We start from the raw sequence: 57,671 nt of genomic DNA, 5'->3' as shown, positions 1-57,671 counted from the left end.
TTTTTCGACAACATGCCGTTGTTGTCCGAATCCAGACGCTTGAAGGAAGCATCCTGGGCGGCCATGGCTTCCTGGCGGCTGATCTGGCCATCGCCGTTGGTATCGGCGCTGGTCAACGGTGCGGCCTGGGCCAGTGCCGGCAATACGGCAAGACAGCCGGCCCCGATCAAGACGCGAAATGTACTGTGTTTCATGAAAGCTCCTCTACAGGTCAGGTTTCGATGTCTTCGGACGGTCGGAAACGCGTGTCTTGCCCATCGGCGCCGAGCTGGACGATCTCGCGCGGACAGCCGGCCTCATCGAAACCGACGTATCCCATGCCCGCCCGATTGACCAGCCGTCGATGGCTGCTCGGCCCCGCCGGGCGTTGCGGCGAGACACGAAGCCGTCGACGCTTGGTGAACATGTTGAGCGGCGACCACGGCGAATAGAGCCAGCGATTGAGCCGGTCGAACCAGGACAACAGCCGCTGCGGAAACTCGTTTTTCACGCCCGACGAGACGATTTGCCAGATACGTTGCCGCGTGGCCACCTTGCGCAGCGTGACGTCGTAAACGAAGGAATAATGCACATCACCGGACAGAATGGTGAAGTTCTCCGGCGTGTGGCGATGGCTCAGGATCTGCAGCATGGCCACCGCCGCGCCGCGATGCGCCATCCAGTTCTCGGCATCGACCATCAACGGTTTACCGAAGAACGTGAAGATCCGCTGTACGTTCTCGATCAGCTTGACGCCGAAGACCGGAGCGGCCGAGACGATGATCGCGCTCTGCCGGCCGCTGAGCGTGTTCTGCATGTCGATCAGGCTTTCCCAGTCCATCAGGCCCGACGGATTGGATGTCTTGATGCGACGACGCCAGCGATGCATGCGCGTATCGAGCACGACGATCGCCGGGCTGGTTTCGATGGTGTAATGCCATTGATCGAAGGCAAGCGTGGCATCGATCAGCGCATCCTGTCGTGTTGTGTCCGGGACCGCACAGAAATCGGCCAGCGGTGCCGCCAGCCGCTCGTCGAAGACGCCGGGCCGGTTCATCCAGCCCTGACACAGCACATAAGCCACCAGCGCGTTGCCGATGATGCGCCGCGAAAACGGGTGTCCGTAGGCCGAGCTCTCCCAGTCGGCGGTAAGATTCCAGTCGTCGGTGACGTCGTGATCATCGAAGATCATCGCGGTCGGCACGTTGGCCATCAGGCGGCGCGCCGGCCCCAGAGCGGCGACGAAACGATCGATGACCGCGGCCTCCTGGCGATATCGCTCGGCATCTTCTTCATCGAGCGCGGGCGTGTCGTAGGCCAGCCCGCGCCACGGCGCATCCGACCAGGTCAGCAGATACATGGCCACCATCTCGGCCAGCGTGACGAGATGATTGCTGGAGCAGGCCGAGGTGAAGACCGGTTTGCGCGTGCCGCCGAAAAAACGCTCGCGCAGTAGCGCGTTGCTTTTTTCCTTCGGCAACAGATCGTTGCGTCCGTAATAGGTTCGCGGGCTGGCATACAACGCCTGGCTGTCGGCCACCGTCGCACCGTGCAGCGTCTCGTCGAGCAGGCCCAGCCGCGAGATCGCGGCATGAATCGCGCGCAGCAACGGGCCCGCAACATCGTCGGCGTAGATCTGATCGCCGGTCAACAGGAGCAGATCCGGCCAGTCCGCGACGTCCGCACGACGCGCGCCGACCCAGGCATCGGCCCGGGCCATGCCGTCCGGGCCGTCGTGATGCGGCCGCCGACAGGACCCGTGCAGGACATGCCGCAACCGATCGCGCAGCACGAAGCGCGGCCGGCGCTCGCCGGCATGACACAGGCCCGGCTCGGCTGCCGCCAGTGACGACACATCGTCGCCAATAGCCAGGTCATAACCGATCGGCGTGTCCGTGGGCAGGGCCGACACATCGGTCGCGGCCAGATCCACGTCGATGCACTGGATATGCACGGCTTCACCGAGCCGCCAGGTGCGACGCCACGGCGCGGTATCGAGCTTCGCCGTAGGGGCCTCGGCATCGCCTGCGTCGTCGACGAACAGCGCCAGCTCGACCGGCACATCCTCGCGTGTGACCAGCCAGAGACCCAGCCGGGTCGCACTGACACGCCGCAGAATCGGACCGGCGATCACCGCCGACAGGTCGCTTTTATCACACGGTTCAGGCATGCGGGCCAGTATAGCGGGCCGCCCGCCCCGTTCGTGAATACGTGTCTTGTCTTCGATCGGGAACGGGCGTAATGTTAGCCGATGCTAAATTTCTAAGGCTTGCGTTGATTCTCGGTTGAATCGCCGCGGCTCCGTTCCCGAGTCGTTTTCATGACCTCCACTACCAGCCGATCGAACAAGGATTTCCTTCCCGGTGAAAGCGCGACCGAGCGGGCTGCCCAGGCGGCACTGTCCGGCGAACAACGGGGCCTGAAGCGGTTTCTTCCCTTCATCGGCCCGGCCTTCATCGCTGCCGTGGCCTATATCGATCCGGGCAACTTCGCGACCAATATCCAGGCCGGCTCGACGTTTGGCTACACACTGCTCTGGGTGGTCCTGGTCTCGAACCTGATGGCCGTGCTGATCCAGTCGATGTCGGCAAAACTGGGCATCGCCACGGGCAAGAATCTGCCGGAGATCTCGCGGGAGCGTTTCGCCCGCCCGGTCACGATCGGGCTCTGGCTCCAGGCCGAATTCATCGCGATCGCGACCGATCTCGCCGAGTTCATCGGCGGTGCGCTCGGGCTGCATCTGTTGTTCGGCATTCCGCTGTTCCCGGCCGCCGTCATCACCGGTGTGGCATCGTTTGCCCTGCTCGAGCTGCAGCGACGCGGCTTTCGCGCACTGGAAGCGGGTATCGGCACCCTGGTCGGTGTGGTGGTCGTCTCGTTCGCCTACGAAGTCTATATCGCGAAACCTGATGGCAGCGCACTGCTCCATGGCCTGTTTGTGCCCACGCTCGAGGGCAGCAATGCCCTGCTGCTCGCGGCGGGCATTCTCGGGGCGACCGTCATGCCGCACGTGATCTACCTGCACTCGGCGCTGACACAGCGGCGCGTGGTCGGACGCACCCCCGAACAGCGCCGACGCATCTATCGCTTCGAGTTGGCCGATATCCTGATTGCGATGGGCGTGGCCGGGCTGATCAACGGCGCGATGCTCGTCATGGCCGCCGGCCTGTTCCACGGGGCCATCGAACCGGTCTCCACGATCGAAGGCGCCTTCGCCCACCTTCAGGACCAAGCCGGTACGATCGCTGCGGTACTGTTCGGCGTCGGGCTGCTGGCCAGCGGTTTCTCGAGTTCGTCGGTCGGGACCATGAGCGGCCAGATCATCATGACCGGCTATATCAATCGCCGGATTCCGCTGACGCTGCGCCGGCTGATCACGATGCTGCCGGCCCTGGCGATTCTGGCCCTCGGCGTGGACCCGACCACCGCACTCGTGATGTCGCAGGTGGTGCTCTCGTTCGGGATCCCGTTTGCGCTGATTCCGCTACTGATGTTCTGTTCCAACGCGACGTTGATGGGCAATCTGGTCAATCACCGGATCACGACCGTCGTGGCCTGGACCGTGGCTGTGCTCATCATCGCACTCAACGTGTTTCTGCTGGCACAGACACTGGTGTCGGGCATCGGCGGCCACTGATCGCCGGCCCGGCGTGGCTGCTCAGGCGCTATCGGCCTGCCGGTGCCAGCGATACAGGCCGAGGATCGCAGCGAGCGCCCCCAGCAGGATGATAGCCACCATGGCCGCGACGCCGGGCCAGGCATAGTCGGCCCAGAACAGGCCGCCGAGCGAGCCGAGAATGCTCGAGCCGAGATAATAGCCGAGTAGATAGAGCCCGGCGGCGTGACCCTTGCCGTGGCTGGCGAGCAGACCGACCCAGCCGCTGGCCGTCGAATGACCGGCGAAGAAACCGATCGTCACGAGACCGATGCCCAGCACGATCGCCGGCAATGAATCGATCCAGGTGATCGCCAGACCGGCGGCCATCAGCACGACCGACAACACCAGCACCGGCGGCCGGCCGTGGCGATCGGCGACACGCCCGGCAATTGCCGAGGTGAATATGCCCAGGATATAGATCGTGAACACAGCGCCGATCGCGCCCTGGCCCAACGAAAACGGCGGCGCCGCGAGCCGATAGGCCGAATAGTTGTAGACCGAAACGAAGGCGCCCATGAACGCGAAGCCACAGAAGAAGACCCACGGCAACGCCGGGTGGCGGAGATGCGACCTCACGGGCTCGGCGTGCTCGCGCAGCGACAGCCCCTTGCGTGCGACGAAGTTCTTCGAGCGCGGCAAGAGACAGACGAACACGACCCCGGCGATGAGGCCGATCGCGCCGACGGCCGCGATCGCCGCGCGCCAGCCGTAGGCTTCGGCCACCCAGCCGGCAATCACGCGGCCGCCCATGCCGCCCGTTGCACTGCCGGCAATATACAACCCGACCGCCGAACCCAGCCCGGCGGGCTCGATTTCCTCGGATAGATAGGCCATCGCGAGCGCCGGTACACCGCCCAGCGTGAACCCTTCCAGGCCCCGAGCCATCAATAGCATCGACCAGCTCGGCGCAGCGGCGGCCAGCAGCGACAACAGGGCCGAGGCGAACAACGACACCGCCATGACCCGCTTGCGATCGATCGCCCCCGACATGAGTCCGGCCAGAAACAGCGTGAAGGCCAGTACGCCGGTCGTCACCGACAGGGACAGACTCGACACGGCCGCCGACACATCGAACCGGCGCGAGAACAGCGGCATGAGCGGCTGCACCGAGTACATGGATGAAAATGTCGCGAAGGACGCCGCGAACAGCGCGAAATTCGCTTTCAGATAGTCGCGCGAGCCGCGCGCGAGATAGATGTTGGGCGTTGCAGAAGCATCAGACATCGGTGTCGCCGAACGGCCAGAGACGTGCGAATCGCGCGCAATATTAAATCGTTATCCGTCGATTTACGACTTTCGGCTAGCCGGGAAGGCTTCAATGACTGATAATGCCGCGTTTTCGCCTCACGTCCCAGCTCCGCCCATGATCGAAAATCTTCGCAATATTGCGATCATCGCCCACGTCGACCACGGCAAGACGACGCTCGTCGACTGTCTGCTCCGACAATCGGGGACCTTCGACGCACGCGAGGAAGTCGCCGACCGGATCATGGATTCCAACGATCTGGAAAAAGAGCGCGGCATCACGATCACGTCCAAGAACACCGCCATCGAATGGCGTGATCCGGACGAGGACAAGGTCTATCACATCAACATCGTCGACACGCCCGGCCACGCAGACTTTGGCGGTGAGGTCGAGCGCGTGTTGTCGATGGTCGACTCGGTGCTCCTGCTGGTCGATGCCGTGGACGGGCCCATGCCGCAGACGCGCTTCGTCACGGAAAAAGCCTTCGAGCTCGGCCTGAAGCCCATCGTGGTGATCAACAAGATCGACCGGGAAGGCGCGCGCCCCGACTGGGTGCTCAACGAAACCTTCGATCTGTTCGACAGCCTGGGCGCGAGCGAAGATCAACTCGACTTCCCGACCGTCTATACCTCGGCCATCGGCGGCTATGCCGGCATGGACGAAGACGTGCGCGACGGCGACATGCTGGCGCTGTTTCGCACGATCACCGAGCGTGTGGCCCCGCCGCCGGTCAACCTGGAAGGTACCTTCCAGATGCAGATCACCACACTGGACTACAACAGTTTCGTGGGCCAGATCGGCATCGGGCGCATCGCGCGCGGCACCGTCAAGCCGGGCATGCAGATCACGATCGTCGACCGTGAAGGCGACAAGCGCAGCGCCAAGATCGCCGGCGTATTCGGTTTTCTGGGACTCAATCGTGTCGAGGTCGACTCGGCCCAGGCCGGCGATATCGTCGCTCTGACCGGCATGAACGATCTGGACATCTCCGACACCCTGTGCGACCCGGCCCAGCCCGAGGGGCTGCCCCGCCTGACGGTCGACGAGCCGACGATGAGCATGACCTTCGAGGTCAACAAGTCGCCCATGGCCGGCAAGGAAGGCGATTACCTGACCTCCCGCCAGATTCGCGAACGCCTGGAGCGCGAGCTGAAATCCAACGTTGCCCTGCGCGTCGAACAGGGCGGCGATGCCGACAAGTTCAAGGTCTCCGGTCGCGGTCTGCTGCATCTGTCGGTGCTGCTCGAGACCATGCGCCGTGAAGGCTACGAGCTGTCGGTTTCGCGCCCCGAGGTGGTCACTCGCGAGGTCGACGGCGAGATCCAGGAGCCCTACGAACTCCTGATGTGCGACATCGAGGAGGACAATCAGGGCTCGGTCATCGAGAACCTGCAGCACCGCCGCGGTCAGCTGCAGAACATGGTGCCGGACGGCAAGGGCCGCGTGCGGCTGGAATTCATCATCCCCTCGCGCGGGCTGATCGGGTTCCAGACCGAGTTCATGAGCCTGACCTCCGGCACCGGCATCGTCACGCACGTGTTCGATCATTACGGGCCGATCGGCGGCACCGAGATCGGCCAGCGCCAGAAGGGCGTGCTCATCGCCAATGCCGGCGGCAAGGCCGTGGCCTTCGCGATCTTCAACCTGCAGGATCGCGGCAAGATGATGATCGCGCCGAATGACGAAATCTACGAAGGCATGGTCGTCGGCATCCACTCGCGCGACAACGATCTGACGGTCAACGTCCAGAAGGCCAAGCAGTTGACCAACGTGCGTGCGGCCGGCTCCGACGAGAACATCCAGCTCGTGCCGCCGGTCCGCATGACGCTCGAGCAGGCCCTGGAATTCATCAACGACGACGAGCTGGTCGAGGTGACGCCGGGTTCGGTCCGTGTCCGCAAGCGGCATCTGACCGAAAACGATCGCAAGAAGGCCGCCAAGGGCGGCTGATCGCCAGTTCGCCCGGCGTCTCGTCGCCGGTCGTCAGCTCGTGTATCGCCGCGCCGGCCGCGATACAACACGACCAGGCACGACGGGCCGCTACCGCGGGGCCCGTCGTGCCATCCATCTTTAATCGAGGTGTGCCATGCCCCCGCAGAACAGTCGTTCACGCCTGATCGTTCGCACCGCCCGGTTATCCGATATTCCGGCCATCAACCGCATCGTGCAGCGGACCTATCCGCGCATGGACGATTACTCCTTCGACGAGCTGCGCGGGCAGATCAACAACTTTCCGGACGGTCAGCTGGTCGCGGTCTACGAAGACGAAGTCGTGGGCTACTGTGCGACCATCTGTCTGCCGGAGAATCAAGTCATGCGCCGTCACAGCTGGGCGCAGATCTCGGGCAACGGCTACGGCTCCACGCACGATATCGACGGCGATTATCTATACGGCTACGAGATCTGCGTGGACCCGGACGCCCGCGGTCTGCGCATCGGACGCCGGCTGTACCGGGAGCGCGAGGCGCTGGCAGTCAAGCTCGGCCTCAAGGGTATCGTGTTCGTCGGACGCATCCCCGGCCTGCGTCGACGCTACAAGCAGTACGGCAGTGCCGAGGCCTATGTCCAGGCCGTTGCCGACAAGACCATTCGGGATCGTGTCCTGTCGTTCCAGCTCTCGCAGGGTTATGAGCTGATCGGGGTGATGCCGGGTTATCTGCCCGACGATCGCGATTCCATGGGCTACGGCGCCCACCTGATCTGGCGCAATCCCGAATACAAGTATCGCGAAGACGTCGCCGGCGATTCCCACGTGCATCTGCAGCGCCGCAACACGGTGCGGATCGCGACCGTGCAATACATGCAGCGGGCCGTGGACTCGTTCGACGAATTCGCCCAGATCGTGACGTATTTCGTGCGTGAAACGGCCGATGCGAAATCCGATTTCGTGGTCTTTCCCGAACTGTTCACGGTCCAGCTGCTCTCGATCAAGAACGAGGATCTGCGTCATCGGGCCGCCATCCAGCGGCTGGCCGACTTCACCGACGATTTCCGCGAGCTGATGGCCGATCTGGCGGTGCGCTACAACATCAACATCATCGCCGGTTCACATGTGACTTGGGTCGGCGACGAGCTACAGAACATCGCCTATATCTACCTGCGCGACGGCTCCGAGCACCAGCAGCCCAAGATTCATCCCACGCCCGGCGAGCGCCACTACTGGAACATCGTCGGCGGTTCGTCGCTCAATGCGATCGAGACCGACTGCGGACCGGTCGGGGTTCTGGTCTGTTACGACAGCGAATTTCCGGAGCTGTCGCGGCATCTGGCCGATCAGGGCATCAATATCCTGTTCGTGCCGTTTTCCACCGAGGACCGGGCCGGTTATCTGCGGGTGCGCTACTCGGCCCATGCACGCGCGGTCGAAAACCAGATCTATGTGGCGACTTCGGGCAACACCGGCAACCTGCCGCGCATTCATGCCATGGACATGCACTACGCCCAGTCCGGCATCTTCACGCCCTGCGATTTCGCCTTCGCGCGCGACGGCATCGCCGCCGACACCACGCCCAACGCAGAGCAGGTCGCAATCGCCGATGTACGGCTGGACACGCTGCACGAGGCCCGGACGTCGGGTAGCGTGCAGAACATGCTGGATCGGCGTCACGATCTGTATCGCGTGCAGTGGAAGCCGCGTCGTCGCGCGCAGGACAACACGAACCGCCCGGTCAACGCGGCCAAACCCGGTTCCGCCCGCTCGACGGTCAAGTCCTAGGACGTGGCAAGACAGGATATGAGCCCATGACCGACGCGACAGACGCCGTACTCGACAGCGTGGCCGTCGACCGGGCCGCTGAGCTGATCGCGCAGGCCACGAACATCGTCGTGCTGAGCGGCGCGGGCATCTCGGCGGAGTCCGGCATTCCCACGTTCCGCGAGGCCCAGACAGGCCTCTGGGCACGCTTTTCGCCGGCCGATCTGGCCTCTCCGGAGGCGTTTGCGCGGGATCCCGCGCGCGTCTGGGCGTGGTACCACTGGCGACGGACCCTGATCGCCCGGGGCGGGCCCAACGCCGGGCATCACGCACTGGTTTCGCTCGCCGCGACCCAGCATCTGCATATCATCACCCAGAATGTCGACGGCCTGCATCAGGCAGCCGGTTCCGCATCGGTCACCGAGCTACACGGCAACATCTGGCGCGAGCGTTGCAGCAACTGCGCGCATCGACGTACGGCCCGTATCGCCGAAGCCCAGGGGGATGCGCCGGTGCGCTGCGCCGACTGTGGCGATCTGATGCGCCCCGACATCGTCTGGTTCGGCGAACACTTGCCGACACGCGCGCTGGCCACGGCCGAACAGGCCGTCGCGGATGCGGACTGCGTGCTGGTCATCGGCACGTCGAATCAGGTCTACCCGGCGGCCGCGTTCGTCGACACAGTCGTGGCGGGCAAAGCCACCGTCATTGAAATCAATCCGGCACGCACACCGGTCTCCGGCGATGTCGATTGCTGCCTGCGCGTTTCGGCAAGCCTCGCGCTGCCGGCCATCGTCGCGGCACTCGACGCTGGACAGCCGAGTCGCTAAGCTCGATGCAGGGCCGGCGCGCCGCGCCGGTCTTGATCACAAGCTGTCGGGGGTCGGATGACGACACGGGTGGTTTTCAACCAGAAAGGCGGCGTCGGCAAGACCACGCTGCTGGCCAATCTCGCCGCGATCGCGGCCGCACGCGGTCGCCGAACACTGGTCATCGATCTGGATGCCCAGTGCAATGCCAGCCAGTATCTGCTGTCTTCCGACGAGCGTCAGGCCGAATCCGGAACCGCGGATTTCTTTGACGCCACTCTTGGGCGGCGACGCGAAGGCACGACTCTGGCCGAACACATCACCGAAACGCCGTTCGAAAACCTGTATATCGCTGCCGCCCATCCGGATCTGGAGACGCTTCGGGTCAAGCTGGAAGCCAAGCACAAGATTTACAAGCTACGACAGGCGATCGAGGCGCTCTCGGACTTCGATGAAATCTTCATCGATACTCCACCCGCGCTCAATTTTTATTCGCAGTCGGCTCTGATCGCCGCCGATAGCGTGCTGATCCCCTTCGATTGCGACGACTTCGCCCGCCAGGCGCTCTATTCGCTGTTCGACAACATCCACGAGATACAGGAAGACCATAATCCCGGTCTGAAGATCGACGGGATCGTGGTCAACCAGTTCCAGCCACGCGCGAAACTGCCGCAGCGTCTGCTGGCCGAACTGACAGCCGAAGGCCATCCGATCATCGATGCGCACATCAGCGCCTCGGTCAAGGTGCGCGAATCGCACGATGCCTCGATACCGCTCGTGCATTACGCACCGTCCCACAAGATTACCGGCCAGCTGGGCGCGCTGTACGACAGGCTGTCATGACAAGGCAAGCCGAGGTGCGCAACAAACGGCCTGCGACACCGCCTCGTCCGGTAATGCAGTGTCGGGCGTTGTCGACGTGACACCGAGGCCGACCGGCGCGAGTCTGCCCGAGCGATACCTATCGCCCGAAAGACGTGCGCCGCTTGATCTTGATCGAGGCGGACCCGCGTCGTTTGCCCAGCTGCGCGGCGCGACATGACCGCATGGCCACACCCTGTTCGCGCCCTGTTCTGGCTGTGTTGCCTGAGCGGTCTGGTACTGGCGCTGATCGGGGCGCAGGCAGCCCCCGACAAGCAGACAGGCATCGTTCCCGAGATACCGCTCGACGGCCCCGTCGGCCCGGCCAACGCCGCGTTCGTGACCGATGCAATCTCACAGGCGGCAACCGACGGCGCGCCGTTGGTCATCCTGCGGATAGACACGCCCGGCGGCCTCATGTCGTCGATGCGCGATATCGTTCAGGCCATTCTTGCCTCACCGGTGCCGATCGTCGGCTATGTGGCGCCGGCGGGGGCGCGGGCTGCCAGTGCCGGCACCTACATCCTCTATGCCAGCCATGTCGCGGCTGCCGCGCCGGCCACGCATCTCGGCGCGGCCACGCCGGTCGAGATCGGCGGCGGTGCATCGGGCGAGACGCCGTCCGACGCCGGACAGAACGCGCCCGATGACGCCGACACATCGTCCTCGCCGAACGGGAACAACCAGCCGGACATCTCGAGCGATGCCAGCGCGCGACGCAAGCAGATCAACGACGCCGTGGCCTATATCCGGAGCCTTGCCGAGCAGCGTGGCCGCAATGCCGACTGGGCAGAACGGGCCGTTCGCGAGGCTGCGACACTATCGGCGGCCGAGGCACGCGACCAGCAAGTCATCGATCGAGTCGCCGATAACGAAACGGCGTTGCTCACCGCGCTCAACGGCCGAACGGTAAAGACTGCAACCGGCCAACAGACGTTGCACACCGAGGACTTGCGGATCCACCGGATCGAGCCCGGCTGGCGCACCGAACTGCTGGCGACCGTGACCAATCCGACGATCGCGTATCTGTTGTTCATGATCGGCATCGTCGGTCTGGCCGCCGAGGCACTCAACCCCGGCGCCACGCTGCCCGGAATCGTCGGCGGGATCAGTCTGCTGACAGCGCTCTATGCCTTTCACATGCTGCCAGTCGACTACACCGGTGCCGCCCTCATCCTGCTCGGCGCCGCGCTGATCACCGCTGAAGCCTTCGTACCCAGCTTCGGTGCGCTGGGGCTGGGCGGCCTCGCGGCGCTGCTCTTCGGTTCCATCATGCTGGGCGACACCCCGGGTTACGAGGTCTCGATGTCCGCGATCGTGGTGATCGCGCTCACCACGGCCGCCCTGCTCGGCCTGGTCGTCGCCCTATTCGCACGGGCGCGACGCACCCCGACCGAGACCGGTCACGAAGGTCTGATCGGGCGCGAATGTACGGCACGTCGCGATTTCTCGGCCACCGGCCGGGTCTGGCTCCACGGTGAGTCCTGGCAGGCCGAAACCGACACGCCGGTCACCGAAGGCCAGAACCTGATCGTGACGGCCGTCGACGGGCTCACGGTGCATGTCCGGCCGAAGACCGAAGGCTCACCCGAGCCCTGATTCGTCAAGGGAGAAGAAGACGATGCTCATCAACATCATCATTGCCGTGGTTGTCCTGATCGCGCTGTTCATCTTCGCCTCGCTCAAGATCCTGCCGGAATACGAACGCGGCGTGATGTTCACACTCGGCCGCAATACCGGCGTCAAGGGTCCCGGGCTGTTTTTCGTTGTGCCTGTCATCCAGAAGATGATCAAGGTCGATATGCGCGTCACGGTCATGGACGTGCCGACCCAGGACGTGATCTCGCGGGATAACGTCTCCGTGCAAGTCAACGCTGTCGTGTATTTCCGCGTGATCGCGGCCCAGAAAGCCATCGTCGAGGTCGAGAACTTCTATTCCGCGATCAGCCAGCTCTCGCAGACCACATTGCGCAGCGTTTTGGGCCAGCACGAGCTCGACGACATGCTGGCCGCGCGAGACAAGCTCAACGCCGATATCGAGGTCATTCTCGATCGCCAGACCGATGCCTGGGGCATCAAGGTCGCCAACGTCGAGATCAAGCAGGTCGAGCTCGACGAGAGCATGACACGGGCCATTGCCCGCCAGGCCGAGGCCGAACGCGCGCGACGTGCCAAGATCATCAATGCCGAAGGCGAACTGCAGGCTGCCGAAAACCTGCGCAAGGCCGCTCACCAGCTCGCAACCGAACCACAGGCCATGCAGCTGCGCTATCTCCAGACGCTGCTCGACATGGGCAACAACGAGAACGCCACCATCGTCTTCCCGCTGCCGATGGATCTGATCGAGCCCTTGATGAAGATGGGCAAGCAGACCACGGCCACATCCGATGATGCTAGGGCCGATTGATGTTTCGCGCGAGTCCGCGCCAAGCGCGCCCTGAAATTGACGATGGGCGGCAAGACGAGACATAGCCCGGCGCCGTGCAGCCATTCTGCGCCGGCGTGCTAGAACGCTGGATTGCCGTCGTGTTTTTGATTTCGGGGCACTTGTCCCTTCGGGTTGGGCCACCCATGAAAAATCGACGATGGGCGCCCTGCGGCGTTACGAGTCTGGATCGTGGCACGCCACGATCGGCGACTCGCGCCTTGCAGGACACACGGCGGTCTCTCGACGAAAAGGCGCTCGAACGACACATCAACAGGCCCTGGCGAGAATCGGGAGAGCCCCCGGAAACTGACGCCCCCTGATAACAGGCCGCGTCCGAGCCGCTACGGCAAAACCGGCCGATGCCGCGAATTGCCGCGACGGATCGTTCAGTCGACATCGACCGGAACGAAGGGCGCGTCATGGACACAGGCGACGCGCCTGGCCAGTTCGCAGAGCATCGCCGCGGTCGCCCCCCAGATATGGTTGGCGTCGTGATCCAGACTATAGATGCGATGGCGGCGCCCGCCGTGTTCGTGACGGTGCCGACGATAGTTCGCGCCTTCCATCGCATGGGCCAGCGGCACGCCGAATACGCGGGCAACCTCCCGGTCATCGGGCCGGCACGGTCTGCCCGGCGCAATCCATCCGACGCAGGGCGTGATCGCAAAACCGGTCACGGTCCGGTACGTCGGCAGTTGGCCGAGCATGCGAACGCGCTCCGGGACGAGGCCAATCTCTTCCCAGGCTTCACGCAGGGCCGCAGCAGCCGGTGAGGCATCGGTCGCCTCGATGCGGCCGCCCGGGAAACTGATCTGCCCCGGGTGATGCGTCAGTGTCGCACTGCGCTCGGTGAAATAGATGTAGGGCATCGGCGCATCGACAATGCCGATCAGAACCGCCGCTGCCCGGCCGCCGGGAGACGGATCCCGACGGGCATCGTCTTCCGGCGACGCCAGCGTGGCCGGCAACGCGCAGGCGCGAGCAAGACATGTCGGCCAGTCGTCACGGGCCTGTGCCGCCCTTGTCTCAGTCGCTCTCGTCATCGGCCAGCGCGGCCTTGAGCTTTTCGGCCTGGGCCTTGGTCAGCTTCTGGAAACGCGGCGTGAAGCCTGTATCCGCGTACATGGGGTCGCCCAGTTCGTCGTAACCGGTGACCTCCTCGCCCGGCTCATAGGAGAACGAACTGGTCAGTTCGTCGAGTGCCGTGGCCAGAAGGTCGGTGATTACCCGTTCGCTCGTCAGCCCGGGGAACAATTCGGTCAGTGCTTCGATCTTGGCCGCATCGTAGAGCGGCAACCGCACGCGATACGCATCGGCCGTACGCGGCTCGCCGGCACTCGTCTGCCACTGGGACACCAACTCACTGATCTTCATATACGTCGGACTCCTGTTCGTCTGCCCGGTGCGGGTCTGGTCGGGGCCAGAATAAAACAAAGCCGCCGATACGGCACACACGAAGACGCCTTCCCGCACTCGCGAATCACCGGACAGCGATTGTGCATGTTGTGCCCGCATCGCCTCGGCGCACGCGCGATCGTCATCCGACGCCCATAGCGGCTGTCGGGTCTCTGGCAATGGCGGCGAAAAGAACGGCACGGATCGCCGTTGAAGCGCGAGCGCGGCGCTGTATCCTGCCGGCTTGCGAGCGCTTCGACACCCGGCGCGGCAAGCAGTGCTTGCGCTTTCCGGATACCGCCACGACAACGATTGACCCGCACACAAGCCACTGCTAGCTTTGCGGCCTTCGCATGGTGACGACATCGCACCCATGGCTAAAACGCAGAAAACCTGGAGTCTCAAGGAAATCGACGAAGCGCGCGGTGCCAGCAAGGGCACGGCGTTTCTTGCCTTCAAACAACTCAAGGAGAGCTTCGATGAAGGCCGAGACTACTATTCCCTCAACGCCAGTGAGGATGCCTCGGAAATCGAGAAGCTGAGGTCCGACGGGCGGATCTATGCCACGACGGTCAACGCGATCCTGCTCACCGAGGGGGGCCACAGCGCGATTGTCGATTACCTCGACGGCTGATCGCCGTTCGGGCGACTGTCCTCGCTCGAGAACAGCCCGCGCCGGTTGGCAACCGGCCGTCACGTTATCGTCAGATGTAATTGCGGCTTGACTCGGCTCGTTGACGATCGTCGAGTGCCGGTCGCGTGCCCTGGGCGCGTCGGGCAGCCGCCATCAAGAAGCCTTCCGCCACGTCTTGGCTGGAAAATACGGCGCGTTTACGCCACCATGGCGCGCTTGTCGCTGCCTGCCCCTATCGATCGCGATGAATGACGCGCGCGAATTCCTGACTCGTCTGCCTCTCTGTTTCAAGCCGGAGGTGGCCGGCGATCTGTCGATGACCGCACAGTACATGACACGGCATCCGGTCTATATCGTCATCGACGCTGGCCACTGCCAGGCGCATGAAGGGTTGGCGGAGGCTCCGGATGTGACCCTGCACATCCGCGACGATCATCTGATCAAGCTCATGACCGGTCGCATGCATGGTCTGACCGCGTTTCTCACCGGCAAGATCAAGGTCGAGGGCAACTATATCCTCGCGCAGAAGCTCCAGCAGGTCTTCGACCCGAAACGCATTCTTTGAGCGACGTGTCCCGGGCCATATCGGATCCTTTCGAAACTCGTGATATCGGCGGCGGGCACTACATGAGCTCGTCGGCGCCGGGCGGGATTTGTGGTCCAACCCGAAGGGACAAGTGCCCCAAAATCGAAAACACGACGGCAATCCAGCGTTCCAGCACGCTGGCGCAGCATGACACGCTATGCGTGCTACGGCTCGTCTTGCCGCCCATCGTCAATTTCAAGGCGCACTTGGCGCGGACTCGCACGAAACATCAACAGGCCCTAGTCCCCCGGACTGGCGCCACCGACAATCGATCCAGGCGGCGCTGTGTCGCGTATCGGCCCGTCGAGCCCGTGATCGTCCGTACCCCGGCCCGCCGAGTCATCATCTCGTGAAGACGACGAGCGACGCTCACGCACGACAGACGGCAGTCTGGCTCATGAACGAGGCCGCCACGGCAGCCGACCATGCAACGGCGAGATGGCTGGCGTTGCCGGTCGTCGCCGAACCGCCTGCCCGGGGCTTCTACTTGGCGCGTGACGTCGACGGGCTGGCCCTGCACCGGGCTGACGACGCACGTGCACACCCCGTACGCTGCGATCTCGCCGAGGCCGTGGCGCAACGTGCCCGTGGCGTTCGGCAATCGCCACTGGCACGTGCCTGCGGTCTGAGGCGCGCCGCCGGCTTGCATGTGCTCGACAGTACGGCCGGGCTGGCACGGGATTCGGCGGCTCTCGCGGCAGCGGGCTGTACCGTCCAGATGATCGAGCGACACCCGGTGCTTCATGCCCTGCTTGCCGATGCGCACGCGCGTCTCGACGGCCTCGAGCATGCGACAAGCGCCACGGCATGGGCCATGCGCCTGGCCCCGCCGGTCCATGCCGATGCCGCGGCCTGGCTGGCAGACCAGCCTGCCGGCGATTTCGACGTGATCTATATGGATCCGATGTTCGAAAGCCCGCGACGCAAGGCCAAACCACAGAAGGCACTGGCCTGGTTGGCCGATCTCGCCGGACACGACGGCGACGCGGACACGCTCCTGGCGGCGGCCCGGGCGGCGGGCGCAGGCCGTGTCGTTGTCAAGCAGCATGCACGGGCGAAGCCGCTGGCGCCGCCGAGTCATCAGGTCGAGGCACGCGCGGTGCGCTTCGATGTCTATCTGGGCGCCCCGGCAACGCGCACCTGATGCCAACCCCGGCCTGACGACCGGCTCGCGATACGCCGCCGGCGCGGCGCTGCCCCCTCAGTCGATGGCCTGCAATTCCGCGGCAAAACGTCGCCCGTTGTCGACATAATGGGCCGCGGAGCGCGCCAGCCCGGCGATTTCCTCACGGGTGAGTTCTCGTTTGACGCGTCCCGGCGCACCGATCACCAGCGCGTTGTCGGGGATATGCTTTCCCTCGGGAATCAACGCACCGGCACCGATCAGGCAATTGCGTCCGATCACGGCCCCGTTGAGTACGACGGCCTGAATACCGATGAGGCTGTTGTCTCCAACGGTGCAGCCGTGAAGCATGGCCTGATGGCCGACTGTCACGCCCTCGCCAACGCTCAACGGATAACCGGGATCGGTGTGCAGCACCACACTTTCCTGGATGTTGCTGGCCGCCCCGATATCGATACGCTCCTGGTCGCCTCGTGCCACGGCATTGAACCAGACGCTGGCCCCCGCACCGAGCCTGACATCACCAATCACCCGCGCATTGTCGGCAATGAAGTAGTCGCCGTCTTCCGGTACACACGGTACGCGATCTGCCAGACGATAACGCATATCCTGCTCCTTGGCTGGGTCGATGAAGCCTGTCTGTGCCCTACCATGCCTGCCGATACGGCGAGCCGCGAGCAGTGCCCCGGCAGCCGAGCCGAGATCAGGCGCTATCGCTGACCGGGTTTACGGGCGACATCGTCGCGCACGTACACCGGTACCGCGCTGCTGGGCGCGATCCGGTCCGCCGTCGCGAAACGCGGTACGGCGCAGCGCGCCACATCCAGTGCATGCGGATACAACAGCGCCTGTGGGACCTCCGACGCCCCCACTTTCGGCACCAGCGCCCAGCCGTTGCCCGCCCGAACGACGTCCGGCATCGTCGAGAGCGTCAGATCCGCGGGCGCGAGTACCCGTTCTTCGGTCGCCGCATTCGGCCAGTCGGTGCGATGGAACGTCGCCGTGTAGATCTCGCCCATGCGCGCATCCTGAACGATCTGGGCGGTGCCAGCCTGCGGTGCGTGATCGAATGCCCGACGCGCCAGCACGGCGAGCGTGGAGATACCGACCACCGGCAACCCGGTCGCCAGCGACAGTCCTTGCACCAGGCCGGCCGCGATGCGCAGGCCCGTGAAAGCACCGGGCCCACGCGCAAAGGCGAACCCGTCGAGCGCCGCAAGGCTCAGTCCGGCCTCGTCGAGCAACGTGTGGGCGGCGGGCAACAGGCGATGCGCATGTTCTCGCGGGGCGATATCGAAGATTTCACGATCCAGCCCGGCCGCCGCACTATCGTGCAACGCGACCGACAGCGCCTCCGTCGAGGCATCGAAGGCCAGCAGTCTCACGAGGCACCGGCCGTGGCATCGGGCGTCAGGGCACCGACGAAATCGCAGGCCGAGGCGCGCTGGCGCGTCACGCCCATGGGCGGCAGACTGGCCCGCACGATCGGCCCGTAGCGCGCGGTGTACAGGCGTGGATCGCAGATCGCGAGCACACCCCGATCATCGGCATCGCGAATCAGTCGGCCGACGCCCTGTTTGAGCGTGATCACGGCCTGCGGGAGCTGATAATCCATGAACGGGTTCTCGCCAGCCGCCTTCATCGCATCGAAACGTGCCGCCAGTACCGGGTCGGCGGGCGAGGCGAAAGGCAGCCGATCGATGATCACCAGACGCAGGCCGCGACCGCGCACGTCCACGCCCTCCCAGAAGCTGCTGGTCGCCACCAGAACCGCATTCTCATCGGCTCGAAAATCCGCCAGCAGCGCGGCCCGAGAGGCCTGACCCTGGACGAGGGGCTCGAAGCCCGCCTCAGCGAGGGCCGCGCCATAACGGGATACGGCGCGATAACTGGTGCAAAGAACGAAAGCCCCGCCCTGCGCAGCACTGACCAGTGCGACGATCTCGGCGATCACGGCGGCGTCGAAATCCGGCGACGAGGGTGAAGGCATGCGCTGCGGGCCGTACAGCAACGCATTCTCGCGATAATCGAACGGACTCGGCAGAATCTTCTCGGCCGCCTCGAATACGCCAAGCCGCTGGCAGAAATAACCGAGCGATTCCTTGACTGACAGGGTGGCCGACGTGAAGATCCACGCCCCGGGCATGGTGTTCATCGCCCGGGCAAAGGGCGTGGCCACGTCAAGCGGCGTGCTGTGCCAGATCCAGCTGCTGCCCCGGATCTCGAGCCAGCTGACACGATCGCCGTCATTATCGGCGGTTACCGTGGCCAGACGCTCTCGCATTTCGGCGGCCCGCTTGGCCAGATTGCTCATGCCCTCACTGCGGCTGGCCACGGCCTCGAAACCACGCTCCACGTCGCCCAGGGCAGCAATCAGGGCATCCCGTGCGCCGATACGTACGTCGCTTGCCAATTCCTGCCAACCCTGTGTCGGACCGGCATCGGCCAGCGTATCGACGAATGCCCGTTCCCGCTCGGCCAGCGTATCGATCTGGGCACGACGATCGGGCATGTCGCCGCCGAGCGAGTCCAGCTCGGCGCGGCCGTCACGCGCGAAATCACGCAACTGGCGCGAGGACAGCGCCTGGCCGAAGAAACGACCGGCGATATCGGGGAGCTTGTGGGCCTCGTCCAGAATGATGGCGTCGGCGCCGGGTAATACTTCGCCAAAGCCGGATTCGCGCAGCGTGAGATCGGCGAACAGAAGATAATGATTGGCGATCACAAGATCGGCCGCCTGCGCTTCCCGCCGGGCGTGCAGTACCCAGCACTGTTCGTACAGCGAGCACTCGGTACCTAGACAATTGTCCGTGGTGGATGTGATACGCGGCCAGAGCGGGTCCCCGTCGCTGGGATCGCCGAACTCCCCGATATCGCCCGTCTGCGTGCGCTTGGCCCATTCACGTACGGCGCGGATCTTCGGCGCCGTATACATGTCCGTGGCCCCTTCGGCAACTTCGAGCCGATGCAGACAGAGATAGTTCGCGCGTCCCTTGAGAACGGTGACGTGAAAGGACCGGCCGAGAATCGTCTGGGCCAGCGGCACATCCTTGTCCGCGAGCTGGGACTGCAGATAGCGCGTGGCCGTCGACACAATGGCCTTGCGGCCCGAGGCCATGGCGGGCAACAGATAGGCGAGCGTCTTGCCGGTACCGGTGCCGGCCTCGACCACCAGGCGCGTCCCGTTATCGATGGCCTCGGCCACGGCCTCCGCCATTTCGGCCTGGCCGGCGCGGGCCCGATAGCCCGGCAGATTTTTCGCCAGCTGCGCGTCGTCGGCGAACAGTGCGGCGCCTGCCGCCGCCGTCATTGGCCGTATTGCGAAGCCGACTGACGGTAACCGACCGCCCGGGAGCGCGCCTCACTCGCGCCCTTGGAATCGCCGGTGGACTTGCGTGCCTCGGCGATCAGTTGCCAGTTGCCGGCCGCCACGAAGGGATTGCTGCCAGCAACACTGTTGGATTTCATCGCCAGCTGCTCGGCCTGTCCGGCCTGGCCTTCCGATAGCCGTACAGCGGCCAGGCGCTGGTAGATGAACGGGTTGCGCGGGTCCAGATCCAGCGCGCGTTCCAGCGTCGCGGCCGCATCCTCCATGTGGCCGCCGTTGGCCAGTGTATCGGCCCGCTTGATCAGCGACATCACGGCCGGGCTGCTGACCTGAGCGGCGCTCTTGGGGGGCGTCGGCTCGGGCTGGGTCTGGGGCTGTTGACCGGTATTCCCGGTACTGCCCGGCCCCGCGGTCTGGCTGTCGGTCGCGGCATTGTCCTGGTCGTAATTCGGCTGTTGCTGCGACGGCAGGCGCTGTGTCTGCCCTGGCGGCCCCTGATCCGGCATGGGGCGTTGGCTACCGCGCTGCTCCGGCGGCGCGCTCGCGCATCCGGCCAGAACCAGACCGCTGGCGATGAGCAATGACAGACGTTTCATATCGGACTGCCCGAACGATGAAGGATGGTCGAAAAGACGCGCATGCTTGTCGGCCGTTCAGCCAGCGGCCGACGCGTCTGGCGGCCAGTCTACACCAGCCACGGGCTCCCGGCACGGCCGGTGCCACCGCGCCGCGCGCCTGGCCAACACGACTGGCCCGGGGTTCGTCCGCCGATGCGCCGCACCCGCGTTGCCGAGCTGAGCTGCCGATTATTCACGCCTCGGGAACGCCCTGCGGCCGAGACGGCGCTCGGATGCCTGGGGCCTGTTGACATGTCCCAAGTGCGCCGTGCCGGCGCTCATTTTCTTGCAAGACAAGGCATCGGGCGCGTACGGCCATCATTCTGCCGTAGCGCACGACAACGCCAACGAATGTTAACAGGCCCTAAAAAATCCGCTGGAACCAGTTGCCGCGATCCTCGTCCCCGTTCTCCCGGTTACGCGGGTTCGACTGCTGGCCCTGCTGAGCGTTGAGCCGCATCAGGTCGGTATCGCAGGACAGAAGCCCCTGGGGAACGAAGCCCTTGATGAACGGCACGGGCGTGGCATCCGGACAGTTCTGGCCGTGATTGAACAGCGCCTGCGGATTGGGGCCGGCGCCGTCGTTCGGCTCGCTCGGATTGAACACGAGCTGGAGCGGCACTTCGGCAACACTATCCGGTGGCGTGTTCATGATTCCGCGCGCATCGATATCGGCCATGATGCGCGACCAGATCGGTAGTGCCCCCGTCGCCCCGGTGAGCTTGGCGGACTGGTTGTCGTCACGACCCACCCAGACCACACCGACCCGGTTGCCGCCAAAGCCGGCGAACCAGGCATCGCGAAGATCGTTGGTCGTGCCGGTCTTGCCGGCCATCTGCTTGTCCCGATCGATCACGCGGTACATGCCGGCACCGGTGCCGTGACGGGCCACGCGCTCCATGAGCCACTGCGTGATATAGGCCGGCCCGGGATCGACCACCTGATGAATTTTCAGCGGGTACCGATTCAACGGCTTGCCGTCGCGCGTGGTCACGTCCTTGATCGCGCGCAGCGGCGTGTAGTAACCGCCGGTGGCGATCGTGTTGTACATCTGGGCGACATCCAGCGGCGACATCGACACCGAGCCCAGTGCGAGCGACGGCACCGCCGGCGCATCGCCCTCGTATCCGAGATCGTGCAGCGTATCGATGATGTTGGGGATGCCAACCGACAATGCCAGACGCGAACTCGCCACGTTCAGGCTGTGCTCGAGCGCGTAATAGGTCGGCACGGCCGGGCCGTGATTCTGGCGGGAGTAATTCTGCGGCGACCAGGTCTGGCCGTTGGCCAGCTTGACCGACAGCGGCGTGTCGTCGAGCGGCGTGATCGGGTTGTACTTGTCCGGGCTCTTCATGGCCGTCAGATAATCGACCGGCTTCATGAGCGAGCCAATCTGACGCTGCGCGTCGAGCGCCCGGTTGAAGCCGGCGAACCCGCGATCCCGGCCGCCGACGAGCGCCAGTACGTTGCCGCCTTCCACGCTGGTCACGATTGCGGCCGATTCCAGTGTCCCGGATTTCATGCCGCGCTGTTTCTCGACGCGTGCCAGCCCGTCGTCGACCTCCTTCTCGGCCGCAGACTGGACGCCCGGGTCGAGTGTCGTGAAGACGCGCAGACCCTCCTCGGTGAGATCCGAATTCTTGTACTGCCCTTGGAGCTGCTTGCGCACGAGATCGATGAACGCCGGATATTGCGTGTTGCCGTGCGCGGCGTTCGATGTCACGCCGAGATCCGTGTTCTTGGCCTTCTGCCAGGCGCTGTCGTCGAGAAATCCGGCATTGTGGAACATATCCAGCACCAGGTTCCGTCGGGCAAGCGCCCGCTTCGGGTATCGGCGCGGATCGTAATAGCTCGGCCCCTTGACCATCGCCACGAGAAGCGCGATTTCGTTGGGCTGCAACTCCTGGACCGGTTTCTGGAAATAGAAGTAACTGGCCAGACCGAAACCGTGGATCGCGCGCGAGCCGTCCTGGCCCAGATAGACCTCGTTGAGGTAGGCCTCGAGGATTTCGTCCTTGGAATAATGCGCATCCAGCAGAATGGCCATCAACGCTTCCTTGGCCTTGCGCGTGATGGTCTGCTGATTGCTCAGATAGAAGTTCTTGACCAACTGCTGGGTCAGCGTCGAGCCGCCCTGCACGATCGCGCCGGCACGGATATCGGCGATCGCGGCTCGCAGAATGCCGCGCGGCGACACGCCCCAGTTGGTCATGAAGTGCCTGTCCTCGACCGTGATCAGACCGGCCGGCAACATGGGCGGGACTTCGCCGAGCTTGACCAGGATCCGGTCCGAGCCCTTGGCCGGATAGATACTCCCGATCAGCATGGGATCGAGGCGGATCAGGGCCAGATCGCCCTTGTCGTCGACGGATTTCAGCGACGCGACGCCGTTGCGATCGAAGCCGAGCCGGATTTCGCGATCAGGCTGTTTACCATCCCAGAACTGGAAGGCGCGCGTATGGATCGACAGGCTCGATCCGGCATCGTCGTACGTGCCCTGGCCGTCGATCGAGTTCGCCTCCCGATAGCCCTGGCGCTGCAGTCGCTTCTCCAGCGCGTCCTTGGACATGTCGAGCCCGGCATAGAGTTCGAGCGGACTGGCATAAACCTTGGCCGGCAACTTCCAGCGTGTGCCCTCGAACTTGGTTCGCACCTCGCCGTCGAGATGCATCATGTAGAGCGCCAGCGCGGCCGCGCCCGCGCAGATCAGCAACAGGACATAAGGCAACAGACGCCGGAAGAAACCGCGGCGCGGCCGACCGCGCTTCGCGGATCGCTTGTTCGATGATGTTCGACGGGCCAAGGCGACTACCCACGCTGTGAAATCGCGCAGATAGTATCAAAGCGGGCGCCGAGATCAGCCACGCGACGGCCGAGTGGACCGGTTGGCCTCTTTTTCCAGTTCTTCCAGCCCCAGATGACGAACGTCGCGCCCGCCCACCAGATAGACGACGTATTCGCCGATATTCGTCGCGTGATCACCAATGCGCTCGAGCGCTTTCACGGCCCACATCACGTCGAGCATGTGACGGATCATGCGCGGATCCTCCATCATGAAGGTGATGCACTGGCGCATCACGCCCTCGTACTCGCGATCGACCTCGGCATCGTGTTGGGCAACGGCGATCGCCGCGTCCGTATCCATGCGGGCGAACGCGTCGAGCGCGTCGCGGACCATCTGGCGGACATGCCCACCAAGCTGGCTGATCTGGCGGAACGCGCTGGTCGGCCGCTCCTGGCCGGCCAGATGCATGGCCATGCGGCCGATCTTCTCGGCCTCGTCACCGATGCGTTCGAGATCGGTGATGGTCTTGGCGATCGCGAGCACCAGTCGCAGATCCCCGGCCTGTGGCTGGCGCTTGGCCAGGATGCGCGTGCAGTCTTCGTCGATGGCCACTTCCATCGCGTTGACCTTGTAGTCGCTGCGCGCGACGTCTTCGCCGAGACCGCCGTCACCATCGACCAGCGCCTTCACGCCGTTGGCGATCTGTTGCTCGACCAGCCCGCCCATCTTGAGCACGCGTTCGCGCACGTCCTCCAGTTCGACGTCGAACTGCTTGGACGTGTGGCGCTCGATTCCGACCTTGTCTATTTCCATGATTCAGCCTCGTCGCACCGGGGTCAGCCGTAACGGCCGGTGATATAGTCTTCGGTGCGCTTTTCGCGCGGATTGGTGAACAACGTGTCGGTATCGGCGTATTCCACGACCTCACCGAGATGGAAGAACGCGGTATAGCCGGCAACACGCGCGGCCTGCTGCATGTTGTGCGTGACGATCACGATCGTGTATTCCTCACGGAGCTCGTGGACCAGTTCCTCGATCTTGAGCGTGGCGACCGGGTCCAGCGCCGACGCCGGCTCGTCCAGCAGCAACACCTCCGGCTTGACCGCCACGGCACGCGCGATGCACAGACGCTGCTGCTGACCGCCGGACAACGCCGAGCCGTTGCCACGCAGCTTGTCCTTGACCTCGTCCCACAGGGCCGCCTTGCGCAGCGACCATTCAACGCGCTCGTCCATCTCATGGCGCTTGAGCTTCTCGTAAAGACGCACACCAAACGCGATGTTGTCGTAGATGCTCATCGGAAACGGCGTGGGCTTCTGGAAAACCATGCCGATCTTGGCGCGCAGAACGTTCAGATCCACGCTCTTGTCAAGCAGGTTCATCCCATCCATCTCGACGGTGCCGCTCGCCGAATGGCCCGGATAGAGCTCGAAGATACGGTTGAAACAGCGCAACAGCGTCGACTTGCCACAGCCGGAAGGCCCGATGAAAGCGGTGACCTCCTTGTCGACGATATCGACATTGATGTTCTTGAGCGCCTGAAAATCGCCGTAGTTGAAGCACAGATCGCGGACCGCGATCTTGCAGGGATTGTCTTTCGGGACAACGCCCTGGCGCGCATCGTCGCCACCGCTTTGGCCCTCGGTATGACCAACATCCGTATCCGTCGATGCCGGGGTCGTGCGGGCCGGTGTCTCGGTGTCGTAACTGTTTCGGGCCATTGAAGTACCGCCGGACGGAGATAACACGTTGCTTGAGGTCGACGTTGTCATAACTCGGCTCTCTTATTTGCTCGGTCGTAGCACGAAACGCACCACGACGTTGAGCGCCAGGATCGCGAAAGTGATCAGGAAAGCGCCCACCCAGGCCAGGTGATGCCAATCCTCGTACGGGCTGAGGGCGAACTGGAAGATCATGATCGGGAGATTGGCGATCGGCGCGAGCAGGTTCGTGCTGAAGAAATTGTTGTTCAGTGCCGTGAACAGCAGAGGGGCCGTCTCGCCGGCAATGCGGGCGATGCCCAGAATCACGCCGGTGATGATGCCCGACAGCGCCGCGCGATAGATGATCCGAGTGATCACCTTCCAGCGCGGAATGCCGAGGGCGGCCGCGGCCTCGCGCATCTGGTCGGAGACCAGACGCATCATGTTCTCGGTGATGCGCACGTTGAGCGGAATCATGATCAGCGACAGCGCGATGCCGCCGGCCAGGGCAGAAAAATGCCCCATCGTGACGACCACGATCTCGTAGACGAACAGGCCGATGATGATCGACGGCGCGGACAGCAGCACATCGTTGAAGAACCGCACCACGGCGGCGATCCGGCTGCCCCGCCCGTATTCGGCCAGATAGGTTCCGGCGAAGATACCGATCGGCGCCCCGATCAACGTGCCCACCGCGGTGACGATCACGCTGCCGACGATGGCATTCGACAGGCCGCCATCGTTGCCCGGTGCCGGGGTCGGCTCGGTGAAGACCTGCCAATCGATGTAGCCGATGCCGTGGCTGACGAGTGTCCAGAGCAACCAGACCAGCCAGAACAGGCCGAAGATCGTGGTCAGCACGCACATGGCCATGTTGAAGTGATTGATGGCCTTTCGTTTCTGATAGAGCGTCATGGCCTAGCGCCCTTCCTGGGCGGACAGACGGAGCAACAACAGGCGCGCGAGCACCAGCACGATGAGCGTGATGACGAACAGCACAAGCCCCAGCGCGATCAGCGCCGAGGTATAGAGTTCGCCCGTGGCCTCGGTGAACTCGTTGGCCAGCGTGGCCGAGATGCTGTTGCCGGGATAGAACAGCCCGTTCGGAATGCTGTGGGAGTTGCCGATCACGAAAGTCACGGCCATCGTCTCGCCGAGCGCGCGGCCGAGGCCGAGCATGATGCCGCCGATCACGCCGGTCTTGGTGTACGGCAGGATCACACTCCGCGCGACCTCCCAGGTGGTTGCCCCGAGCGCGTAGGACGATTCCTTCAGCACGGACGGCACCACCTCGAAGGTATCGCGCATCACGGCCGTGATGAAGGGAATGACCATGACGGCCAGCACGAGCCCGGCGGTGAATACCCCGATGCCGATCGGCGGCCCGGAGAACAGATAACCCACGATCGGCACATCGCCGAACGCGTCGTTGAGCCAGGGCTGCACGTAATCCGAGAGAAATGGCGCGAAGACGAACAGCCCCCACATGCCATAAATGATGCTGGGAATGGCCGCGAGCAGCTCGATGGCCGTGCTGATCGGCCGACGCATCCACAATGGCGCCAGTTCAGTGATGAACAGCGCGATGCCGAAGCTCACGGGCACGGCGATCAGCATCGCCAGCGCCGAGCTGACCAGAGTCCCGAAGATGGCAACCAGTGCGCCGTAGTCGTCGGTCACCGGATTCCACTCCGAGCTGACCACGAAATGCCACCCGAACTTGGACAGCGCCGGCCAGGCACCGATCACCAGAGACACGGCGATGCCCATGATCAAGGCAAGCACGATCAGGGCAGACACCGCCGTCACGCCGTGGAATATCCGGTCGCCGAACGCGCCGATCGCGCGTCGTTCCGGTGCCAGCGACTGGCCCGCATATTCTGCTGACATCTCGCTCAAACTCGTGCTCCTGCGCCGTGATTCAGCCGCTTTCGTGGCCCGGCCTGGACGGGTGGCCACGGAAGCGGCCGACTTGATGAAGCCGGCCGTGCCGGATGCACCCGCCAAACCGGCGAGTGCATCGAAGCAACGTGCTTACTGCTGCTGTTGCGGCGGCCAGATCGCCTGACCGTTATTGCCCTGGATCTGATCTTGCCATTTCTGCTGCACGAGCTTGACGACGTTGTCCGGCATGGGCACGTAGTCGAGCTCATTGGCCATCTGGTCGCCGTTGGCATACGACCAGTCGAAGAACTTCAGCACGGCCTGGGCGACCTGCGGGTTCTTGGGCTGCTTGTACATCAGGATAAAGCTGGCACCGGTGATCGGCCAGCTCTTGTCACCCGGCTGATCGGTCAGCACCTCGTAGAAGCCAGGCGCATTCTGCCAGTCGGCGTTCGAGGCGGCCGCCTGGAAGTTGCTGGCGGTCGGCTCGACGAAGTTGCCGGCCTTGTTCTTGAGCTGCACGTAGGCCATCTTGTTCTGCAGCGCGTAGGCGTATTCCACGTAGCCGATCGAGTTCTTGATGCGATCGACGTAGGACGCCACCCCCTGGTTACCCTTGCCGCCGACGCCGGTCGGCCAGGACACGGCCTTGGCATGGCCCGGGCCGTTGGCCCAGACGTCGCTGACCTTGGTCAGATAGCTGGTGAAGATCCAGGTGGTGCCCGAACCATCGGAACGATGAACCACGGTGATCTGCTGATCGGGCAGATTGGCGTTCGGGTTCAGTTTCTTGATCGCCGGGGCGTTCCACTTCTTGATCTTGCCGGCATAGATCTCGGCCAATGTCTTGCCGTCAAGCTTGAGCTCGCCGGCTTTCATGCCCTTGATGTTGACGACCGGCACGACGCCGCCCATCACCATCGGGAACTGCATCAGGCCGTTCTTGTCCAGCTCTTCCTTCTTGAGCGGGGCATCCGAGGCACCGAAGTCCACCGTCTTGGCCTCGATCTGCTTGATGCCGCCACCGGAGCCGATCGCCTGGTAGTTGAGCTGAACCCCGGTCTTGTTCTTGTATGCCTGTGCCCACTTCGAGTAGACCGGATACGGGAACGTGGCGCCGGCGCCGTCGATCTGGTCGACTGCTGCAGTCGCCGACCCCCAGATCGAAAGCGCCGCGACCGCGGTCACCAGCGCCTTGTTGATCGTGAATCTCACAGAACTCTCCTTTGTCTCGTGCTTTGGCGTGACGGACAGCTCGTCGGTGCAAGCCCCCCGGGTAGGAGTTCCTATCGTAGTGACGCTCTGTGACAGCCATGTGACACGATCGCATCTGGCGACACATCATCGCTCGCGCTCTGAATGCGTGGAAAAGGACTGAAAAAACATTGACTTGAAATGCGATCAGCGATCGATGCGATACCGCGGGCGGCTGGCGATCCGGCACGCCGTGCCATGTCGGGTGCCCGGGCGGCATTGAAACGAAAAAACCCGGAGCGCGTACGACGCCCCGGGTCGATCACGGCCGAGCGCGGGGCGCTCGGCGCGGATGGTGATGCTGTCGCCCGTCGATCAGAAACTGAATTCGACGTCCGTCTGCACCAGGTTCTGGCGATCGTCGGACGGGCCGAACTTGGACTCGGTGTTGTAGTAGTCCACACCGAACTCGATCGCGTCGTTGAGCGCGTAGGAAACGGCCACTTCGTGCCCCTTCATCCCGGTTGCGCCGCTGAAGCGGTCCGAATCCGGATAGGAATCGGGCACCACGTTGCGGTCGAGATCGACGTAGAGATACTTCATGCCCCACTTGTTCAAGCTGGCCTTGCCGCCGACGGCCCAGCCGGCGTCCTTGCCGACCCCTTCATGCGTGTTCTTCAGGTACTGGCCGATCAGCTCGGCCTTGCCACCGTCGAACTTGGTCCCGATCGTGCCGTCCACGTCGACGACCGAGAACTGCGACGTGGTATTGGTGCCTGAACCGTACTCGAAGACGGTATCCGGCGCGTTGTCGCCCGTATAGGTTTCCTCGAAGCCGTAGTAGGTCCCGCCGATCGAGGCGATGAAGTTGTTGACCGAGAAATGCTGGCCGCCCTGGACATACCAGAGATAGGGATCCTGGTTGGAGCCACTGTTCTCCTGGATGACCCAGACGCCGCTGTTCAGGAAGGTCTCGCCAATCGAGGACTTCTTCGCGAGATGGACCGACCCACCCTCCGGGTTGATGTCGCCGTCCCACATCGCATCGGTCGGGTGCCACAGGTAATCGCCGAACTTGAACTTGCCGCCGATGGCCTTGAGCTGAAAGCCGTTGGCCAGATACGGCGTGAAATCGTACTGACCGTAGGCGTAATCGAGCTGGATGCCCTTGCTGCTGAAGTTGTCGCCAAAGGTCTGGTTCGTCGAACGCGGATCGTCACCGCCGCTGGCCAGCCCGGCGCCCAATTCCAGGTTGTCGACCGGATTGGCGATCATGCCCAGCCGATAACGCACGCGCCCGCGTGAGCGGTTGTCGGTGTCCGCCGCCGGATTGCCGAGCGCGGTGCCCAACGCGTCGTTATTGCTGTTGTATTCGTAACGCAGCCGCACATCGCCGGTGAGCTTGATCTTCTGTGCCCAGGCCATGCTGTCGAACTGCTGTTTCAGATTATCGCTGAAGCCCGTACCTGCGCCCGTGGTTACCGTGTCCGAAGAACCGCCGTTGGTATTCGCCAACGTACCGGATCCGCTCTGCGCGGCAGCGGCCGACTCGTTCTGGGCCGCGTTCATGAGCTGTTGATACTGGGTGTCCGTGATGCTGCCGTTGTCGTGCATCATCCGGATCAGTTGCATGGTCGTGCTGCCGCCCTGTGCAAAGGCCGGCGCGGCCACGAGCGATGTGGCACCGATGACCGCACTGGCCATGACGACCCCGAATTTGCCGACCGACGCACGATGTCCCGGCGCGGCTCCGTCGCCGGCGAGCAGATTCTTCATGGTGAACTCCCTGATGGCAGTAGATTCGGGCACAGCCGAGCTGTCCCCCCTTGAGCCTTGGCTCAGGGGGCAAATTAGCCGCGGGATGCGTCAGTTCGATGACGGATATATGACGTTTGCATGACACAGGCGTCACGCCGGGCGGAGGGCGTGCACCCGGTGTCGGTTCCACGACTGGCCGCCGGGCAGTCGCGCGCTTTCACTGCCGTCGTGCAACGTGTGACGCCAGCGCCTGTTGAGGTTTCGTTCGAGCGCCTTCTCGTCGAGAGACCACAGTGTGTCCGGCAAGGCTCGCAACGCCGCCGGGCGTGATTTGCGGCCCAACCCGAAGGAACAAGCGCTGTTTTGCGGCAATCCGGTGTTGTCGTTCGCTACGCCAGAATGACGGCCGTACGCGCCCGATGCCTTGTGTTGCTAAAGATGAGCGCCGACGCGGCGCAAGGGGGGCGTGTCAACAGGCTCTAGAACGCTGGATTGCCGTCGTGTTTTTGATTTGGGGGGCATTTGTCCCGAAGGGTTGCCCCCCATGAACAATCGACAATGGCTGCCCTGCGGCGTTGCCAGTCTGGATTTCGGCACGCCACAATCGGCGACTCGCGCCTTGCAGGACACATCAACAGACCCTAGGTCGCGGCCTCGCTTGCGACCACGACACGCTGCTGTGGGAAGACCACGCGGAACGTCGTGCCCTGGCCCGGCGTGCTGTCGATGACGAGCTCGGACTCGTGATGCTCGACCCCGTGCTTGACAATTGCCAGGCCCAGGCCGGTGCCGCCGTCTGTTGCGCGTCGACCCGCATCCACACGATAGAAACGCTCGGTCAGACGTGGAATATGTTCGGCCGCGATGCCCGGCCCCTCGTCGCTGACCGCCAATGTCGCGCCCTGCTCGCTCGACGCCCAGGTGATTCGGACAACGGTATCCGACGCCGAGTAGCGCACGGCATTGCCGAGCAGATTGGTGATCACGCTTTCAATCTCGCCCGGTCGACCGAACAGGGCAAGCCCTTCGTCCGCGACGACCTCGAAACGATGGGCCGCGCCGGCGGCAGAGCGCTGCGTCTCCTCGACGAGCCGCGTGACGAGAGCCGAGACATCGATGTTTTCCTGTCGCTGCTGCAACCCCTCGCCTTCGAGCCGTGCCAGCCGCAACAGGCTATCGATGAGATGGCCCATACGCGCAGACTGGTTCTCCATCTCCCGGATCGGCCGTTGCCAGTCCGCGAGCGCGGCGTCGGCCCCGGCCTCTTCACTCATCATCTCCAGATAGCCACGCAGCACGGTCAGCGGTGTTCGCAGTTCGTGCGAGGCATTGGCCACGAAATCCCGGCGAGTGAACTCAAGTCGTTTCTGCTCGCTGATATCGCGCGCGATGAGCAGGCGTTGTCGGTCGCCATAGGGCACGATACGCAACAGCACCGTGTCGGTTTCGTTGGCCGGCGACGGGATCTCGAGTTCGGCGGTGTCGCCGTCTATGGCGGCCGCGGCCATGAAGTTGGCGAACCTCGGATGCCGGATCAGATTCGCGATCCGCTGACCGTTATCCTGACCCGCCCGCAGCTTGAGCAGAGCCGCGGCCGCCTCGTTGAACCATACGATCCGTCCGCGCGCATCGATGACCACCGCGCCGTCGGGCAATGCCGCCGTGGAAGCCTGAAATTCCGAGACGATATCCTTGAGCCGCCGCTTGCGCCGACGATTGCGCTGCTTGAGCCGATAGAGCTCGGTATAGATTTCCTGCCAGACACCGAACCCTTCGCGTGGTTCGATCCGCGGCTTGGCCAGCCAGCGGTGCAGCTGATAGGCAAACACCAGATGTCCGGCAGTGTACAGCGACAGGCCGATGAGCAGCGCCAGCGTGATACCGAGACCCGATATCAGCAGACCCGCGAGCGCCCAGAGCCCGAGCCAGACCAGCAGCCGAAACATGGCGCGCGCCCAGATGCGGCGTATTTCCCCGGCCGGTGCATTCATCATTCAACCCATTCTCGCAGCGCGGCGCGCGTTGGGACCGAAAGCCTTGACGGTTTGTCCATCGAACGCGCGCCGGACCGAACCGTTGCCTGTTCCGAAACGACCGACGCCGCCGGTATCACGTCGGCGAGCGCCCGAATGAAATCGGCAGACGCACATGGCGCGCGCGGGCGTTCCAGGGCGTGTCGTCACGAAATAGACCGTCGCATCAGCGGCCAAGCGGCAACAGAACAAGGCATCCTGCGCATGGCGTGGCCCCCGCCACCTGCGCACGCGATAACGTCGGATTGTCGTCGCCTGGCCGCTGGCCCTGCGGGTTGCCTCTGTCGATCTCGTGACGACACGCCCGAGGGTCTGTTGATGTGTCGTGCGAGTCCGCGCCAGACGCGCCCTGAAATTGACGATGGGCGGCAAGACGAGGCGTCGCAGGCATAGCGTGTCATTTCTGCGCCAGCCTGTTAGAACGCTGGATTGCCGTCGTGTTTTTGATTTTGGAGCACTTGACCCTTGGGGTTGGGCCGCCCACGAAAAATCGACGATGGGCGCCCTGCGGCGTTACGAGTCTGGATCGTGGCACGCCACGATCGGCGACTCGCGCCTTGCCCGACACACGGCGGTCTCTCGACGAAAAGGCCCTCGAACGACACATCAACAGGCCCTAGAGCGATTTGCTTGAGAAACGATAACCGCTGCCCCGCACCGTCTGTACGAAACCGTCGTAGCCGAAGGGCGCGAGCGCCTTGCGCAGGCGACGAATATGGACGTCCACGGTTCGTTCCTCCACGTAGACGTTCTGGCCCCAGACGCGATCGAGCATCTGCTCGCGCGTGTAGACCCGTTCGGGGTTGCTCATGAAGAAACGCAGCAGCCGATATTCCGTGGGCCCGAGTTTCACGGCCTGTTCTCCGGCCGTCACGCGTTGGCTGGCGGCATCGATCGACAGCCCGTCGAGCTCGAGACGCTCGTCCTCGCCGCCCGGCAGGCTACGCCGCAGCACCGCCCGAACTCTTGCAACGAGTTCCGATGACGAGAAGGGCTTGGTGACATAGTCATCGGCCCCCAGATTAAGCCCGCGTACGCGATCATCCTCGTCGACGCGCGCGGTGACCATGATGATGGGCATTGCGGCAGTCAGCTCGTCGCGTCGCCATTCCCGGGCCAGTTCGCTGCCCGAGATGCCGGGTAGCATCCAGTCCAGGAGAACCATATCCGGGTGGTGATCGGCGATCGCCATGCGCGCCGACTGTGCGTCCTCGGCCTCGGAAACCGTGAAATCCGCCCGCTCGAGCGCAAACCGGATCATGTCACGGATGGGGGCCTCGTCCTCGACGATCAAGACGTGCTTGTGTTGCATGAAAACTACAGTTCACGGGCCATGTGCACTCAATTTATGAAACATCTGTGACAGCCCGATGACAATGCGACTCTGCAGGGCACACCGCCACGGCCCCGCGCCTTCATCGAGACCGGGGCCGTTTCGGCGTGCGCAACGGCTCAGCTGTCGGCAAGCCCCGCCGCGACGATTTCACGCGTGTTGTCGGACAGTTCTGCGGCCTGCAAACGCAACAGCGTATCCTTCATGCCCTGCGCATAGGGCTCGGCATAGCGCTGCCACGGCGCGACCAGCCCGGCCAGCGCCGCGGCCAGCTGCGGGTTGAACGCATCCAGTCGCAGGATTTCGTCGCCGAGCAGTGCGTACCCGGCGCCGTCGTCGCGATGAAAAGCCAACGGGTTGCCACGCACGAAACCACCGAGCAATGCGCGGACCCGATTCGGGTTGGTGAAATCGAAACGGCGATCATCGAGCAGGCCACGGACACGGGCGACGGCATCGCCGTCTTCGGTCGCGGCCTGCAGGCGCAGCCATTTGTCCATGACCAGGGGCTCATCGGCGAAACGCTCGGCAAAATCGGCCCGAGCGCTATCGCGTGCCGGCCCCGGCAGTCGCTGGAGCGCGTTCAGCGCCGCCATGCGATCGGTCATGTTATCGGCGGCGTTGTAAACCCGCAGTGCCCGCTCGCGGATCGCGTCCGTATCCCGCGCACTCAGGTAATCCAGCGCCACCGCGAACACGCGACGACGCCCGGCCTCGGCCTCGTCGAAGACATACACGCCACTGGGCGCATGGGCATCGGCCAATGCAGCCAGCTCGGTTTCGAATCGTTCGGCGATCGCCTGCTTGACGTGGCGCCGCGCGGTTTCCACGGCGCCCACATCGATCCGATCGAACGCCTCGCCGATCTGTGTCGTACTGGGCAACGTCAGCATCTCGGCGAGGAGCGCTCGATCGGCCGGTGGATCGGCCAGCAGCACGTCCAACGCCTCGATCAATCCCGAGTCGAGGCCCGGCATCGTCTCGTCATCGCGATAGGCCACCACACTCTGGGTCAACGTGGCCATATACAGACTCTGGGCGGCATCCCAGCGCGCGACCGGATCGGTGTCGCGTGCCATGAGCCGTGTCAGCTCGGCCGTGTTCTGTTCGAACGTGAGTTTGACCGGCGCGGTCATACCGCGAAGTGCCGAGACGATGGGCTCACTTTCGAGCCCATCGAACGTGATTCTTTCGCTTGGCTGCGTCAGCCGCACCAGTGTCGGCTCGGCGAGCGGCGTGCCGGCCTTGTCGAACAGCGCGATCGCCATCGGGATATCGAAGGCGGGCTTGTCCGGCTGGCCGGGCGTGGCCGGCGTGGACTGGGCGATCGACAGCGTCAGGCGCCCATCGATGAACTCGCGCCCCACGGTCAGCCGCGGCGTGCCGGCATAGGCATACCAATCCCGGAACTGGCCCAGATCGAGCCCCGTGGATTCCTCGATCGCGACCACGAAGTCCTCGATGGTCACCGCTTGGCCGTCGTGCTTGTCCAGGTAATGCTTGACCGCCCGCGTGAACGCGTCGCGCCCGGCCATCTGGGCCATCATGCGGATCAATTCGGCGCCTTTTTCATACACCGTCACGGTGTAGAAATTGTTCATCTCGACGTACGACTCCGGCCGCACCGGATGGGCACGGGGCCCGGCGTCCTCGGGGAACTGGACATCGCGCATCATCCGAACCTGATCAATCCGTGTCACGCCCGGCGAGCCGTGGTCGATGGCGAACTGATGCTCGCGATAGACCGTCAGGCCTTCCTTGAGCGACAACTGGAACCAGTCGCGACAGGTGACCCGGTTGCCGGTGTAATTATGGAAATACTCGTGTGCGACGACATCGCGTACGCGCGCGAAATCCAGGTCCGTGGCCGTCTCGTGATGGGCGAACACGAAAGCCGTGTTGAATATGTTGAGCCCCTTGTTTTCCATCGCTCCCATATTGAAGCTGGCCACCGCGACGATCAGGAACTGGTCGAGATCGTATTCCAGCCCGTAGGTGGCCTCGTCCCAGGCCATCGCCGCCTTGAGCGAGGCCATGGCATGCGCGCACTGGGCTTCATTACCGTGTTCGGTATACAGCGCGAGCGCCACGTCGCGACCACTGCCGGTCCGATAGGTGTCGTGCAGTACCCCGAGATCGCCGGCCACCAGCGCGAACAGATAACAGGGCTTGGCGAAGGGATCCTCGTACACCGCGTAGTGACGTCCCGCCTGGGCAGGCCCGGAGTCGATGCAGTTGCCGTTGGACAACAGGATCGGATATGTCGCCGCATCCGCCTCGATACGCGTGGTGAAGCACGCCATCACGTCCGGCCGGTCGGGGAAATACGTGATGCGGGAAAACCCGGTGGCCTCGCACTGGGTGCAGAGAATCGGCCCGGAGCGGTACAGCCCTTCCAACGACAGATTGTGATCGGGATCGACCTCGGTGACGACCGTGAGCGTGAAACGATCAGCGAGGTTGTCCAGCCAGAGGCCTCCGTCGTCCTGCGTGTAGGCATCCACGCCTAGTTCGGCGCCATCGATGGCGATATGGACAAGGCGCAGGTCCCGGCCGTCGAGTCGCCAGCGCGACGCGCCCTCGGGGGCAGCCGGATTGCGTCGCACGGTGTGGGTCGCCGTGACCCGTGTCGCATCCGCCTGAATATCGAAATCCAGATCGACGGTATCGATCAGGAACGTCGGGACCTGGTAGTCCGCCCGATATTTGGCCTGCGGGTTACCTGTCATCTAGAGCTCCGAAATAATGAGAAACATGGGGCATTGCGGCCGGCGCCGTCGCGGGCGCCGACGACGAGATCCCGAGACGGCGTGAGATGCGATCTGTTTGCCGGTCGCGCCGACTCAGCGTCGACGCAGGATCACGCTGCCGGCCGAATAGCCGGCCCCGAAACCGGACATCACGCCGATCTCGCCCGGGGCCAGATCGCCGGCATATTGATGAAACACGATGACCGGCGAAGCCGAGCTCGTATTGCCGTATTCGGCGAATACCGACGGCATTTCGGCCGCGGTTGCCGGCCGGCCGAGTACGCGCTTGGCAATGAGCGTATTCATGTTGATATTGGCCTGATGGAGCCACAGACGGCGTACGTCGGCAGCCGTCAGCGCATGCGCGCCGAGATGATCGACGATCATTTCCGCCACCATCGGCCCGACGTCCTTGAAGACCTTGCGGCCGTTCTGGACGAAAAGCCGGTCTGCATCGGTGCGCGGCTGTGTTTCGGTGCGATTGAGAAAGCCGAAGTTGTTGCGAATGTTGTTGGAGAACTGTGTCTGCAGATGGGTCCCGACAATATCGAAACCCTGTGACGGGGCGACGTCGTCGGCATCTTCGATGAGCGCGGCGGTACAGACATCGCCGAAGATGAAATGACTGTCGCGATCACGGAAATTCAGGTGGGCGGTACAGATCTCCGGGTTGACCATCAACACACGGCGCGCACTGCCACTGCGAATCATGTCGGCGGCGGTCTGGATACCGAACGCCGCCGAGGCACAGGCCACGTTGAGATCGAATCCGAACGCCCCGCCACCGAGCGCGCTCTGGACTTCCACAGCCAGCGCCGGATAGGGCCGCGGCAGGTTGGAACAGGCCACCAGCACGGCATCGATATCCGCCGCGGTGCGCCCGGCAGCGGCCAGGCACGGCTCGATCGCGGCCATTGCCATCTCGCACTGCAACGACGGTTCATCGTTGCCGCGGGTGCGGATACGCGGATGCATGGTGTCCGGATCGAGAATACCGGCCTTGTCGACCACATAGCGGGATTCGATGCCCGAGGCCTTGGTGATGAACTCGGCACTCGAGTGCGACAACGGCGCCCGTTCACCGGCGGCGATCTCGGCCGCATGAGTCTCGTTGTAGCGATCGACATAGGTATTGAACGAGGCAACGAGTTCGTCGTTGGAAATCGATTCGGGCGGGGTATAGAGCCCCGTCGCCGACAGCACCGCCTGTTTCACATTCACTCCTCGTCTTGTCGAGCCACGGTCTGGTTATGACAACCTTTACTGTGCCACAGGCCGAATCGACCGGCGCCGGACAAGACATCATCCGGCCGGACGCCGCCATCGGGCCGACGATGCGTCATTCGGCAACGAGCCCGGCCCGTGCCAGGCCACTTTCAATGAAAGGTGCGATACGCGATTCATGGCGGACCGATAGATGAGCCCCGTCATACCAGGTCAGCTCGCATTCGTCCCAGTGTCGCCACAACGCCTGGGGCTGATCGGGTGCGATCAGCTGATCGGCCGTGGCCGCAAAGATACGGCGCTGCGCTACCGGCACGCGACACGGCATGGCCAGCGGCGAAACCGGACGCAGCCGATTGTTGACGCCCGCCACCGAAAGCCCGGCCGCTTCCAGATAATCGGCGTGTGCGGTGGGTAAGTGCTGCCAGAGCGTGGCCGGGATATCGGTCATCGGAATCCCGGCGATGACACAGGCCAGCTCAGGCTCGAAACAGGAAAGCAGCGCGGCATGATATCCACCGAGCGAGAATCCGAGGACACCGATCGGCGTTCCCGGCGCGGCCTGTCGAACCCAGGCCAGCGTACTGCGCAGATCACACAGGGACTGAGCCTGGGCATGGACCAGATCCCCGAGTGGCCCATCCAGAAACAACCCGCCGGTCATCGGTGTGGCCCGGCGCACGCCGTGCAAAGCCAGAATCGGCATCACCAGATTCAGTCCGAGCTCGTGATGCAGCCGTTTGATGTCGAACAGCTGGAAATCGAGGCCGGCGTGGCCCATCCGATAGCCATGGATGCACATCAGCCAGGGCCGCGCCGGATCGTCATCGTGGCGCAGTACCCGCATCGCAGCCGTTCGATTGCGTCGGTGGCCCAGCCATCGTTGCCGGCCGGGCCAGTCCGCACCGGGGTTGTAGCGCGAGTCCGCCGTGAGCCACTCATAATCGACACCGAGCACGCGCGCGCGGCGATGTCGAATATCGATGAACGGCCTGGCCGACCCGTGCATGCGTTCCGGCACCTCGCTCCAGCCGTTGGCATCGGCCAGCCTGCCCCAGGCCTGAAGCTCTTCGATGTCGGTAGTGACGGCGGCACCGCGCGGCACCCGCGCACAATTGATGAACACGCCAAGCAGCGCGGCATCGGTGGCGACCTTGATCAACAACCCGGCCTTGCTCGTCGGCGGCTCGATACCGGCTGGCACCGGATGCTGTACGCGCAGGGCCCATCCGGCTACCAGAAACGCCAACAGCCCACCGGCAAACAGGAGACCGAAGAAACCCCATCCGACTGCCGGCGCAACGCATAGCGCGAGCACGCTACTGACCGGCCCGGCGAGCGCCATATGATAGAGCAGCTGGCGATCACCGGCATAGAGCAGCTGTCCGGCGCCGGTGCTGATGAGGACCACGCCCGGCACCGTGCCGAGCACCGCCGCCCACCAGGCGGTCTGCCAACAGGCGATGAGCCACGACAACCCCACCGCCAGCACCAGCGCCGCCGACTTGAATCGGCGCGGCTGCCAACGCATCGGCGAGGGATCGGGAAAGGTCTGCATCAGCGTGGCGGCATCATCGCAGGAAAAGGCCGTAGATGATCGAGGCGATGACGGCCAGCACGAGTGTGGCCTCGGCCGCCCACATCGCCGCACGGCGCTGATCGAACAGCCAGGTCGTTCCCGCCGCAATCAAAGCGACCACTAGCCCGAGCTCCGTCGCCGTGACCACATCGTCGAACCGTTGGCCGTCGCCGGCCATCTGCGGAAACGGCCACATCAGCAGACAGAGCACCGATCCCAGCAATGTGGCCAACACGGCAAGCGTGAGAATCGACCAGTTGAACAGGGACAGAAGCTTCAGAACCACGCCTTCGATGTGTCTGCGATGTTTCATGGCATAGTAGCGACCGGCTCGACCATCGTCCACGCATGTCTGCATCCGCCTCGACACCTCGCGTTGTCTTCGCCCACGGCAAGGAAAGCGGCCCGTGGGGCAGCAAGATCACCCGGCTGGCCGATGCCGCACGCGCACTGGGATTCACGGCCGAGAGTCTCGATTATCAAGGGCTCGATGATCCCGCGGCTCGCCTGACCCGGCTCTGCGACCATGCGCCCAAGGGCGCACCGCTCGTGCTGGCCGGGTCGAGCATGGGGGGCTACGTCAGCGCCATGGCCTGCGACCGTCTCGCGCCCGATGCCCTGTTCCTGATGGCGCCGGCGTTGTATATGCCGGGATATCCGGGCGAACCAGCCGGATGTCCGTCGGACATCGAGATCGTACACGGCTGGCATGATGACATCGTGCCCGTGACAGCCAGCCTGCGATTCGGCGAGTCGCGCGCAGCCCGTGTTCATCTGTTACCCGACGGTCATCGCCTGTCTGAATCGCTTGAGGCCATCGAAGCGTTGTTCAGGGCACAGCTGGCGCGCGTCGCGCGCTGATCGCCCGCACCGATTCAGCGACCAGCGCCGGGCCGCGATAGATCAACCCGGAATACAACTGTACCGCGGTCGCGCCGGCGGCGATCTTGGCGGCGGCATCGCCGCCGTGGAGGATCCCGCCAACGCCGATGATCGGGATCTCCTCACCCAGCCGGGCATGGAGCATCGCAATCACGCGCGTGGATACATCCCTGACCGGCCGGCCACTGACCCCGCCGGCCTCGGCGCGCCAGCGCGGCGCCAGCCCCTCGCGCGAAGTCGTCGTGTTGGTCGCGATGACACCGTCGAGACGATAGTGACGCAGCCGCTCCACGATCGCGGCAATACCGGCCTCATCCAGATCCGGGGCGATCTTGAGCGCCAACGGCACGCGTCGTCGACGTATCTCGGCCAGCCGGTCGCGCTCGGCCACCACCGTCGAGAGCAGATCATCCAGCGCATCGCCGCCCTGCCAGTCGCGCAGGCCGGCCGTGTTCGGCGACGAGACGTTGATCGTCACGTAATGGGCATGATCATAGACCGCGGCCAACGCGGCCGTGTAATCGGCAACCGCATCGGCCGGCGGCGTTTCCTTGTTCTTGCCGATATTGATGCCGAGCACCCCCCGGAATCGTGCTGTCGCGACGTTCTCGGTCAGCGCCGCCACGCCGGCGTTGTTGAACCCGAACCGGTTGAGTATGCCGCGCGCCTCCGGCAACCGAAAAAGCCGCGGGCGCGAATTACCCGACTGCGGCCGCGGCGTGACCGTACCCACCTCCAGAAAACCGAATCCCATCGCCGCCAGGCCGTCGACATGCGCGCCGTTCTTGTCCAGTCCAGCCGCCAGACCGACCGGGTTGGGCAATCTCAGACCCATCAACGTGGTCGGCGTATTGGGCACGCGACGCCCGTAGACGCCGGCCAACCACGGCGCGGCACGCGAGGCCGCCGCCAGCGACAGGTCGTGGGCCCGCTCGGCGTCGAGCGAGAAAAGCGCCGGTCGGAGCAACGAATACATGAGATCTTGAGACAGAGAGCGGCCTGCATATTGTGGCCACTCCGAGCGCACAACGCACGGCCGGCTGAAGCATCATGATCACAATGCGATAATGCAGCCATGAGCGAGATCGAACCGCCCACCACCGAGCGTGACCGTCCCCGAGGCGCCCGCATTTCGGTCGCCCCCATGATGGCCTGGACGACCCCGGCCCAGCGTTATTTCATGCGTCAGCTGACGCAGCGTGCGTTGCTGTATACCGAAATGGTCACGGCCAATGCCCTGATTCACGGAGATACGAAACGCTTTCTCGCGCTCGATCCAGCCGAGCATCCGGTGGCATTGCAGCTCGGGGGCAGCGAACCGGCGGACATGGCGTATTGCGCCGCCCTCGCCGAAGAAGCCGGTTTTGACGAAGTCAATATCAATGTCGGCTGTCCGTCCGAACGCGTCCAGACCGGCGCCTTCGGCGCCTGTCTGATGGCCGAGCCCGAGCGCATCGCCAATTGCGTGGCGCACATGAAGGCACGGGTGTCGGTGCCGGTCACGGTCAAGACACGGATCGGCATCGATCACCAGGACAGCTATGCGTTTCTGGTGCGTTTTGCCGCGTGTGTCCGCGATGCCGGCGCGGATCGGCTGATCGTGCACGCCCGCAAGGCCTGGCTTTCCGGCCTCAGCCCGAAGGAAAACCGGGATATCCCGCCGCTGGACTATGCGCGGGTTCATCAACTCGCCGCAGATTTTCCGGATCTGCCGATGAGCATCAACGGCGGCTTCGTCGATCTGGATAGCGCGATTGCCGAGCTGGATCATGTGGACGGCGTGATGATCGGTCGTGAAGCCTATCGCAATCCGTATGTGATGGCGGACGTCGATCAGCGCGTGTTCGATGCCGCGGACGCACCGCCCAGTCGCGTTGCGGTCGTGGCCGGCATGCGCGACTACATCGGCCGGCATCTCGCCGCCGGTGGGGCGCTACGCGATATCACCCATCACATGCTCGGCCTGTTCCATGCCCAGCCGGGCGGCCGGAACTGGCGACGGATTCTTTCCGAACGAGGCAATCGCAGTGACGCGGGCCTGGATGTGCTCGATGCGGCTCTGGCGGCCGTCGCCCCGGAGACGGTCAGCGCGGCGTAGGCAACGCACGGGCTTTTGGCGCACAATGCGCGCCCAGCGATCCAGCAGGTTTTTGTCATGGTGATCTTCACGACCAATCTCGGCGATATTCATATCGAAGTCGACGAGACGAACGCCCCGGTCTCGGCCGAGAACTTTCTGACCTATGTCCGCGACGGATTCTACGACGGCGTGATCTTCCATCGCGTGATTCCCGGCTTTGTCGTCCAGGGCGGTGGTTTCGATACGGACTTCAACCAGCAGAAGACACGGGCACCGATCAAGAACGAGTCCGCCAACGGTCTGGAGAACAAGCGCGGTACGCTGTCCATGGCACGCACGCAGGACCCTCATTCGGCGACCTCGCAATTCTTCATCAACCTGCGCGACAACGAGCAGCTCGATGACATGGGCTATCGCCCGGGATATGCCGTTTTCGCGCGCGTGGTCGAGGGCATGGATATCGTCGATGCGATCGCCGAAGTGTCCACCGGCGCCGCGGGCCCCTTCGGCCAGGACGTGCCGCAGGAGACCGTGCAGATCGAATCCGCCCGGATCGTCTGAGCGGCGACGTTCGACGTGGAAACCGCCTGGCCGGATACGTGTCACTTCATCGCCGATCTGCATCTGACGGGTGACGACACGGCAATGGCGCATTGTCTGGCCGGCTATCTGGCAGGCCCGGCGCGTCAGGCCGTCGCGTTGTACATCCTGGGAGATCTGTTCGATGTCTGGATCGGCGACGACGACGGCCTGAACACGCACGCAGCAACACTGGCGGCACTGGCCAACCTGACGGCCACGCGCGTGCCCGTCTATTTTCAGCGGGGCAATCGCGATTTCGCGGTCGGCCGCGCGTTTTTCGAACGCACCGGCCTGCGGCCTCTGGCCGATCCGGTGGTTCATCGAATCGCCGGGCAACCGACGTTGTTGGCACACGGCGATGTGTTCTGTACCGACGACGCCGCGCATCAGCGTTTTCGCAAGCGCTACACGAACCCGCGCTGGCGTGCCCGCATGCTCAAACTCCCGCTGGCAGTCCGGCGCATCGCCGCACGGCGGGCCCGTGCACGCTCGCAGCAGGCCAAGACACACAAAGCGCCGGCGATCATGGATGTCGCACACGACAGTGTGCGTGGCCTGGCCGCCGAGTTCGACGCCCGCCGCATCATTCACGGACATACCCATCGACCGGCCGATCATGACGACGATGGGCTGCGCCGTCATGTCCTGGCTGACTGGCGGGATGATCAGGCCGAAGTGCTGACCGTCAGCCGGCGTGGCGTACGCCGGATGGCGCTGGACCCAAACGGCCGATTCGCCTGCACCTGAAGACAGGTCCTGGAGGCGAACCGGCCGCGGCGTGGATCTGCCTTGTTCCGTGTCATCTTTACTGCCGACGCGGGCGCGGCATCCACACGACTCAATGCGCAATGCAACCAAACGCCCGCTTCGGCTATTGACGATGCAGGCCCGTTGACGGCGACGGCCGGTCTCGATTCGGCCGACCGAATGCCTTGTATGCGGTTTGAGCGTGGATCGCGCCCACCGTTCGATCGGTGCCTCAAGACCGGGACACGGCAGCGACACCGGCCGATCCCGAGCCCAATATGGATCCGGAGTCGGCTCAGCGGGCCCGGTCGCGTGCGTCGAGTTCGTCGAGCTCGTCTTCCGAGAAGTCGGCTTCGCGCCGCGCCGGAATATTGTACGGTCCGGGCGGCCCGCCGTTCATGTATTCGTCGAGCAAGGCGAAGAAGGTCCGATCCGGATCGAGGCCGCGCGGTTCGGCCAGATAACGGAACCAGCGCGAGCCGATCTCCACGTGCGGGACCTCTTCTTCCAGAATCTGCTCGAAGATGGCCACCGTGGCCGTGTCACCGGCCCGCGTCAGCCGTTCAATCATACCGGGCGTGACATCCAGCCCGCGCGCCTCGAGCACGCGCGGAACCAGTGCCATGCGTACCATGGGATCGTGCGCTGTCTTGACCGCCATTTCCCAGAGTCCGTTGTGGGCATCGAAATCGCCGTAGGCATGCCCGAAATCGGCCAACCGATTGTTGAGCATCTCGAAATGCCGGGATTCGTCGGCCGCCATCGACAGCCAGTCGGCGTAGTAGGCCGGCGGCATCCCGCGATAGCGATAGGCTGCGTCGAGGCCGAGATTGATGGCGTTGAACTCGATATGCGCGATCGCATGGATCAGCGCAGCACGTCCGGCCGCGCTCCCCAGGCCGCGGCGCGCGAGCTTCGATGGATGCACAAGCGCCGGGCGCACCGGCCGCCCGGGAACCGGCACCGCCACCGGTTCCCCACCCGCTTCGGCCAGCGCGGACGAATCCGCGGCATGCAACGCCCGTGTCGCGAGACATTTCTCGCGCGGGTCGTCGGTCATCAGCGCGGCCCGAACGTCTTCCGGCGTCATCATCCGCCTGCCAGTCCGCGCCAGAGATCGGCGATGATGTCCTCGACATTCTCCAAACCGACCGAGACGCGCACCAGGCCATCGCGAATACCGGCCCGCTCGCGATCCTCCGCGGCCAGTCGCGAGTGTGTGGTGCTGGCGGGATGGACGATCGTGCTCCGCGTATCCCCCAGATTGGCCGTGATCGAGAGCATGCGTGTTGCATTGATCAGCCCGAACGCCGCTTCGCGACCGCCGCTGAGCTCGAACGAGACGATGCCGCCGAAGCCACCGGGCTGCTGGCGCGCCGCCAGCTCGTGCTGGCTGTGCGACTTCAGGCCCGGATAGTAGACGCGCGAGACACCCGGCTGGCTCTCCAGCCACTGCGCCAGCCGCATCGCGCTCGCACAATGGGCCTGCATCCGGATTTCGAGTGTTTCCAGTGCCTTGTAGAACACCCATGCATTGAACGGGCTCATGCTCGGCCCGCAGGTCCGCAGAAAACGAAAGACCTGGTCCCCGACCACATCGGCATCGCCGACCACGGCCCCGCCGAGCGCACGCCCCTGCCCATCGATATATTTGGTCGCCGAGTGCGTCACGATATGCGCGCCGAGCTCGAGCGGACGCTGCAGGGCCGGCGTGCAGAAACAGTTGTCGACCACGAGACATGCCCCATTGGCTTCCGCCAATTTGCCGAGCGCGCCGAGATCCACGATTTCGGTCAACGGGTTGGACGGCGTTTCGACGAACAGCATCCGCGTCGACGACGTGATCGCAGATTCCCAGGCCGAGACATCGTCCGGCGCCACGTAACTCGTCGTGATGCCGAGCTTGCCGAGATAATTATTGAACAGGCCGATGGTCGAGCCGAACAACGTATGCGAGGCGACGATATGATCGCCGGCCGACAGTGTCGCCAGACAGGTCGCCAGGATCGCGGCCATACCCGACCCCGTGGCGACGCAGGCCTCGCCGCCTTCCATGGCTGCCAGTCGCTGGGTAAACGCGTCGACCGTGGGATTGGTGAAACGCGCGTAGATATTGCCGGGTTCGTCACCGGCAAAGCGCGCCGCACAGGCCTCGGCCGAGTCGAAGACGAAGCTCGAGGTCATGTAGATGGCGTTGCTGTGCTCGCCCTCGGCGGTGCGATGTGTGCCGGCGCGTACGCCGCGCGTGGCCGTTCCCCAGTCCGGGTCGTAGTCGATATCCATGCACGTCTCCAGTGCCGCTAAAACAAAAACGCCTGCGGACACCACGTGCCGCAGGCGCAAGATCGTTCAACGACCCGTTTAGCGGCATTTCGGTCGTCTGTCGACGACCCGCGCCCGCAAGCTGTTACAAATCGGCGCGTCGGGCGATTATGCCGACCGCGGCACGCGCCGGCAAACGGTCGCGCGTGCCGCGACCGGATCAAGCGTCGTTGTGAATCTCGAGCACGGCGTTGTCCTTGCGTCGCCGCCCTTCTTTCATCGCATCGGAGCGATTGGTTTCGAGATGTTCGAGATATTCCGCCGACACTTCCGGCGTGACATAGCGCCCCGTGAAGACCGAATCCTCGAACTCGACGATCTGTTCGTTGCCGAGCGAGACCGCACGCTTGAGGTCTTCCATATCCTGATAGATGAGTTTGTCGGCGCCGATGATCTGGCAGACTTCATCATCGGTATGCCCGTGCGCGACCAGCTCGGTGGCGCTCGGCATGTCGATGCCATAGACATTGGGATAGCGCACCGGCGGCGCCGCGGACGCGAAATAGACCTTGTTCGCGCCGGCCTCACGGGCCATCTCGATGATCTGGCGCGAGGTCGTGCCGCGTACGATCGAGTCATCGACGAGCAACACATTCTTGCCGGCGAACTCGAGATCGATCGGGTTGAGTTTCTTGCGTACCGATTTCACGCGCTGCTGCTGGCCGGGCATGATGAACGTGCGCCCGATGTAGCGATTCTTGATGAAGCCTTCGCGGTACTTCACGTCCAGCTGATTGGCCAGTTCGACGGCCGCGGTCCGGCTGGTCGAGGGAATCGGGATGACCACATCGATATCGTGATCGGGCCAATCGCGCTGAATCTTGTCCGCGAGATAGGTGCCCATGCGAAGCCGGGACTTGTAGACGTAGACGTCGTCGATCACGGAATCGGGCCGCGAGAGATAGACGTATTCGAAGATACAGGGCGCATAGTGCGGGGCCTCCGCGCACTGGCGCACGTGGAGCTGGCCGTCCAGGGTAATCACGACGGCCTCACCGGGCTTGATGTCCCCGATGCGCTCGAAGCCCAATGCATCGAGGGCGACCGATTCGGAGGCAATCATGTAATCGGTGCCGGCCTCGGTCTCGCGCTTGCCGTAGACCACCGGCCGGATACCGTTGGGATCACGAAACCCGACCAGACCGTAACCGGTGATCAGAGCCGTGGCGGCGTAGCCGCCGCGACAACGCCGGTGCACGGCCGAGACAGCCTCGAAGATATCGTCGGGCGACAGCTCCAGGCGTTCGCTGAGCATGAGCTCATGGGCAAACACATTGAGCAGGATCTCGGTATCCGAATCCGTGTTCAGGTGACGCCGGTCGGCCCGATACAGCTCGCGCGCCAGCGTCTCGGCATTCGTCAGATTGCCGTTGTGCGAAAGACAGATGCCGTACGGCGTATTGACATAGAACGGCTGGGCCTCGGCCGACGAGTCCACGCCTGCCGTCGGATACCGCACATGCCCGACGCCCGCATTGCCGACCAGGCGCAGCATGTGATCGGTACGGAAGACGTCACGAACCAGCCCGTTTTCCTTGCGCAGATACAGCCGGCCTTCCTGTGTGGTGACGATGCCGGCCGCATCCTGTCCGCGGTGCTGGAGCACGGTGAGCGCATCGTAGATGTCCTGATTGACCGGGGTGGTCGAGACCATCCCAACTATGCCGCACATAAGCGAGTGACTCGGTTAGAGAGGAAAAACGTGAAGAGCCGTCATCGGCACGGGCTCATCAAGACGTACCGACGGTTGCCGCCGGTGCCGCGGCCGGTGTATCGGGCGCGTCCGGATAGGTTATGGCACCGGCGATATTGGCCGGCAGATAACCGCGTACCCAGACCGCACCGGATTCGAGCTGACCGACGAACATCGATTGCTGCCACCAGTCGTCCCGCGGCACCGAGGTCACCCCCGCCAGCAACACCAGCAGGATGAGCACTGCAACGCCGCGTACGACACCAAAGACGATACCAAGCGCCCGATCCGTACCGGCGAAGCCGGTCTCGCTGATCAGGCGCCCGAGGAGATAGTTGAGAATCGCCCCCGCGATGAGCACCGCGACGAAAACACAGGCAAAGGCCACGACGATGCGAGCGGAGTCGACATCGATCCATTGGGCCAGCCAGGGCCCCACCGTCGGCGCATAACGAAACGCGAGAAAGAATGCAGCAATCCAGGTTGCCAGACCGAAGGCTTCTCGCAGAAATCCGCGGAAGAAGCCGATGATTGCCGACAGCACGACAACCACGGCGATGATGACGTCGATCCACATCATGTCAGAGACGACCGCCGAGGCAAGGACCGGCTTAGGATAACAAATCCCCGCGCGGCGCGAGACAGACGCCGCGCGGGATCGGACCCAGGGCCTTTTGAGCTTTCATTCGAGCGCCTTTTCGTCGAGAGACCGCAGTGTGTCCTGCAAGGCGCGAGTCGCCGATCGTGGCGTGCCACGATCCAGACTGGCAACGCCGCAGGGCGCGATTTGCGGTCTCCAACGCGGCCCTCGAACGAAACATCAACACGCCCTACGGCAGGTTGCGGACAAGCCCGTTGTGACCCTGCTGCTTGAGCCGCGATTCCGCCGATCGGGCTGCCGATTCGTTGTCGAACGGCCCCACGTTGACCCGATACAGCGTCTTGCCGTTGACATCGCCCGGCGTATACGAGGCCGTGTAGTTGCCGGACAGGCTCTTTGCCATGCGCTCGGCATTGCTGCGCTCCGAAAAGCTCGCCACCTGGACCACCCAGCCACTGATCCGGGCCCGCTCGAGACCATTGCTGCCGCTCGCACCCTGGCTCGACGCATTGTTCGATGTCGACGACGAGGCGTTGCCGCGGTCAGCCTGCTGCGCGCTCGAACCCTGCGTGGACGCGCCGTAGTCGTGACCGCCGTCGTTGCGGCGCGTCGATGTGTTATCGCTCGACCGATTACGCGACGACGCCGTGTCGTTCGACGCGCTGCTGCTGCGACCTGTCGAGGACTGGCTCTCGCGGGACGACGAACGTCCGGCCGAAGACGACTGCGACGTCGAATCGCCGCGCTGACTGGTCGATGCGCGCTGCGATGTTTCGCTACGGGACGCGCCCTGGTTACCACCGGCACGCGGGGAATCAGCATCGTCGTCGCCGCTGCCGTGGACCGGCGGCGTGCTGAAGCCCTGACTGCCACTGTCCGACGACGCCGAGTCGTCACGCTGCGGGGAGACGGCGTCCGGACGGGGGGTCGACTGACCGTCGTTGTCATTCTCACCCTGGTCGCCGGACTGCGCCTGATTATCAGCCGGGGCGGCCTGACCGTCGGGTTGCACGTTATAGACACGCATCTGGCCACGATCGCCCTTCTGGCCCGAGTCGCCCATGCAGCGCGCCAGCAGTACCGGCACGAGCACACCGATGGCAACCAGTACCACCACGCCGATCAGGCGTTTTTTCATCACGTCATTCATTGTTCAGGACTCCGAGCCTGAGCCACCGTAAAGAAAGAGCCACACACCACGATGCGATCGCCGGGACGCGACGCCTCGCGGGCTGCCGAGAGCGCTGTCGCCGGGTCCGCGAAGGCAGTATCCGACAGCGACAGACGCCTCGCCAGCGTCGTCCCCTCGAGCCCGCGCGGGGTGATCGTCGTCAACCCTGCCGGGTACCAGCAATCAGCCACATCGGCGAGACGGGCCCCGACGGCCTCGACCGGCTTGTCCGCCAGCATCCCGATCACCACATGTGTGCGTCCGGTCACCGGTTGGCGGGTAAGCGCGTCGGCCAGCAAGGCAACCGCCTCGTCGTTGTGGCCGACATCGTAGAGGATCGGTACCGCACCGTCGATCATTTCTCGCCGACCCGGCAGCGCCCGTTGCGCCCGGCCCGCGCGTGCGAGATCCGCCTCGCCGATCTCGAAGCCGAGCGCACGCACGGCAGCGATGGCGCCGGCGAGATTGTCGCGGTGCACGCCGTCGATGATCGGCGTTTCGATGTGCCCGTCGCCGTCATGGTAAGACCAGCCGCCACCCGCTGTCTCGACGATATCGAAGTCCGTTCCAATACACCGATAATCGGCCCCGACCGCATGTGCCTGATCCACGAGCCCGGCCGGCGGCTGCCGGTCGGCACACAGGGCCGGGCGACCGGCGCGGTAGATGCCGGCTTTTTCGTAGCCGATGGCATCGCGGGTGTCACCGAGCCAATCCGTATGGTCGAGCCCGATCGATGTGACGAGCGCCGCATGGGCATCGACGTAATTCACGGCGTCGAGCCGCCCACCGAGGCCGACCTCGAGCAGGCGCACGGTCACATCGTGTCGCTTGAACAACCAGAGCGCGGCGAGCGTGCCCCATTCGAAAAACGTCAGCGGCGTCGGGCCACGCACGGCGTCGATGGCCTCGAATGCCGTCACGATCTCATCGTCAGGCACAGGATGACCATCGATCGTGATGCGCTCGTTGTAACGCCAGAGATGCGGCGATGTATAACAGCCGATACGCGCACGCGCACCGATCAGCCCGCGCGACAGCGCCACGCAACTGCCCTTGCCGTTCGTCCCACCGACCGTCAGGACCTTCGAACGATCGGCGGCCAAGCCAAGGCGATCAGCGACCGTGGCCACGCGCCCGAGACCCAGCTCGATCTCACGCGGATGAGCGGCCAGCTGCCAGGCCAGCCAGTCATCCAGGGCTTCGCGCTTCAACGGCTCTCGCGTGCCTCGTCGTGGTCGTCGTCCGAGCCTTGATCGTCACCGGACGTCGACGTGTCATCCGAGGCCTCGGTCGCCGCCTCATCGCCCTCGTCCGTGGTATCGGCATTCGACTCGCTGTCCGCCGGCTCGATGATCGTCTGTTCGAGATCCGGGCTTTCCTCGGCAGTCGGCACGTCATCGGCCACGGCCAGCGGCGGCTGATGCGTGAACATCGAGACCACACCGTGGATGCGGTCTCGCATGTCGGCACGTTCGACGATCATGTCGATCGCGCCGTGCTCGAGCAGAAATTCGCTGCGCTGGAAGCCTTCCGGCAACGTCTGCTTGACGGTCTGTTCGATCACGCGCGGTCCGGCGAATCCGACCAGCGCTTCGGGTTCGGCGACGTTGATATCGCCCAGCATGGCGAAGCTCGCGGCCACACCACCCATGGTGGGATGCGTGAGTACCGAGACGAAGGGCAGACCGTGATCGGCCAGACGCGACAGGGCAGCACTGGTCTTGCCCATCTGCATGAGCGAAAACAGGCCTTCCTGCATACGGGCGCCGCCCGAGGCCGAGAAGAAGACGAACGGCGTGCGTCGCTCGATCGCCTCATGCACGCCGCGCACGAAGGTCTCGCCGACGACGCTGCCCATCGAACCGCCCATGAACTTGAAGTCCATTGCCCCCACGACGATCGGCATCTGCTTGAGCTGGCCGGCCATCATGAGCACCGCTTCACGCTCGCCGGATTCCTTCTGGGCGCTGGCCAGACGATCCCGGTATTTTTTCGAATCCCGGAATTTCAGCGGATCCTTGGGTTCGAGATTCGTGGCCAGCTCTTCTCGATTGTCCGGATCGAGAAAGATATCGAGCCGCTGACGCGCACGCAGGCGCTGATGGGCGTTGCATTTCGGGCAGACGTGCAGCGAGCGCTCCATTTCGGCGGTATAAAGCACCGCGCCACAGCTGCTGCACTTGGTCCAGACCCCTTCGGGCACGCTATTCTTGCCCTGCGTCGAATCGCCCCGCATCTTCGACGGCATCAGTTTCTCGAGCCAGCTCACGCGCGTTCGCCCTCTTCCTGTCGGTGAATTTTTCGCTGCTCATCATCGGCGGCATCGATCGCATCGCGCATGGCGCCGAGCGTCGCGCGCAGTTCGGCGGTCGCCGCCGCCGGATCATCGAGATTATCGGCAATCCGGGACACGAGCACACTACCGACCACGACACCGTCAGCCACGCGAGAGACCGCGGCCGCATCCGTCGGCGTGCGCACGCCAAAGCCCACGCCGATCGGCAACGCGCTGACGGTGCGGATCGGCGCAATCTGATCGGCCAGTCGATCGGCATCCAGACTCGAGGCGCCGGTCACGCCCTTGAACGACACATAATAAATATAGCCGCCGGCATGCGCACAGATCTTGGCGATGCGCGCCTCGCTCGTGGTCGGCGCGATCAGGCAGACGGGCGACAAGGCGGCGGCACTGAGCTCGGGCAGCACTTCCGGCGCTTCCTCGGCCGTGACGTCGACAATCAGCACGCCGTCGACGCCTGAGTTGCGAGCGGCCTCGCAGAACGTCGACAGCCCCATGCGATCGATCGGGTTGTAATACCCCATCAGCACGACCGGGGTTTCGGCATCGCGCTCGCGGAACTGCGCCACCATCGACAACACACCCTTGAGGCTGGTGCCGTTGGCCAACGCCCGTTCACAGGCCGCCTGGATCACCGGGCCGTCAGCCATCGGATCGGTGAACGGCACACCGAGCTCGATGACATCGGCGCCGGCCTCGACCAGGCCGTGCATGAATCCGACCGTGGCATCCGGTCCGGGATCCCCGGCCGTCAGATACGGGATGAGAGCCGTCCGGCCGCGCTGCCGCAGCGCATCGAAACGCGTGTCGAGTCGGTTCACAGCGTCTCTCCCGCCGCCTCGGCCACACTCGACATATCCTTGTCGCCGCGACCGGACATGTTCACCAGCACGACCTGGTCCGGGGACATCGTGGCCGCGAGCTTGCGTGCGTAGGCCACCGCATGTGCCGATTCCAGTGCGGGCATGATGCCTTCGATGCGGGTGCATTCGTGAAATGCATCGAGCGCTTCGGCATCGGTCACCGAGACATAATTGGCGCGACCGATATCCTTGAGCCAGGAATGTTCCGGCCCGACGCCCGGGTAGTCGAGCCCGGCGGAAATCGAGTGCGTGCCCAGAATCTGGCCGTTGTCGTCCTGCATGAGGTACGTCCGATTACCGTGCAGCACGCCGGATCGCCCCGAGGACAGGGGCGCGGCATGACGACCGGTCTCGATGCCGTCGCCACCGGCCTCGACGCCGTGAATGGCCACGTCTTTGTCATCCAGGAACGGATAGAACAGACCGATCGCATTCGAACCGCCGCCGACGCACGCCACGAGCGCGTCCGGCAGGCGTTTTAGACGCTCCTGCATCTGGCGGCGTGCCTCTTGTCCGATCACGGCCTGGAAATCGCGGACCATGGCCGGATACGGCGCCGGGCCGGCGACCGTGCCGATGATGTAGAACGTATCGTCCACGTTCGCGACCCAGTCGCGAAGTGCTTCGTTCATCGCATCCTTGAGCGTCTTCGAGCCAGAGTCCACGGGCCGGACCTCGGCGCCGAGCAGGCGCATGCGATAGACGTTGGTCGCCTGTCGTCGCATGTCCTCGCTGCCCATGTAGACCACGCATGTCAGCCCGAGCCGGGCGGCGACCGTGGCAGTCGCCACGCCATGCTGACCGGCGCCGGTTTCCGCGATCACGCGGGTCTTGCCCATACGCGCGGCCAACAGGGCCTGACCAACGGTATTGTTGATCTTGTGCGCGCCCGTGTGGCTCAGGTCCTCGCGTTTGAACCAGATCTGCGCGCCGCCGGCCTTTTCGGACAATCGCTCGGCGTGATACAGCGGCGTCGGACGGCCGACGAAGTCGGCCAGATCGGCATGCAGCCGTGCCATGAAGGCTTCATCGACCCGCGCCTCATCATAGGCGCGCGCCAGCTCGTCCAGCGGCGCCATGAGCGTTTCGGCGACGAAACGGCCGCCGTAGGGCCCGAAGTGGCCGCGACCATCCGGCGTATCCCGCCACGCATGCTCACCGGGGGCCGGATGGGAACGGGTATCGGGCGATATCGTCGTACTCATGTCTGACCTGCCTTGAGAACCGCGTTTATGAACGCCTGCATCTTTTGTGTCGATTTCACACCACGTGTGGCCTCGACGCCACTACTGACATCCACGGCGTACGGCGCAAGCGATGCGATCGCCTGCCCCACATTGCCGGCATGGAGCCCGCCGGCCACGATGACCGGGACGTCCACCGCGCCAAAATCGACGCCCCAGTCGAATGTCTCGCCGCGCCCGCCGGGCTGGCCGCGTCGGTTGCCATCCAGCAGCAGCGCCGCGGCATCCGGATAACGCGCCGCGACTGCCGGAAGCGAGACGTCGCCTTCGCCCATGGCCACGGCCTTGATATACGGCTTGCCGAATCGACGACAGAACGCCGGCGATTCATCGCCGTGAAACTGAAGCATGTCCAGCGACACCGCTGCCAGCACGGCATTGACCATGGAGGCGTCGTCGTCCATGAACAACCCCACGCGGCTCACGAACGGCCCGACCGCGCGGCTGATCTCGTCGGCCAATGGCAGATCGAGGCGCCGCGTACTGTTGTGGGCGAAGGACAGCCCCAGCGCATCCGCACCGGCCGCCACGGCCGCGCGTGCGTCGGCCGTCGAACCGACGCCGCAGATCTTGGTGCGCACGCGCCGCGGCGCCAATGGCGATGGACGAGCAAGGACTGTCATAGCCGGATGATTCTACCAGCCCGCGTCGTCGATCGCCGGTTCCGGAAGCGCGACCGGCTCGGGATAGTGCACGCGGCGTAATGACAGACCGGCCGCCGGTGCGGTCATGCCCGCCTGTTTCCGATCGCCGCCGCGCAGCAGCGCTGCCACCCAATCGGTCGACGCCTCGCCTCGGCCGATCACGGCCAGCGTGCCGACGATATTGCGCACCATGTGATGGAGAAAGGCATTGGCACGAATATCCAGCCGGATCCAGTCGCCGTGACGCACCACCGAGATCGCGCGCACGTCGCGCACGGGGCTCTTGGCCTGGCAGCCTGCCGCACGAAAAGCAGAGAAGTCCTGTCGCCCGAGCAGCGACTGGGCAGCGATGTGCATTGCCTCGTGATCGAGCCGGTGATGAACGTGCCAGACCCGGTTGCGCCACAGCGCCGACGGGGCATCCCGATCCATGATCCAGTACCGATATTCCCGTGCGACCGCCTGAAAGCGCGCATGGAAATCGTCAGAGACCGGCACGAACCACTGCGGCGCGATGTCGTCGGGCAGATATCGATTGGTACCGAGCAGCCAGCTGCGATCCCGACGAACAGCCGCGGTATCGAAGTGCACGATCTGCCCCTGTGCATGAACGCCGGTGTCGGTACGACCGCTGCACACGACCCGAATCGGCTCGTTGGCAACCCGGGACAAGGCTGCCTCGAGCGTATCCTGCACGCTGGCGGCATGGGGCTGGCTCTGCCAACCGTGATAGCCGCTGCCGTCGTATTCGATGCAGGCTGCCCAGCGCATCACGGTGCCCCGCGCCGAGCCGCAACGCCCTGCGAGTCAGCGAGCGGCAATCTCGCCGAGCAACCGCTCGGCCGTCGCGCGCTGTGACTCGTCGCCGCGGGCGCGGACATCCTCGGCCAATTCGCGTGCCGCCGAGACGTCGTCCATGTCGATATACATCCGGGCGAGATCGAGACGGATCTGCAGGCTGTCTTGGTCGTCGCTCTCATCGGGGGTCTCGGCGTTCGGCGAGCCGGCATCGTACAGATCGAACTCACCGGGATCGATCATTTCGAGACCATAGCGCGACGGGGTCTCGATGCGAGTCTCCGCATCGGCGGCGGTATCAGGCCATGCGGCGTTTTCCGACGCGTCGGCCGGTTCAGCGGATTCGGTCGACGCAGCGGATCCGGTCGACGACAGCGAGATCTCCGGATCGGATGACGTCGTCTCCTGGGCCGTGCTTCCGGCATCGAAATCCAGCCCGGGCTCAGCGGTACCGGCGTCATGCATGCGGGGTCTGCTTTCGAACGGGGCCGGTTCGAAATCCACCGTGGGATCGCGCTCACGCGGCGCACCCGGCCCGCTCTCGGCCGCCGGTGTGTCGGCATCGGCCGACGGCTGGGCCGCATCGGGTGCGGGAGTCTCCTGCCCGGTCTCGGCCAGCGCCGAAACCTGTGCGCTTGCCGGCGAGGCAGACGTCTCCGGTGTCGCGTATTCAGCGCTCGGGACAGCATCACGCGTCTCGTCGTGCGTGTCTGACCCGGCGTCGTGCGGCGCGTTCGAGTCCGCGCCATCATCGATGTCGCTGTATGTTTCCGGACCGGCCTCGTCGGCGGTCGTGGACGTGGTCTTCGCGCGTTCATGCCGTGACGGCGTGGCCGCCGACACCAGCCAGGCCGGCTCGTCCCGTAGCGGCGGTTCGGCACGCGCCTGCCCGGTATCCGATGTCGCGGCCGACGTCGATGCCTCGCCCGCGGTACGCGCCCGGGTCGCACCGGCCGTCGGTTGGCCGGCAGCACCGGATACCGCCGGCGCCCGCTGCTGTCGACGACGCACATAGGCAAACGCGATCAGCAGCAGCACGAGAAGCAACAACAGATTGCGCGTCCCGAAAAGCGTGCTCTCCTCGGTCGCGTCATTGTTCGATGTTCCCGTCGACGACGTATCAGACGCCGTGGACGTGCTCGGCTCGATAGTCGGTGCGTTCAGGGACGACGCGGACATGTCACTGGCCCCATCCGGCGTATTCGCCATCGGGCCAGCCGCACTCGTCGCGCCGGCAGTGGCGTTATCGGCGGCGGCTTCGGCGCCGTCCGGCGTGCCCTGCGATGCCGTCGATGTCGGCCAGGCACGATCCTCCGGCAGCATGAGCGTACCGAATGTCGCTGTCTCGTCGGCCGCGCTGATCTCGACCGGTGTACCGCCCCCGGATGAGGCCGCCTCCGCTGTGCTGGATCGGTCGTCCCGACTTGCCGCGACCATGCGATCCGGCGGTGGCGGCGACTGACCGCTGGCACGCGTCGCCGCCGCGTCGTTCGATGCCACACGGCTTTCGTCCGACGTCGTGCCGCCGGACGCGGCAGCCAGTCGGCTCGTGGCCGCGTCAGTCGATACGTCCCGCATCCGGGCGGCGGCGGGGATATTCAATATCGCCCCCTGCCGCAGAACGCCGGGCCCGCTGCCGAAGGCCCCCGGATTGGCCTGATAGATGGCCCATGCCGCACGCGAGACCGATATGCCGGGCGGCGCCCGACGGCCGGCAATCGTCCATAACGTTTCGCCGGCCGTAACACGATGACGCATCGCGCGATCGCCGGTTGCATGCGCCGAATGCGGAATGGGCGGCAGCACACGTGCGGCGTTCCCGGCCGATCGCGAATCATTGTTTGCCGGCGCACCATATGCCGCCGATCCGGATACCGCTCGGCGATCGCCTTCGGCCGGGTCGAGCAGTGCCGTGTATTCGTGCAGCGACGAACCGCCGCCCGAGACGGCCTCCAGCACGAAGTTCACGAAGGGTTCGTCGACCGGGCGTTGCGTGGTGAGCGTGACACGCACGCGATTACCGTCCGGCTGGGTCTCGATGTGAATCCGGTCGATCAGCGCGCTGCGGCGCACGCCCAGGTCGGCGAAACGCGCGGCCGAGGCCATATGCACATCCAGCGACTCGGCCGGTGTCGCGGTGCCGTTGAGCCAGACCTGCGCCCGGAGCGGCTGATTCAGGGCCGATTGGACCTGCATGGCGCCGAAGGACAGCGCCGCGGCAGTGCCGGACCCACCGAGCATTGCCAGTATCGATGCCGCGGCAGCGACGCGCCTGCCCCACATCTGACAACGCGCCGCGACTGTATTCGCCCGACGTCCGGAAAACCGTCGCACCATGCCCCTTGCACTCCCCCACATCGGCTCCGATGTCTCACCGTGGACCGGTACCCCGAACCGGAGACGTGCGAGATCAACCTTTTATATCAACGTAGCATATCCACAATCGCACCTCCCATCTCCTGAGTGCTGGCGATCTGGGTTTCATCATCCATGATGTCGCGCGTGCGCAGCCCCCGGTCGAGCGCCTGGCCAACGGCATGCTCAACACGATCGGCCAGATCGCCCCGGTTCAACGAATAACGCAGCATCATCGCCACCGACAGGATCGCCGCGAGCGGATTGGCCACGCCCTGGCCGGCGATGTCGGGTGCGCTTCCATGAACCGGCTCGTACATCCCGCGTCCGGTGGCGTTGAGGGCGGCCGAGGGCAGCATGCCGATGGAGCCGGTCAGCATGGCCGCCGCATCCGAGAGAATATCGCCGAACAGATTGCCGGTAACCACGGTATCGAACTGTTTGGGGGCCCGCACGAGCTGCATCGCCGCGTTGTCGACGTACATGTGCGTGAGCTCGACGTCCGGATATTCGGCGGCGAGCTCGGTCATGACGTCGCGCCAGAGCTGGCTGACATCGAGCACATTGGCCTTGTCGACACTGCAGAGCCGACCGTTGCGCGCCCGCGCGATCTCGAAGGCACGACGTCCGATCCGCACGATCTCGTCCTCGTCGTAGCGCATCGTGTTCCAGGCCTCGCGGCGACCGGCCTCGTTGACACCGTTGCCGGCCGGCTTGCCGAAATAGATGCCGCCCGTCAGCTCGCGCACGATCATGATGTCCAGTGCCGAGACCATCGCGGGCTTG

Annotated in this window: 50 protein-coding genes (2 of these 50 cut by a window edge); 14 read left to right on the top strand and 36 right to left on the bottom strand. The window is 64.4% G+C overall.

The window, feature by feature from the left end:
- Both D3260_RS00470 and D3260_RS00465 read right to left on the bottom strand, forming a co-directional pair.
- Positions 1-194, bottom strand: partial view of an EF-hand domain-containing protein gene (locus tag D3260_RS00470; RefSeq protein WP_120096538.1) — the start only. The gene continues 268 nt to the left of window position 1, outside the view; the window shows 194 of its 462 coding nt (coding positions 1-194); the start codon lies at positions 192-194; its stop codon lies beyond the left edge, outside the window.
- 17 nt (positions 195-211) lie between these two features.
- Entirely contained in the window at positions 212-2,149 is a 1,938-nt protein-coding gene (locus tag D3260_RS00465; RefSeq protein WP_120096536.1) for an alkaline phosphatase family protein, read from the bottom strand.
- A 150-nt stretch (positions 2,150-2,299) separates the two neighbouring features.
- Here D3260_RS00465 and D3260_RS00460 point away from each other — a divergent pair, with 150 nt between their 5' ends.
- A complete protein-coding gene (locus D3260_RS00460) occupies positions 2,300-3,616 on the top strand; it encodes an Nramp family divalent metal transporter (protein WP_120096535.1) in 1,317 nt (438 codons plus the stop codon).
- 21 nt (positions 3,617-3,637) lie between these two features.
- Here D3260_RS00460 and D3260_RS00455 read toward each other — a convergent pair whose 3' ends face one another.
- Entirely contained in the window at positions 3,638-4,861 is a 1,224-nt protein-coding gene (locus tag D3260_RS00455) for an MFS transporter (protein WP_120096534.1), read from the bottom strand.
- 139 nt (positions 4,862-5,000) lie between these two features.
- On the opposite strand from D3260_RS00455, the gene typA reads away from it, so the two are divergent.
- From typA to D3260_RS00425, 6 genes are all read left to right on the top strand, one after another.
- On the top strand, positions 5,001-6,833 hold the full coding sequence (gene typA / locus D3260_RS00450) for a translational GTPase TypA (RefSeq protein ID WP_120096533.1): 1,833 nt from the start codon (positions 5,001-5,003) through the stop codon (positions 6,831-6,833).
- A 136-nt stretch (positions 6,834-6,969) separates the two neighbouring features.
- Entirely contained in the window at positions 6,970-8,598 is a 1,629-nt protein-coding gene (locus D3260_RS00445; RefSeq protein ID WP_120096531.1) for a carbon-nitrogen hydrolase family protein, read from the top strand.
- A 26-nt stretch (positions 8,599-8,624) separates the two neighbouring features.
- Positions 8,625-9,407: an NAD-dependent deacylase gene (locus D3260_RS00440; protein ID WP_120096530.1), complete on the top strand. Its 783-nt coding sequence runs from the start codon at positions 8,625-8,627 to the stop codon at positions 9,405-9,407.
- Between the two features lie 57 nt (positions 9,408-9,464).
- Positions 9,465-10,229 carry a ParA family protein gene (locus D3260_RS00435; RefSeq protein ID WP_120096528.1) on the top strand — a complete coding sequence of 255 codons (765 nt, stop codon included), beginning with the start codon at positions 9,465-9,467 and terminating at the stop codon, positions 10,227-10,229.
- Between the two features lie 195 nt (positions 10,230-10,424).
- On the top strand, positions 10,425-11,846 hold the full coding sequence (locus D3260_RS00430; protein ID WP_120096527.1) for a nodulation protein NfeD: 1,422 nt from the start codon (positions 10,425-10,427) through the stop codon (positions 11,844-11,846).
- Between the two features lie 22 nt (positions 11,847-11,868).
- On the top strand, positions 11,869-12,654 hold the full coding sequence (locus tag D3260_RS00425) for a slipin family protein (RefSeq protein ID WP_120096526.1): 786 nt from the start codon (positions 11,869-11,871) through the stop codon (positions 12,652-12,654).
- A gap of 407 nt (positions 12,655-13,061) precedes the next feature.
- Here the strand turns inward: D3260_RS00425 and D3260_RS00420 are convergent, their stop codons facing one another.
- Together D3260_RS00420 and D3260_RS00415 are read right to left on the bottom strand one after the other, a co-directional pair.
- Positions 13,062-13,718, bottom strand: coding sequence for a CoA pyrophosphatase (locus D3260_RS00420; protein WP_120096525.1), 657 nt, complete (start codon positions 13,716-13,718; stop codon positions 13,062-13,064).
- Entirely contained in the window at positions 13,702-14,049 is a 348-nt protein-coding gene (locus D3260_RS00415; protein WP_120096914.1) for a type 1 pili tip component, read from the bottom strand. The genes D3260_RS00420 and D3260_RS00415 overlap by 17 nt, the downstream gene beginning before the upstream one ends.
- 394 nt (positions 14,050-14,443) lie before the next feature.
- On the opposite strand from D3260_RS00415, the gene D3260_RS00410 reads away from it, so the two are divergent.
- The 3 genes from D3260_RS00410 to D3260_RS00400 all read left to right on the top strand — a co-directional run bounded on the left by D3260_RS00410 (position 14,444) and on the right by D3260_RS00400 (position 16,434).
- On the top strand, positions 14,444-14,704 hold the full coding sequence (locus D3260_RS00410) for a hypothetical protein (RefSeq protein ID WP_120096524.1): 261 nt from the start codon (positions 14,444-14,446) through the stop codon (positions 14,702-14,704).
- Positions 14,705-14,948: 244 nt separating this feature from the next.
- Positions 14,949-15,269 (top strand): SCP2 sterol-binding domain-containing protein, encoded by a 321-nt coding sequence (locus D3260_RS00405; protein WP_120096522.1) that lies wholly within the window; start codon positions 14,949-14,951, stop codon positions 15,267-15,269.
- 370 nt (positions 15,270-15,639) lie between these two features.
- Complete coding sequence (locus tag D3260_RS00400; protein ID WP_158583325.1) at positions 15,640-16,434, top strand: class I SAM-dependent methyltransferase; 795 nt, start codon at positions 15,640-15,642, stop codon at positions 16,432-16,434.
- Between the two features lie 57 nt (positions 16,435-16,491).
- Here the strand turns inward: D3260_RS00400 and D3260_RS00395 are convergent, their stop codons facing one another.
- From D3260_RS00395 to D3260_RS00315, 17 genes are all read right to left on the bottom strand, one after another.
- Entirely contained in the window at positions 16,492-17,019 is a 528-nt protein-coding gene (locus tag D3260_RS00395; protein WP_120096520.1) for a gamma carbonic anhydrase family protein, read from the bottom strand.
- Positions 17,020-17,123: 104 nt separating this feature from the next.
- A complete protein-coding gene (tsaB, locus tag D3260_RS00390) occupies positions 17,124-17,798 on the bottom strand; it encodes a tRNA (adenosine(37)-N6)-threonylcarbamoyltransferase complex dimerization subunit type 1 TsaB (RefSeq protein WP_158583324.1) in 675 nt (224 codons plus the stop codon).
- Positions 17,795-19,723 carry an ATP-dependent DNA helicase gene (locus tag D3260_RS00385; RefSeq protein ID WP_120096517.1) on the bottom strand — a complete coding sequence of 643 codons (1,929 nt, stop codon included), beginning with the start codon at positions 19,721-19,723 and terminating at the stop codon, positions 17,795-17,797. Before D3260_RS00385 ends, tsaB begins: the two co-directional genes overlap by 4 nt.
- Positions 19,720-20,337 carry a tetratricopeptide repeat protein gene (locus tag D3260_RS00380; protein WP_120096516.1) on the bottom strand — a complete coding sequence of 206 codons (618 nt, stop codon included), beginning with the start codon at positions 20,335-20,337 and terminating at the stop codon, positions 19,720-19,722. Before D3260_RS00380 ends, D3260_RS00385 begins: the two co-directional genes overlap by 4 nt.
- A gap of 385 nt (positions 20,338-20,722) precedes the next feature.
- Positions 20,723-23,161, bottom strand: a complete 2,439-nt coding sequence (gene mrcB, locus D3260_RS00375; RefSeq protein ID WP_147418064.1) for a penicillin-binding protein 1B — start codon at positions 23,159-23,161, stop codon at positions 20,723-20,725.
- A gap of 54 nt (positions 23,162-23,215) precedes the next feature.
- A complete protein-coding gene (phoU, locus tag D3260_RS00370; RefSeq protein ID WP_120096515.1) occupies positions 23,216-23,956 on the bottom strand; it encodes a phosphate signaling complex protein PhoU in 741 nt (246 codons plus the stop codon).
- A gap of 23 nt (positions 23,957-23,979) precedes the next feature.
- Positions 23,980-24,864, bottom strand: coding sequence for a phosphate ABC transporter ATP-binding protein PstB (pstB, locus tag D3260_RS00365; protein WP_120096514.1), 885 nt, complete (start codon positions 24,862-24,864; stop codon positions 23,980-23,982).
- Between the two features lie 63 nt (positions 24,865-24,927).
- A complete protein-coding gene (gene pstA, locus D3260_RS00360) occupies positions 24,928-25,761 on the bottom strand; it encodes a phosphate ABC transporter permease PstA (RefSeq protein WP_120096512.1) in 834 nt (277 codons plus the stop codon).
- A 3-nt stretch (positions 25,762-25,764) separates the two neighbouring features.
- Positions 25,765-26,736: a phosphate ABC transporter permease subunit PstC gene (pstC, locus tag D3260_RS00355; RefSeq protein WP_120096511.1), complete on the bottom strand. Its 972-nt coding sequence runs from the start codon at positions 26,734-26,736 to the stop codon at positions 25,765-25,767.
- 144 nt (positions 26,737-26,880) lie between these two features.
- On the bottom strand, positions 26,881-27,945 hold the full coding sequence (gene pstS / locus D3260_RS00350) for a phosphate ABC transporter substrate-binding protein PstS (RefSeq protein ID WP_120096509.1): 1,065 nt from the start codon (positions 27,943-27,945) through the stop codon (positions 26,881-26,883).
- 354 nt (positions 27,946-28,299) lie between these two features.
- The gene (locus D3260_RS00345; RefSeq protein ID WP_120096508.1) at positions 28,300-29,700 is read right to left on the bottom strand and encodes a putative porin; all 1,401 of its coding nucleotides are present in this window, start codon (positions 29,698-29,700) and stop codon (positions 28,300-28,302) included.
- A gap of 623 nt (positions 29,701-30,323) precedes the next feature.
- Entirely contained in the window at positions 30,324-31,676 is a 1,353-nt protein-coding gene (phoR, locus tag D3260_RS00340; protein WP_120096506.1) for a phosphate regulon sensor histidine kinase PhoR, read from the bottom strand.
- 655 nt (positions 31,677-32,331) lie between these two features.
- Positions 32,332-33,027 (bottom strand): phosphate regulon transcriptional regulator PhoB, encoded by a 696-nt coding sequence (gene phoB, locus D3260_RS00335; protein ID WP_120096505.1) that lies wholly within the window; start codon positions 33,025-33,027, stop codon positions 32,332-32,334.
- A 140-nt stretch (positions 33,028-33,167) separates the two neighbouring features.
- Positions 33,168-35,777: an aminopeptidase N gene (gene pepN, locus D3260_RS00330; protein WP_120096504.1), complete on the bottom strand. Its 2,610-nt coding sequence runs from the start codon at positions 35,775-35,777 to the stop codon at positions 33,168-33,170.
- 114 nt (positions 35,778-35,891) lie between these two features.
- Positions 35,892-37,013 (bottom strand): beta-ketoacyl-ACP synthase III, encoded by a 1,122-nt coding sequence (locus D3260_RS00325; RefSeq protein WP_120096912.1) that lies wholly within the window; start codon positions 37,011-37,013, stop codon positions 35,892-35,894.
- Positions 37,014-37,137: 124 nt separating this feature from the next.
- Positions 37,138-38,580 (bottom strand): S9 family peptidase, encoded by a 1,443-nt coding sequence (locus D3260_RS00320; protein ID WP_120096503.1) that lies wholly within the window; start codon positions 38,578-38,580, stop codon positions 37,138-37,140.
- Between the two features lie 13 nt (positions 38,581-38,593).
- A complete protein-coding gene (locus D3260_RS00315) occupies positions 38,594-38,914 on the bottom strand; it encodes a hypothetical protein (protein ID WP_147418063.1) in 321 nt (106 codons plus the stop codon).
- A gap of 35 nt (positions 38,915-38,949) precedes the next feature.
- On the opposite strand from D3260_RS00315, the gene D3260_RS00310 reads away from it, so the two are divergent.
- A complete protein-coding gene (locus D3260_RS00310) occupies positions 38,950-39,462 on the top strand; it encodes an alpha/beta fold hydrolase (protein WP_120096500.1) in 513 nt (170 codons plus the stop codon).
- Here the strand turns inward: D3260_RS00310 and D3260_RS00305 are convergent.
- A complete protein-coding gene (locus D3260_RS00305) occupies positions 39,431-40,459 on the bottom strand; it encodes a quinone-dependent dihydroorotate dehydrogenase (RefSeq protein WP_120096499.1) in 1,029 nt (342 codons plus the stop codon). The genes D3260_RS00310 and D3260_RS00305 overlap by 32 nt on opposite strands.
- Before the next feature lie 99 nt (positions 40,460-40,558).
- Between D3260_RS00305 and dusA the strand changes: the two genes are divergently transcribed.
- The 3 genes from dusA to D3260_RS00290 are packed head-to-tail and all read left to right on the top strand — an operon-like array spanning position 40,559 to position 42,892.
- Positions 40,559-41,581 (top strand): tRNA dihydrouridine(20/20a) synthase DusA, encoded by a 1,023-nt coding sequence (dusA, locus tag D3260_RS00300; RefSeq protein ID WP_120096497.1) that lies wholly within the window; start codon positions 40,559-40,561, stop codon positions 41,579-41,581.
- A 57-nt stretch (positions 41,582-41,638) separates the two neighbouring features.
- Positions 41,639-42,124 (top strand): peptidylprolyl isomerase, encoded by a 486-nt coding sequence (locus D3260_RS00295; RefSeq protein WP_120096496.1) that lies wholly within the window; start codon positions 41,639-41,641, stop codon positions 42,122-42,124.
- 15 nt (positions 42,125-42,139) lie between these two features.
- Positions 42,140-42,892: a UDP-2,3-diacylglucosamine diphosphatase gene (locus tag D3260_RS00290; RefSeq protein WP_199671293.1), complete on the top strand. Its 753-nt coding sequence runs from the start codon at positions 42,140-42,142 to the stop codon at positions 42,890-42,892.
- A 295-nt stretch (positions 42,893-43,187) separates the two neighbouring features.
- Here D3260_RS00290 and D3260_RS00285 read toward each other — a convergent pair whose 3' ends face one another.
- The 13 genes from D3260_RS00285 to leuB form a co-directional block, all read right to left on the bottom strand.
- Positions 43,188-43,982 carry a ferritin-like domain-containing protein gene (locus D3260_RS00285; RefSeq protein WP_233543890.1) on the bottom strand — a complete coding sequence of 265 codons (795 nt, stop codon included), beginning with the start codon at positions 43,980-43,982 and terminating at the stop codon, positions 43,188-43,190.
- Positions 43,982-45,175: an O-succinylhomoserine sulfhydrylase gene (locus tag D3260_RS00280; RefSeq protein WP_120096493.1), complete on the bottom strand. Its 1,194-nt coding sequence runs from the start codon at positions 45,173-45,175 to the stop codon at positions 43,982-43,984. The genes D3260_RS00285 and D3260_RS00280 overlap by 1 nt, the downstream gene beginning before the upstream one ends.
- Positions 45,176-45,374: 199 nt before the next feature.
- Positions 45,375-46,886, bottom strand: a complete 1,512-nt coding sequence (purF, locus tag D3260_RS00275; protein ID WP_120096491.1) for an amidophosphoribosyltransferase — start codon at positions 46,884-46,886, stop codon at positions 45,375-45,377.
- A 58-nt stretch (positions 46,887-46,944) separates the two neighbouring features.
- The gene (locus tag D3260_RS00270) at positions 46,945-47,487 is read right to left on the bottom strand and encodes a CvpA family protein (RefSeq protein ID WP_120096490.1); all 543 of its coding nucleotides are present in this window, start codon (positions 47,485-47,487) and stop codon (positions 46,945-46,947) included.
- 250 nt (positions 47,488-47,737) lie between these two features.
- The gene (locus D3260_RS00265; protein ID WP_120096488.1) at positions 47,738-48,658 is read right to left on the bottom strand and encodes an SPOR domain-containing protein; all 921 of its coding nucleotides are present in this window, start codon (positions 48,656-48,658) and stop codon (positions 47,738-47,740) included.
- Positions 48,655-49,893 carry a folylpolyglutamate synthase/dihydrofolate synthase family protein gene (locus tag D3260_RS00260; protein WP_120096487.1) on the bottom strand — a complete coding sequence of 413 codons (1,239 nt, stop codon included), beginning with the start codon at positions 49,891-49,893 and terminating at the stop codon, positions 48,655-48,657. Before D3260_RS00260 ends, D3260_RS00265 begins: the two co-directional genes overlap by 4 nt.
- Complete coding sequence (gene accD / locus D3260_RS00255; protein ID WP_120096485.1) at positions 49,890-50,951, bottom strand: acetyl-CoA carboxylase, carboxyltransferase subunit beta; 1,062 nt, start codon at positions 50,949-50,951, stop codon at positions 49,890-49,892. The genes D3260_RS00260 and accD overlap by 4 nt, the downstream gene beginning before the upstream one ends.
- Positions 50,948-51,802, bottom strand: coding sequence for a tryptophan synthase subunit alpha (gene trpA, locus D3260_RS00250; RefSeq protein WP_120096484.1), 855 nt, complete (start codon positions 51,800-51,802; stop codon positions 50,948-50,950). Before trpA ends, accD begins: the two co-directional genes overlap by 4 nt.
- Entirely contained in the window at positions 51,799-53,049 is a 1,251-nt protein-coding gene (gene trpB, locus D3260_RS00245) for a tryptophan synthase subunit beta (protein WP_120096482.1), read from the bottom strand. The genes trpA and trpB overlap by 4 nt, the downstream gene beginning before the upstream one ends.
- Complete coding sequence (locus D3260_RS00240) at positions 53,046-53,669, bottom strand: phosphoribosylanthranilate isomerase (RefSeq protein ID WP_233543889.1); 624 nt, start codon at positions 53,667-53,669, stop codon at positions 53,046-53,048. The genes trpB and D3260_RS00240 overlap by 4 nt, the downstream gene beginning before the upstream one ends.
- A gap of 54 nt (positions 53,670-53,723) precedes the next feature.
- Positions 53,724-54,503 (bottom strand): tRNA pseudouridine(38-40) synthase TruA, encoded by a 780-nt coding sequence (gene truA, locus D3260_RS00235; RefSeq protein WP_120096479.1) that lies wholly within the window; start codon positions 54,501-54,503, stop codon positions 53,724-53,726.
- Between the two features lie 36 nt (positions 54,504-54,539).
- Positions 54,540-56,771 (bottom strand): FimV/HubP family polar landmark protein, encoded by a 2,232-nt coding sequence (locus D3260_RS00230; RefSeq protein WP_158583322.1) that lies wholly within the window; start codon positions 56,769-56,771, stop codon positions 54,540-54,542.
- A gap of 182 nt (positions 56,772-56,953) precedes the next feature.
- Positions 56,954-57,671, bottom strand: partial view of a 3-isopropylmalate dehydrogenase gene (leuB, locus tag D3260_RS00225; protein WP_120096476.1) — the 3' portion only. 359 nt of this gene lie beyond the right edge of the window; 718 of the gene's 1,077 nt are visible here — the last part of the coding sequence; the start codon falls outside the window, past its right edge; the stop codon is at positions 56,954-56,956.

It is taken from the genome of Salinisphaera sp. Q1T1-3, assembly GCF_003602005.1.
Classification (GTDB): Bacteria; Pseudomonadota; Gammaproteobacteria; order Nevskiales; family Salinisphaeraceae; genus Salinisphaera.
The sequence above is the reverse complement of the archived record's forward strand: the minus strand, read 5'-3'. Positions and strand labels throughout refer to the sequence as shown.

Excerpts from the sequence above, each read along its gene's own strand:
- D3260_RS00465 (WP_120096536.1), bottom strand. The coding sequence starts at position 2,149 with ATGCCTGAACCGTGTGATAAAAGCGACCTGTCGGCGGTGATCGCCGGT.
- D3260_RS00460 (WP_120096535.1), top strand. The coding sequence starts at position 2,300 with ATGACCTCCACTACCAGCCGATCGAACAAGGATTTCCTTCCCGGTGAA.
- D3260_RS00455 (WP_120096534.1), bottom strand. The coding sequence starts at position 4,861 with ATGTCTGATGCTTCTGCAACGCCCAACATCTATCTCGCGCGCGGCTCG.
- typA (WP_120096533.1), top strand. The coding sequence starts at position 5,001 with ATGATCGAAAATCTTCGCAATATTGCGATCATCGCCCACGTCGACCAC.
- D3260_RS00445 (WP_120096531.1), top strand. The coding sequence starts at position 6,970 with ATGCCCCCGCAGAACAGTCGTTCACGCCTGATCGTTCGCACCGCCCGG.
- D3260_RS00440 (WP_120096530.1), top strand. The coding sequence starts at position 8,625 with ATGACCGACGCGACAGACGCCGTACTCGACAGCGTGGCCGTCGACCGG.
- D3260_RS00435 (WP_120096528.1), top strand. The coding sequence starts at position 9,465 with ATGACGACACGGGTGGTTTTCAACCAGAAAGGCGGCGTCGGCAAGACC.
- D3260_RS00430 (WP_120096527.1), top strand. The coding sequence starts at position 10,425 with ATGACCGCATGGCCACACCCTGTTCGCGCCCTGTTCTGGCTGTGTTGC.
- D3260_RS00425 (WP_120096526.1), top strand. The coding sequence starts at position 11,869 with ATGCTCATCAACATCATCATTGCCGTGGTTGTCCTGATCGCGCTGTTC.
- D3260_RS00420 (WP_120096525.1), bottom strand. The coding sequence starts at position 13,718 with ATGACGAGAGCGACTGAGACAAGGGCGGCACAGGCCCGTGACGACTGG.
- D3260_RS00415 (WP_120096914.1), bottom strand. The coding sequence starts at position 14,049 with ATGAAGATCAGTGAGTTGGTGTCCCAGTGGCAGACGAGTGCCGGCGAG.
- D3260_RS00410 (WP_120096524.1), top strand. The coding sequence starts at position 14,444 with ATGGCTAAAACGCAGAAAACCTGGAGTCTCAAGGAAATCGACGAAGCG.
- D3260_RS00405 (WP_120096522.1), top strand. The coding sequence starts at position 14,949 with ATGAATGACGCGCGCGAATTCCTGACTCGTCTGCCTCTCTGTTTCAAG.
- D3260_RS00395 (WP_120096520.1), bottom strand. The coding sequence starts at position 17,019 with ATGCGTTATCGTCTGGCAGATCGCGTACCGTGTGTACCGGAAGACGGC.
- D3260_RS00385 (WP_120096517.1), bottom strand. The coding sequence starts at position 19,723 with ATGACGGCGGCGGCAGGCGCCGCACTGTTCGCCGACGACGCGCAGCTG.
- D3260_RS00380 (WP_120096516.1), bottom strand. The coding sequence starts at position 20,337 with ATGAAACGTCTGTCATTGCTCATCGCCAGCGGTCTGGTTCTGGCCGGA.
- phoU (WP_120096515.1), bottom strand. The coding sequence starts at position 23,956 with ATGGAAATAGACAAGGTCGGAATCGAGCGCCACACGTCCAAGCAGTTC.
- pstB (WP_120096514.1), bottom strand. The coding sequence starts at position 24,864 with ATGGCCCGAAACAGTTACGACACCGAGACACCGGCCCGCACGACCCCG.
- pstA (WP_120096512.1), bottom strand. The coding sequence starts at position 25,761 with ATGACGCTCTATCAGAAACGAAAGGCCATCAATCACTTCAACATGGCC.
- pstC (WP_120096511.1), bottom strand. The coding sequence starts at position 26,736 with ATGTCAGCAGAATATGCGGGCCAGTCGCTGGCACCGGAACGACGCGCG.
- D3260_RS00345 (WP_120096508.1), bottom strand. The coding sequence starts at position 29,700 with ATGAAGAATCTGCTCGCCGGCGACGGAGCCGCGCCGGGACATCGTGCG.
- phoR (WP_120096506.1), bottom strand. The coding sequence starts at position 31,676 with ATGATGAATGCACCGGCCGGGGAAATACGCCGCATCTGGGCGCGCGCC.
- phoB (WP_120096505.1), bottom strand. The coding sequence starts at position 33,027 with ATGCAACACAAGCACGTCTTGATCGTCGAGGACGAGGCCCCCATCCGT.
- pepN (WP_120096504.1), bottom strand. The coding sequence starts at position 35,777 with ATGACAGGTAACCCGCAGGCCAAATATCGGGCGGACTACCAGGTCCCG.
- D3260_RS00320 (WP_120096503.1), bottom strand. The coding sequence starts at position 38,580 with ATGCAGACCTTTCCCGATCCCTCGCCGATGCGTTGGCAGCCGCGCCGA.
- D3260_RS00315 (WP_147418063.1), bottom strand. The coding sequence starts at position 38,914 with ATGAAACATCGCAGACACATCGAAGGCGTGGTTCTGAAGCTTCTGTCC.
- D3260_RS00310 (WP_120096500.1), top strand. The coding sequence starts at position 38,950 with ATGTCTGCATCCGCCTCGACACCTCGCGTTGTCTTCGCCCACGGCAAG.
- D3260_RS00305 (WP_120096499.1), bottom strand. The coding sequence starts at position 40,459 with ATGTATTCGTTGCTCCGACCGGCGCTTTTCTCGCTCGACGCCGAGCGG.
- dusA (WP_120096497.1), top strand. The coding sequence starts at position 40,559 with ATGAGCGAGATCGAACCGCCCACCACCGAGCGTGACCGTCCCCGAGGC.
- D3260_RS00295 (WP_120096496.1), top strand. The coding sequence starts at position 41,639 with ATGGTGATCTTCACGACCAATCTCGGCGATATTCATATCGAAGTCGAC.
- D3260_RS00285 (WP_233543890.1), bottom strand. The coding sequence starts at position 43,982 with ATGACGCCGGAAGACGTTCGGGCCGCGCTGATGACCGACGACCCGCGC.
- D3260_RS00280 (WP_120096493.1), bottom strand. The coding sequence starts at position 45,175 with ATGGATATCGACTACGACCCGGACTGGGGAACGGCCACGCGCGGCGTA.
- purF (WP_120096491.1), bottom strand. The coding sequence starts at position 46,886 with ATGTGCGGCATAGTTGGGATGGTCTCGACCACCCCGGTCAATCAGGAC.
- D3260_RS00270 (WP_120096490.1), bottom strand. The coding sequence starts at position 47,487 with ATGATGTGGATCGACGTCATCATCGCCGTGGTTGTCGTGCTGTCGGCA.
- D3260_RS00265 (WP_120096488.1), bottom strand. The coding sequence starts at position 48,658 with ATGAATGACGTGATGAAAAAACGCCTGATCGGCGTGGTGGTACTGGTT.
- trpB (WP_120096482.1), bottom strand. The coding sequence starts at position 53,049 with ATGAGTACGACGATATCGCCCGATACCCGTTCCCATCCGGCCCCCGGT.
- truA (WP_120096479.1), bottom strand. The coding sequence starts at position 54,503 with ATGCGCTGGGCAGCCTGCATCGAATACGACGGCAGCGGCTATCACGGT.
- D3260_RS00230 (WP_158583322.1), bottom strand. The coding sequence starts at position 56,771 with ATGCTCGGTGGGTCCGGCACTGCCGCGGCGCTGTCCTTCGGCGCCATG.